General features: G+C 72.0%; 49 protein-coding genes (1 of these 49 only partly in view). 34 read left to right on the top strand and 15 right to left on the bottom strand.

What is annotated here, in order from left to right:
• The first annotated feature begins 202 nt into the window (after window positions 1–202).
• A complete protein-coding gene (locus ACIGAN_RS04415; RefSeq protein WP_365092311.1) occupies window positions 203–1,633 on the top strand; it encodes an endo-1,4-beta-xylanase in 1,431 nt (476 codons plus the stop codon).
• A gap of 99 nt (window positions 1,634–1,732) precedes the next feature.
• Window positions 1,733–3,034, top strand: coding sequence for an RICIN domain-containing protein (locus ACIGAN_RS04410; protein ID WP_365092346.1), 1,302 nt, complete (start codon window positions 1,733–1,735; stop codon window positions 3,032–3,034).
• A 121-nt stretch (window positions 3,035–3,155) separates the two neighbouring features.
• Here ACIGAN_RS04410 and ACIGAN_RS04405 read toward each other — a convergent pair whose 3' ends face one another.
• On the bottom strand, window positions 3,156–3,734 hold the full coding sequence (locus ACIGAN_RS04405) for a TetR/AcrR family transcriptional regulator (RefSeq protein WP_399854778.1): 579 nt from the start codon (window positions 3,732–3,734) through the stop codon (window positions 3,156–3,158).
• Between the two features lie 67 nt (window positions 3,735–3,801).
• Between ACIGAN_RS04405 and ACIGAN_RS04400 the strand changes: the two genes are divergently transcribed.
• Complete coding sequence (locus ACIGAN_RS04400) at window positions 3,802–4,395, top strand: dihydrofolate reductase family protein (protein ID WP_399854777.1); 594 nt, start codon at window positions 3,802–3,804, stop codon at window positions 4,393–4,395.
• 75 nt (window positions 4,396–4,470) lie between these two features.
• Here ACIGAN_RS04400 and ACIGAN_RS04395 read toward each other — a convergent pair whose 3' ends face one another.
• Window positions 4,471–5,193 carry an alpha/beta fold hydrolase gene (locus tag ACIGAN_RS04395; RefSeq protein ID WP_399854776.1) on the bottom strand — a complete coding sequence of 241 codons (723 nt, stop codon included), beginning with the start codon at window positions 5,191–5,193 and terminating at the stop codon, window positions 4,471–4,473.
• 188 nt (window positions 5,194–5,381) lie between these two features.
• Between ACIGAN_RS04395 and ACIGAN_RS04390 the strand changes: the two genes are divergently transcribed.
• On the top strand, window positions 5,382–6,314 hold the full coding sequence (locus ACIGAN_RS04390) for a helix-turn-helix domain-containing protein (protein WP_399854775.1): 933 nt from the start codon (window positions 5,382–5,384) through the stop codon (window positions 6,312–6,314).
• A gap of 47 nt (window positions 6,315–6,361) precedes the next feature.
• On the opposite strand, the gene ACIGAN_RS04385 is transcribed toward ACIGAN_RS04390, so the two are convergent.
• Complete coding sequence (locus ACIGAN_RS04385) at window positions 6,362–7,201, bottom strand: helix-turn-helix transcriptional regulator (protein WP_399854774.1); 840 nt, start codon at window positions 7,199–7,201, stop codon at window positions 6,362–6,364.
• Window positions 7,202–7,209: 8 nt separating this feature from the next.
• On the bottom strand, window positions 7,210–8,205 hold the full coding sequence (locus tag ACIGAN_RS04380) for an aldo/keto reductase (RefSeq protein ID WP_365744857.1): 996 nt from the start codon (window positions 8,203–8,205) through the stop codon (window positions 7,210–7,212).
• A 237-nt stretch (window positions 8,206–8,442) separates the two neighbouring features.
• Between ACIGAN_RS04380 and ACIGAN_RS04375 the strand changes: the two genes are divergently transcribed.
• Window positions 8,443–9,180 carry a VOC family protein gene (locus ACIGAN_RS04375; protein ID WP_365744855.1) on the top strand — a complete coding sequence of 246 codons (738 nt, stop codon included), beginning with the start codon at window positions 8,443–8,445 and terminating at the stop codon, window positions 9,178–9,180.
• A gap of 169 nt (window positions 9,181–9,349) precedes the next feature.
• Entirely contained in the window at window positions 9,350–9,718 is a 369-nt protein-coding gene (locus ACIGAN_RS04370; protein WP_399854773.1) for a hypothetical protein, read from the top strand.
• Window positions 9,719–9,865: 147 nt separating this feature from the next.
• On the opposite strand, the gene ACIGAN_RS04365 is transcribed toward ACIGAN_RS04370, so the two are convergent.
• Window positions 9,866–10,285: an arsenate reductase ArsC gene (locus ACIGAN_RS04365; RefSeq protein ID WP_399854771.1), complete on the bottom strand. Its 420-nt coding sequence runs from the start codon at window positions 10,283–10,285 to the stop codon at window positions 9,866–9,868.
• Between the two features lie 166 nt (window positions 10,286–10,451).
• Between ACIGAN_RS04365 and ACIGAN_RS04360 the strand changes: the two genes are divergently transcribed.
• The 7 genes from ACIGAN_RS04360 to ACIGAN_RS04330 all read left to right on the top strand — a co-directional run bounded on the left by ACIGAN_RS04360 (window position 10,452) and on the right by ACIGAN_RS04330 (window position 17,010).
• Entirely contained in the window at window positions 10,452–10,760 is a 309-nt protein-coding gene (locus ACIGAN_RS04360) for an ArsR/SmtB family transcription factor (RefSeq protein WP_399854770.1), read from the top strand.
• Window positions 10,757–11,887, top strand: coding sequence for an ACR3 family arsenite efflux transporter (gene arsB, locus ACIGAN_RS04355; protein ID WP_399854769.1), 1,131 nt, complete (start codon window positions 10,757–10,759; stop codon window positions 11,885–11,887). The genes ACIGAN_RS04360 and arsB overlap by 4 nt, the downstream gene beginning before the upstream one ends.
• Before the next feature lie 396 nt (window positions 11,888–12,283).
• On the top strand, window positions 12,284–13,330 hold the full coding sequence (locus ACIGAN_RS04350) for a magnesium and cobalt transport protein CorA (RefSeq protein WP_399854768.1): 1,047 nt from the start codon (window positions 12,284–12,286) through the stop codon (window positions 13,328–13,330).
• 201 nt (window positions 13,331–13,531) lie between these two features.
• Entirely contained in the window at window positions 13,532–15,484 is a 1,953-nt protein-coding gene (locus tag ACIGAN_RS04345; RefSeq protein WP_399855329.1) for an amino acid transporter, read from the top strand.
• 95 nt (window positions 15,485–15,579) lie between these two features.
• Complete coding sequence (locus tag ACIGAN_RS04340; protein WP_365092272.1) at window positions 15,580–15,837, top strand: hypothetical protein; 258 nt, start codon at window positions 15,580–15,582, stop codon at window positions 15,835–15,837.
• Window positions 15,834–16,205 carry a fic family toxin-antitoxin system, toxin component gene (locus tag ACIGAN_RS04335; RefSeq protein WP_399854766.1) on the top strand — a complete coding sequence of 124 codons (372 nt, stop codon included), beginning with the start codon at window positions 15,834–15,836 and terminating at the stop codon, window positions 16,203–16,205. Before ACIGAN_RS04340 ends, ACIGAN_RS04335 begins: the two co-directional genes overlap by 4 nt.
• 94 nt (window positions 16,206–16,299) lie before the next feature.
• Entirely contained in the window at window positions 16,300–17,010 is a 711-nt protein-coding gene (locus tag ACIGAN_RS04330; RefSeq protein ID WP_399854765.1) for a helix-turn-helix domain-containing protein, read from the top strand.
• Here ACIGAN_RS04330 and ACIGAN_RS04325 read toward each other — a convergent pair.
• Window positions 16,992–17,567: a dihydrofolate reductase family protein gene (locus ACIGAN_RS04325; RefSeq protein WP_399854763.1), complete on the bottom strand. Its 576-nt coding sequence runs from the start codon at window positions 17,565–17,567 to the stop codon at window positions 16,992–16,994. The two genes, ACIGAN_RS04330 and ACIGAN_RS04325, sit on opposite strands and share 19 nt — an antisense overlap.
• A 303-nt stretch (window positions 17,568–17,870) precedes the next feature.
• On the bottom strand, window positions 17,871–18,356 hold the full coding sequence (locus ACIGAN_RS04320; protein WP_365744833.1) for a MarR family transcriptional regulator: 486 nt from the start codon (window positions 18,354–18,356) through the stop codon (window positions 17,871–17,873).
• A gap of 148 nt (window positions 18,357–18,504) precedes the next feature.
• Between ACIGAN_RS04320 and ACIGAN_RS04315 the strand changes: the two genes are divergently transcribed.
• The 6 genes from ACIGAN_RS04315 to ACIGAN_RS04290 all read left to right on the top strand — a co-directional run bounded on the left by ACIGAN_RS04315 (window position 18,505) and on the right by ACIGAN_RS04290 (window position 24,399).
• The gene (locus ACIGAN_RS04315; RefSeq protein WP_365092257.1) at window positions 18,505–19,665 is read left to right on the top strand and encodes a PP2C family protein-serine/threonine phosphatase; all 1,161 of its coding nucleotides are present in this window, start codon (window positions 18,505–18,507) and stop codon (window positions 19,663–19,665) included.
• 141 nt (window positions 19,666–19,806) lie between these two features.
• Entirely contained in the window at window positions 19,807–20,697 is an 891-nt protein-coding gene (locus ACIGAN_RS04310; protein ID WP_365744831.1) for an STAS domain-containing protein, read from the top strand.
• Window positions 20,694–20,909, top strand: a complete 216-nt coding sequence (locus tag ACIGAN_RS04305) for a hypothetical protein (RefSeq protein WP_399854761.1) — start codon at window positions 20,694–20,696, stop codon at window positions 20,907–20,909. Before ACIGAN_RS04310 ends, ACIGAN_RS04305 begins: the two co-directional genes overlap by 4 nt.
• Complete coding sequence (locus tag ACIGAN_RS04300; protein WP_399854760.1) at window positions 20,893–21,327, top strand: ATP-binding protein; 435 nt, start codon at window positions 20,893–20,895, stop codon at window positions 21,325–21,327. The genes ACIGAN_RS04305 and ACIGAN_RS04300 overlap by 17 nt, the downstream gene beginning before the upstream one ends.
• 112 nt (window positions 21,328–21,439) lie before the next feature.
• A complete protein-coding gene (locus ACIGAN_RS04295; protein WP_365744825.1) occupies window positions 21,440–23,149 on the top strand; it encodes a PP2C family protein-serine/threonine phosphatase in 1,710 nt (569 codons plus the stop codon).
• A 41-nt stretch (window positions 23,150–23,190) separates the two neighbouring features.
• On the top strand, window positions 23,191–24,399 hold the full coding sequence (locus ACIGAN_RS04290; RefSeq protein ID WP_399854759.1) for a PP2C family protein-serine/threonine phosphatase: 1,209 nt from the start codon (window positions 23,191–23,193) through the stop codon (window positions 24,397–24,399).
• Between the two features lie 52 nt (window positions 24,400–24,451).
• Here ACIGAN_RS04290 and ACIGAN_RS04285 read toward each other — a convergent pair whose 3' ends face one another.
• Window positions 24,452–24,961 carry a MarR family winged helix-turn-helix transcriptional regulator gene (locus ACIGAN_RS04285; protein ID WP_399854757.1) on the bottom strand — a complete coding sequence of 170 codons (510 nt, stop codon included), beginning with the start codon at window positions 24,959–24,961 and terminating at the stop codon, window positions 24,452–24,454.
• Window positions 24,962–25,269: 308 nt separating this feature from the next.
• Between ACIGAN_RS04285 and ACIGAN_RS04280 the strand changes: the two genes are divergently transcribed.
• The 3 genes from ACIGAN_RS04280 to ACIGAN_RS04270 all read left to right on the top strand — a co-directional run bounded on the left by ACIGAN_RS04280 (window position 25,270) and on the right by ACIGAN_RS04270 (window position 30,917).
• Window positions 25,270–27,465, top strand: coding sequence for a discoidin domain-containing protein (locus tag ACIGAN_RS04280; protein ID WP_365092236.1), 2,196 nt, complete (start codon window positions 25,270–25,272; stop codon window positions 27,463–27,465).
• A gap of 140 nt (window positions 27,466–27,605) precedes the next feature.
• Complete coding sequence (locus ACIGAN_RS04275; protein ID WP_399855327.1) at window positions 27,606–29,765, top strand: discoidin domain-containing protein; 2,160 nt, start codon at window positions 27,606–27,608, stop codon at window positions 29,763–29,765.
• Between the two features lie 72 nt (window positions 29,766–29,837).
• Entirely contained in the window at window positions 29,838–30,917 is a 1,080-nt protein-coding gene (locus tag ACIGAN_RS04270) for a DUF1996 domain-containing protein (RefSeq protein WP_399854755.1), read from the top strand.
• Between the two features lie 117 nt (window positions 30,918–31,034).
• Here ACIGAN_RS04270 and ACIGAN_RS04265 read toward each other — a convergent pair whose 3' ends face one another.
• The 3 genes from ACIGAN_RS04265 to ACIGAN_RS04255 form a co-directional block, all read right to left on the bottom strand.
• Window positions 31,035–32,057 carry a LacI family DNA-binding transcriptional regulator gene (locus ACIGAN_RS04265; protein WP_399854754.1) on the bottom strand — a complete coding sequence of 341 codons (1,023 nt, stop codon included), beginning with the start codon at window positions 32,055–32,057 and terminating at the stop codon, window positions 31,035–31,037.
• Window positions 32,058–32,224: 167 nt separating this feature from the next.
• A complete protein-coding gene (locus tag ACIGAN_RS04260) occupies window positions 32,225–32,608 on the bottom strand; it encodes a peptidase inhibitor family I36 protein (RefSeq protein WP_365092224.1) in 384 nt (127 codons plus the stop codon).
• 22 nt (window positions 32,609–32,630) lie between these two features.
• Window positions 32,631–33,005, bottom strand: a complete 375-nt coding sequence (locus ACIGAN_RS04255; RefSeq protein WP_365092222.1) for a peptidase inhibitor family I36 protein — start codon at window positions 33,003–33,005, stop codon at window positions 32,631–32,633.
• Between the two features lie 361 nt (window positions 33,006–33,366).
• On the opposite strand from ACIGAN_RS04255, the gene ACIGAN_RS04250 reads away from it, so the two are divergent.
• The 3 genes from ACIGAN_RS04250 to ACIGAN_RS04240 all read left to right on the top strand — a co-directional run bounded on the left by ACIGAN_RS04250 (window position 33,367) and on the right by ACIGAN_RS04240 (window position 36,117).
• Window positions 33,367–34,365, top strand: a complete 999-nt coding sequence (locus tag ACIGAN_RS04250; protein WP_399854752.1) for a YdcF family protein — start codon at window positions 33,367–33,369, stop codon at window positions 34,363–34,365.
• Between the two features lie 206 nt (window positions 34,366–34,571).
• Window positions 34,572–35,189, top strand: coding sequence for an RNA polymerase sigma factor (locus ACIGAN_RS04245; protein ID WP_365740591.1), 618 nt, complete (start codon window positions 34,572–34,574; stop codon window positions 35,187–35,189).
• Window positions 35,182–36,117, top strand: coding sequence for a CU044_5270 family protein (locus ACIGAN_RS04240; RefSeq protein WP_399854751.1), 936 nt, complete (start codon window positions 35,182–35,184; stop codon window positions 36,115–36,117). Before ACIGAN_RS04245 ends, ACIGAN_RS04240 begins: the two co-directional genes overlap by 8 nt.
• Before the next feature lie 100 nt (window positions 36,118–36,217).
• Here ACIGAN_RS04240 and ACIGAN_RS04235 read toward each other — a convergent pair whose 3' ends face one another.
• Window positions 36,218–37,174: a LysR family transcriptional regulator gene (locus ACIGAN_RS04235; protein WP_399854750.1), complete on the bottom strand. Its 957-nt coding sequence runs from the start codon at window positions 37,172–37,174 to the stop codon at window positions 36,218–36,220.
• Window positions 37,175–37,439: 265 nt separating this feature from the next.
• On the opposite strand from ACIGAN_RS04235, the gene ACIGAN_RS04230 reads away from it, so the two are divergent.
• Together ACIGAN_RS04230 and ACIGAN_RS04225 are read left to right on the top strand one after the other, a co-directional pair.
• Window positions 37,440–38,423, top strand: coding sequence for a hypothetical protein (locus ACIGAN_RS04230; protein ID WP_399854749.1), 984 nt, complete (start codon window positions 37,440–37,442; stop codon window positions 38,421–38,423).
• A 34-nt stretch (window positions 38,424–38,457) separates the two neighbouring features.
• Window positions 38,458–38,922, top strand: coding sequence for a hypothetical protein (locus tag ACIGAN_RS04225; RefSeq protein WP_365092212.1), 465 nt, complete (start codon window positions 38,458–38,460; stop codon window positions 38,920–38,922).
• Window positions 38,923–39,028: 106 nt separating this feature from the next.
• Here the strand turns inward: ACIGAN_RS04225 and ACIGAN_RS04220 are convergent, their stop codons facing one another.
• Window positions 39,029–39,397: a hypothetical protein gene (locus tag ACIGAN_RS04220; RefSeq protein WP_365740587.1), complete on the bottom strand. Its 369-nt coding sequence runs from the start codon at window positions 39,395–39,397 to the stop codon at window positions 39,029–39,031.
• Between the two features lie 824 nt (window positions 39,398–40,221).
• On the opposite strand from ACIGAN_RS04220, the gene ACIGAN_RS04215 reads away from it, so the two are divergent.
• Window positions 40,222–42,603 carry a SpoIIE family protein phosphatase gene (locus ACIGAN_RS04215; RefSeq protein WP_399854748.1) on the top strand — a complete coding sequence of 794 codons (2,382 nt, stop codon included), beginning with the start codon at window positions 40,222–40,224 and terminating at the stop codon, window positions 42,601–42,603.
• A gap of 82 nt (window positions 42,604–42,685) precedes the next feature.
• Complete coding sequence (locus ACIGAN_RS04210) at window positions 42,686–43,108, top strand: STAS domain-containing protein (RefSeq protein ID WP_399854747.1); 423 nt, start codon at window positions 42,686–42,688, stop codon at window positions 43,106–43,108.
• Window positions 43,109–43,179: 71 nt separating this feature from the next.
• On the opposite strand, the gene ACIGAN_RS04205 is transcribed toward ACIGAN_RS04210, so the two are convergent.
• Window positions 43,180–43,938, bottom strand: a complete 759-nt coding sequence (locus ACIGAN_RS04205) for an anti-sigma factor (protein WP_399854745.1) — start codon at window positions 43,936–43,938, stop codon at window positions 43,180–43,182.
• A complete protein-coding gene (locus tag ACIGAN_RS04200; RefSeq protein WP_365740583.1) occupies window positions 43,935–44,519 on the bottom strand; it encodes a sigma-70 family RNA polymerase sigma factor in 585 nt (194 codons plus the stop codon). Before ACIGAN_RS04200 ends, ACIGAN_RS04205 begins: the two co-directional genes overlap by 4 nt.
• Before the next feature lie 134 nt (window positions 44,520–44,653).
• Between ACIGAN_RS04200 and ACIGAN_RS04195 the strand changes: the two genes are divergently transcribed.
• The 5 genes from ACIGAN_RS04195 to ACIGAN_RS04175 all read left to right on the top strand — a co-directional run.
• Window positions 44,654–46,255, top strand: a complete 1,602-nt coding sequence (locus ACIGAN_RS04195; RefSeq protein ID WP_399854744.1) for a sulfite oxidase — start codon at window positions 44,654–44,656, stop codon at window positions 46,253–46,255.
• A gap of 62 nt (window positions 46,256–46,317) precedes the next feature.
• The gene (locus ACIGAN_RS04190; RefSeq protein WP_399854742.1) at window positions 46,318–46,977 is read left to right on the top strand and encodes a fasciclin domain-containing protein; all 660 of its coding nucleotides are present in this window, start codon (window positions 46,318–46,320) and stop codon (window positions 46,975–46,977) included.
• A 1,287-nt stretch (window positions 46,978–48,264) separates the two neighbouring features.
• Window positions 48,265–49,389, top strand: coding sequence for a cytochrome P450 (locus ACIGAN_RS04185; RefSeq protein WP_365740580.1), 1,125 nt, complete (start codon window positions 48,265–48,267; stop codon window positions 49,387–49,389).
• An 88-nt stretch (window positions 49,390–49,477) separates the two neighbouring features.
• Complete coding sequence (locus tag ACIGAN_RS04180) at window positions 49,478–50,833, top strand: serine hydrolase domain-containing protein (RefSeq protein ID WP_399854741.1); 1,356 nt, start codon at window positions 49,478–49,480, stop codon at window positions 50,831–50,833.
• A gap of 350 nt (window positions 50,834–51,183) precedes the next feature.
• Window positions 51,184–57,671: the 5' end (the start) of a non-ribosomal peptide synthase/polyketide synthase gene (locus tag ACIGAN_RS04175; RefSeq protein WP_399854739.1), read on the top strand. The gene runs 12,187 nt beyond the window's last position; only the first 6,488 of its 18,675 coding nucleotides appear in the window; it begins with the start codon at window positions 51,184–51,186; its stop codon lies beyond the right edge, outside the window.

Genomic DNA, 57,671 nt, shown 5'->3' with positions numbered 1-57,671 from the left:
GCGGCCCCCGGCTGAACCGCGAGGGAGTACCCCGTGCCCGTGCCGGCCGAGAAACGCCCCGCTCCGGGGCCGCGGTGTCCGGTGGTTCCGGCGCCGTCCGCGGTCCCGGCCCCGCTCCGTCCCTCCGTCCGCCGAAGAGAGGCGGACGAGGCGTTCCCCTGCGCTCCCGTCCTACCGTGACTTCTACCTTGGAGGCACAGCCATGGGCTCGTACGCCCTTCCCAGATCCCTTGCCCGCCGTGGGCTCCGCGGCCTGCTGCCGGCGCTGCTCGTCGGCGTCCTCGGCACGGCCGGCGCACTGGTCGCGCCGCCGACCGCGCACGCCGCCGAGAGCACGCTCGGCGCCGCCGCGGCCCAGAGCGGCCGCTACTTCGGCACCGCCATCGCCTCGGGCAAGCTGGGTGACTCGACGTACACGACGATCGCCAACCGCGAGTTCAACTCGGTGACGGCCGAGAACGAGATGAAGATCGACGCCACCGAGCCGCAGCGTGGCCAGTTCAACTTCACCGCCGCCGACCGCGTCTTCAACTGGGCGGTGCAGAACGGCAAGCAGGTCCGCGGCCACACCCTCGCCTGGCACTCCCAGCAGCCCGGCTGGATGCAGAACCTCAGCGGCAACGATCTGCGACAGGCCATGATCGGCCACATCAACGGCGTCATGGCCCACTACAAGGGCAGGATCGCCCAGTGGGACGTCGTGAACGAGGCGTTCGCCGACGGCAGCTCGGGGGCGCGCCGCGACTCCAACCTGCAGCGCACCGGCAACGACTGGATCGAGGTCGCCTTCCGCACCGCACGTGCCGCCGACCCGGCCGCCAAGCTCTGCTACAACGACTACAACGTCGAGAACTGGACCTGGGCCAAGACCCAGGCCATGTACGCCATGGTCCGGGACTTCAAGCAGCGCGGCGTGCCGATCGACTGCGTCGGCTTCCAGGCGCACTTCAACAGCGGCAGCCCGTACAACAGCAACTTCCGCACCACCCTGCAGAACTTCGCCGCCCTCGGCGTCGACGTGGCCGTCACCGAACTCGACATCCAGGGCGCCCCCGCCTCGACCTACGCCAACGTGGTCAACGACTGCCTGGCCGTCCCGCGTTGTCTCGGCATCACCGTCTGGGGCGTGCGCGACACCGACTCCTGGCGGGCGGAGCAGACGCCGCTGCTGTTCAACGGCGACGGCAGCAAGAAGCCCGCTTACACCGCCGTGCTCAACGCACTCAACGGCGGCACCACCACGCCCCCCGAGGACGCCGGACAGATCAAGGGCGTCGGGTCGGGCCGGTGCCTGGACGTGCCCAGCAGCAGCACCACCGACGGCACCCAGCTCCAGCTGTGGGACTGCCACAGCGGCACCAACCAGCAGTGGACGTACACCTCCGCCGGTGAACTCAAGGTCTACGGCAACAAGTGCCTGGACGCCGCCGGCACCGGCAACGGCGCCAAGGTGCAGATCTACAGCTGCTGGGGCGGCGACAACCAGAAGTGGCGCCTCAACTCCGACGGATCCATCGTGGGCGTCCAGTCGGGTCTCTGCCTCGACGCGGCCGGGGGCGCCACCGCCAACGGCACCCTGATCCAGCTCTACTCCTGCTCCAACGCCAGCAACCAGCGCTGGACCCGCACCTGACATGGCCGGCCACGAACGAAGGGTGCAGCGATGACCGCCTCCGGCGCGGCTCCGCCCGCCGCCTTACGAAGGCATCACTGGTGGTCCCGGGTCGCCGCCCTGGTGGCGGCGACCCTCGCGATCGGCATGCTCACCGCCGTGAGGCCCACACCCGCCGAGGCGGCGACCGTGGACACCAACTCCTGGTACGTGCTGGTGAACCGCAACAGCGGCAAGGCGCTGGACGTCTCCGGCGCGTCCACCGCCGACGGTGCGCGGATCGGCCAGTGGGCACGCGGCGACGGAGCCCACCAGCAATGGCAGTTCGTGGACTCCGGCGGCGGCTACTACCGCCTCAAGGCCCGGCACTCCGGCAAGGTCCTCGACGTGGCCGGCGCCTCGACCGCGGACGGCGCCGCGATCCAGCAGTGGGCCGACCACAACGGGGCCAACCAGCAGTTCCGCCTGGCCGACTCCGACGCGGGTCACGTCCGGCTGATCAACCGCGCCAGCGGCAAGGCGGTGGAGGTGCAGGGCTCCTCCACCGCGGACGGCGGCAACGTCGTCCAGTACACCGACTGGGGCGGCGCCAACCAGCAGTGGCAGCTGGTCAAGCTGTCGTCCGGTGGCGGCGGGGGATGCGGCAGCGCGCCGACTCTGACGAGCGGTACGCACACCATCCAGAGCGGCGGCAAGAGCCGCAGCTTCATCCTCAGGGTCCCCGCCGGCTACGACAACCGCCACCCCTACCGGTTGATCTTCGCCTTCCACTGGCGCGGCGGAACCGCCGGGGACGTCGCCTCGGGCGGTACCAGCGGCAGCGCCTGGTCGTACTACGGCCAGCAGGAACAGTCGAACGACAGCGCCATCCTCGTCGCCCCGCAGGGCCTCGGCAACGGCTGGGCCAACCAGGGCGGTGAGGACGTCACCTTCGTCGACGACATGATCCGGCGCATCGAGGGCGGTCTCTGCGTCAACCCGGCGCAGCGCTTCGCCACGGGATTCAGCTGGGGCGGCGGCATGAGCTACGCACTCGCGTGCAGCCGGGCGAACGTCTTCAGGGCCGTCGCCGTCATCGCCGGTGCCCAGATCAGCGGATGCAGCGGCGGCACGCAGCCGATCGCCTACTTCGGGATCCACGGCATCGGCGACTCCGTCCTCGGCATCGCGCAGGGACGGTCCCTGCGCGACAGGTTCGTCGCCAACAACGGCTGCACGGCCCAGAGTCCGCGCGAGCCCGCGCCGGGCAGCCGCACCCACATCACCACGGCCTACTCGGGCTGCCGTGCCGGATACCCGGTCCAGTGGGCCGCGTTCGACGGAGGCCACATACCCGGTCCGGTCGACGGCTCCTCCGGCGAGAGCGGCGTCACCACCTGGACCAAAGCAGAGATCTGGAGGTTCTTCGCCCAGTTCCAGTGACCCGTCCGCGACCACGGAGTGGGGCCAGGCGATGAGCCGGCTCCACTCCGTGGGCGTCCTCTCCGGCGGCGCGGACGCTCCGGCGTCACTCGCTGCTGCTCCCGCGTGTCACTTCCAGGACCTACTCCGTCCCCACGATGCGCTCCACGGCGGCCCGCACCAGTTCCTCACGCTCCGCCTCCGAGAAGACGTCCGGCAGCGTGAGCTGTTCGACGATCAGCCAGTTCAGCGTCAGGATGAGCAGTTTGACGGCCATGGCGTCACCAGGCAGGCCCGACCCCTCGTGATAGGCGACATTGGCGTCGACGTCGGCCCGGACCCGTTCGGTGAGGACCTTGCGCAGGCCGGGGCGGCGAGTGGCCTCCAGGCGGAGCTCCAGCAGCGCGAGGTAGCCGGTGCGGAACGAGGCGATGCGGCTGACGAGTTCACGCATGAGCTCCGCGTAGGTCTCCCGGTCGCGGCCGGCCGTCCGCTGCCGGGCGATCGTGGCCTCGTCGGGCTGGAGCCGCTCGTAGACCCGGGCGCCGGCCTGGGTGAGCAGGTCGTCGCGGCTGGCGAAGTAGTTGGACGCCGTGCCGACGGGAACGCCGGCCTCGGCATCCACGGCCCGGAACGTCAGTCCGCGCGCGCCCTCCCTGGCCAGCACCTCGATCGCCGCGTCGACGAGCGCCGCGCGCCGCTGCTCATTCCGCCTCACCATTGACACCACTCCGTGTGTAGTACTACGTTCAAACCACTTCAAGCAGAGTACTACGTGCGGAGGCCCCATGCGGAGGCTCGTGTACTACGTCGGTGTCTCGCTCGATGGGCGCATCGCCGGCCCCGGCGGCGAGTTCGACTTCTTCCCGCAGGGCGATGAGGAGCAGGCCGCCGCCTACGCGCGCCGGATGAGCGCGCTGTACCCGGAGACCATCCCCACCGCCTACCGCGCGGCCGTCGGCGTCACCGACGCGCCCAACCGGCGTTTCGACACGGTCGTCATGGGCCTGGGCACCTACCGCCCCGCCTTCGACAACGGCATCACCAGCCCGTACGCGCACCTGCGCCAGTACGTCGTGTCCAGCACCCTCAAGCCGGACACCGACCCCGCTGTCACCGTCGTGCCGGACGATCCGCTCGCCCTCGTCCGCGAACTCAAGGGCGAGGCGGGCACCGGCCTGGACATCTGGCTCTGCGGCGGCGGCCGACTCGCGGGCACACTGCTCCCCGAGATCGACGAGCTGCTGATCAAGACGTATCCGGTCATCGCCGGTACCGGGATCCCGCTGGTCGAAGGTGCCTTCGATCCCACCGTGTTCGCCGTCGCCGAGCGCACCGCGTTCCCCAACGGCGTCACTGTCACCCACCTCACCCGCCACTGATCCACCACGTCACCCGGGTTGGCCCGATGACGATGACCGGACCTGCTCGGTCGGGCGGTGCACCCGACGAAGGGGTCAGGTCAACCGGAGCAGCAGGGCGGCGAGTTCGGCCGGTGTGGTGATCATGCAGTCGTGGCCGGTCGCCAGCTCCCAGACCCGTGCCGGGGTGCCGTCCGGCTGGATCCCGGGTACGGGACGCCGGACGAACCCCTCCGGCAGGACGGTGCAGTGGATGTGCGTACGCGGGATCCTCCGCGCGGCCGGCTCGTTCAACCGCACCGGCTGGCGCAAACAGTTCACCGGCTGGTCCGACAGCATGGTGCGCAGCCACGCGACATCGTCCGGGTCCGTGACACCGAACAGGCCGGCCGGCGGCGGCATCTCGGGCGGGGGCGGCACCCGCCAGCCGCTCTCCGATCGCAGGGCGAGGTCGATCAGGTGCTGGGTGACCGGCATGACGTCGACCGCCGTCTCACCGTCCTCGGGGACCATCGCGTCGAGGTAGACCAACTGCGCGATCCGGTCCGGGACGTCGTTGGCCACGGACGAGATCACCAGCCCGGCGTAACTGTGCCCGACGAGGATCACCTCGGTCAGGCCCTCGTCGAGGATCAGCGCGACGATGTCGTCGACGTGCGTGTCCAGCCCGACCTCGGGGCCGGCCAGGTGCGCCGTGTCGCCGTAGCCGGTGAGCGAGGGCGTGAACACGCGGTGGCCCGCCGCCGTCAGCAGCGGAACCACCCGCTCCCAGCATCTGCCGTCGTGCCAGGCGCCGTGGACCAGGAGGAACGTCGACATGAGGTGCTCCTTGATGTGCCGGCCCGCCATCGGGGCCGCAGGGGTGCAGGGGAGGCTCACCCGGAGACAGTGACCGGGTGGGCCGGCGGCAACGCTGCCGTGGCGGTACCCGGGCCGGCCAGTGCCCTGGCGATCCTGGGGGTGACAGGGCCACCCGGGCACACGGCCACGCGGACTACCGTGGTCGCATGACCGGCGAACCGAATCTCCTGGGCGACTACGTGCGAGCCCGCCGTGAGCTCGTCACCCCCGAGCAGGCCGGTGTACCCGTCGTGGGAGTGCGTCGGGTGCCGGGCCTGCGCAGGGAGGAGGTCGCCATGCTCGCCGGCATCAGCGTCGACTACTACCTGCGCCTGGAGCAGGGCCGCGACCGCAACCCGTCCGTGCAGGTCCTGGAATCCCTCGCCCGTGTGCTGTGCCTGGACGAGGACGCCACGGAGCACCTGCTCGCACTCGGTGCGGATCGGCCCCGACGGCGTCGGCGCCGGCCCGCGAAGGAAACCGTTCCACCGGGCGTCGCGCAGCTCGTCGCCACGCTCCCGCTCCCCGCACTCGTCGAGGGCCGCTACTTCGACGTCCTCACCGCCAACGCGGCGGCCACGGCCCTGTCACCGCGCTTCACCGCGGGCGCCAACCGTCTGCGCAGCCTCTTCCTCGACCCCGTAGAACAGGCCCTGTACCCGGGCTGGGAGCAGGCCGCCGCGGGCATGATCGCCGGTTTCCGCCAGTCCGTCGGCGCCGGCACGGACGATCCCCGGTGTATCGAGCTGGTCGGTGAACTCTCACTCGCCAGCCCTCTGTTCAGCCGGCTCTGGGCCCGGCACGACGTGGTGGCGTGCGAAGGCGCACCCAAGCACATCGACCATCCTCAGGTCGGCGGCCTGTGGCTGAACCGGGAGCGGCTGAGCGTCGACGGCGCGGTGGGGCAGACGCTCGTCGTCTACCACCCGGCCCCTGGTACGGACAGCGCGGACAGACTCGCGCTGCTCACCGCCACCGCACCGTCATCGTCCGAGCCGGCCGGAGTTCATCACCGAACCCGTGCCCTCGAGGGCGACGACCCGACGCGCGCTGACATCGCACACGCCGGACGAGCACCGGGCGGTGCGCGGACGCGGTAGGGCGGCCGGCGCACGGCGGCGAGTGGCGAGCCCTCTTCCCGTCCCGGTCAGGCGTCGAGGTTCTGTCTCGCCACCACCTGGAGGAACGTGAGGCGCTCCGCGGCGTCGGACCCCGGCTGGGGGCGGAAGACGACCATGCGGTGGCCGGTGGCGGAACTCAGCACGACATCGCACTGCACGTCGAGTTCTCCCACGTCCGGATGGATCAGCAGTTTCCGCGTGGACCTCAACGGCGTGACGGTCATCGTCTCCCAGTACCGGGCGAACTCCCCACTGGCCGCGAGCAGATCCGCCACCAGCTGGTCCGCCACCGCGTCGCCGCCCCGGCCGGCGCTGGCGACCCGGAGGTCCGCCGCGTAGGCCCGCCCGATCGCTTCGTGTTCCTCGGCGACGTTCAGCGCACGCGAGGCCGGATCGGTGAACCAGCGCCAGACCACGTTGCCCTCACGCGGCTCGCCCAGGGACCAGGAGCCCAGCAGCGCCCGGCTCAGCCGGTTCTGCGCGAGCATGGTCGACAGATCGTCGATCACGTGGGCCGGAACCGTCGTGAGGGAGTCGAGGAGGAACATCATCGCCGGGTCGACGTACCGGCCCGCCCCACCCCTGGACGGCGGGGCGTGGCCGGCGAGCCGGTAGAGATGGTCGCGCTCGTCCACCGACAGACGCAGCGCACCGGCCAGACTCGCCAGCATGGCCTGCGACGGGTGGGCGTTACGGGACTGCTCCAGCCGCTCGTAGTAGTCGACGGAGACGTTCGCCAGCAGAGCGACCTCGGAGCGCCGCAGGCCGGGGGTGCGGCGACGGCCGCCCGCGACCAGGCCGACGTCCGCCGGACGCAGCGCCTCGCGCCGAGCGCGGAGGAAGGAACCGAGGTCGTTGTGATTCATCGCACCGCTCATTCCTGGATGGCCCTCATGCCCTCCGAGTAGTACCGCGCACCCGCCACCTCGTCGGCGGAGATCGCCTCGCCGAGGGCGCTGAGCGTGTCGGCGTCCAGGGTGAGCGCCGCGGCGGCCACGTTCTCCTCAAGGTAGCTGCGCCGCTTGGTGCCCGGGATGGCCGTGGCCCCCTGGGCCAGCACCCACGCCAGGGCCAGCTGCCCCGGGGTGATGCCGAGCTTGTCCGCGATCACCCGCACCCGGTCCGCGAGGGCCAGGTTGTGGGCGAAGTTCTCACCGCTGAAGCGAGGCGCCGTGCGCCGCCAGTCGTTCTCCGGCAACTCGTCCGGCGAACGCAGCCGGCCGGTGAGGAAACCCCGTCCCAGCGGTGCGTAGGCGACGAATCCGATGCCCAGTTCGCGCACGGTCTCCAGTACGCCGTTGGCCTCCACCGTCCTGGTGAACAGCGAGTACTCCGTCTGCACGGCCGACAGCGGTGCCACCGCATGGGCCGCGCGGATCGTCTGGGCGGACGCCTCGCTGATGCCGAGGTAGCGCACCTTGCCCTCGGCCACGAGTTCGCCCAGCGCACCGAAGGTCTCGGCCACCGGCACGTCCGGGTCCACGCGGTGCTGGTAGTACAGGTCGACACGGTCCGTTCCCAGCCGGCGCAGCGACCCCTCCACCGCCTGGCGCACGTACTCGGGCCGCCCGTTCGGTCCGCCGACGACCTTGCCGGACTCGTCCAGCGTCAGCCCGCCGAACTTCGTCGCCAGCACCACCCGGTCCCGGTAGGGGGCCACCGCACGCCCGAGCAGCTCCTCACCGGTGAAGGGCCCGTACATGTCGGCCGTGTCGAACATCGTCACCCCCAGCTCGATCGCCCGGTGGACGGTCTCGACGGACCCGGCGTCGTCCCGAGTGCCGTACATCGCGGTCATCCCCATGGTGCCCAGTCCCTGGACCGACGCCGTCAGGCCCTGGCTGCCGATCTTGTGCGTGCTGATGCTCATGCTTTCCTCCTGCCGAGCGACACCGCGCATCGGTGTCGCTGACAGCGTCCACCGGCCTCGGCGGGCTTCCAGCGTCCGGCTCAGACCCGCCTTCCGAGGACGACCCTGTGAAGCGGGGGCGAGGGGAGGGGGGGCGGAGGCGCGCAGCGCCGCGCCGTCCGGACTGCGACGACCGGCACGTGGCCCAGCCGCGTTACTCGGCGGCGCGAGTCGCCGTCAGCTTCTAGGATCTTCGGCATGGCGACGAGACTCGTGCAGATCAATATGAAGGCCCAGGACGACGCCGCGCTCGGCCGGTTCTGGGCGGAGGCCCTCGGTTGGGGTGTCGACAGCGAGGGGCCCGGGATCACCAACCTCGAACCCGTGGGTTTCGCCTATCCCGACCCCGCGGCCGTCTGCATCGACATCGTCGCCCGCCCGGAACCCAAGACGGTGAAGAACCGGGTGCACCTCGATCTGGCCACCACCTCACTCGCCCATCAGCAGGAGTTGGTCGCGCGCTTGAAGGATCTCGGCGCGACGCTCGCCGACGTGGGTCAGGGCGACGTCCCCTGGACGGTCATGGCCGATCCGGAGGGCAACGAGTTCTGCGTCCTGGAGCCCCGCCCCCTCTACCGGGACACGGGTCCGATCGCGACCGTGGTGGTCGACTGCGCCGACCCCCGAGCCATGGCCGGGTTCTGGGGTGAGGCGATGGACTGGACGGTGCACGAGGTCGCCGAAGACCACGCGACCCTGCGCTCCGGCGCGGGCGTCGGCCCCTATCTGGAGTTCGTCCGGACCCCCGACACCAAGCGCGTGTGGAACCGCGTCCACCTCGACGTCAGCCCTTACCCCGGTGACGACCTGGCCGCGGAAGCAGCCAGGCTGCGCGCCCTGGGCGCCACCGACCCCGATATCGACCAGTCCGAGATTCCCTGGACGATCCTGGTCGACCCGGAGGGCAACGAGTTCTGCCTCCTCACTCCTCGCTGAACCGGGGGACGACCACAACCCGGCTACGACCGCTGGTCGTTGGGCGAGCCCGTCGCGGTGGTGCGGGATTCGAACCGTGACGGCACCTCGTGGGGGTGGGGATTGAGTGAACGGCGGTGAGCACTGCTGGAGTTGCGGCGGCCCGCCCCGGCCCTCGTCCACGCTCCGCGTGAGACTGGGCCGTGAGGACGGAGGCATCCGCTGGAAGGCCCTGGTCCGCGTCCCGCTGTGCGTCCGGTGCGCAGCGGCCTGGCGCCCCGCGCTCCGCGCCCGCATGCGGTTCGTGTGGAGCCTGACCCTCGGGCCCGTCCTGATGCTTTCCTCGCCCGTCGCGGGCGGACTGATGGCTCAGCACTACGACTCGGGCGCGGTGTTCACGATCGCCGCCGGCATCGGCGTCGTGAGCGGAGTGATCGCCGCCGCGGTGGGCATTCCGGCTCACCGCGCCCGGGACAGGCACCCCGCGGGACTGCGCCATCCGCACACCCATCCCGACGTCGTGGCGCTCACCGACCGCGGCTTCGGCATCGTCAACTGAGCCGGTCGGGCCGCAGGCGAAAGGCGGGTCCGGGGAGGCTCATGTCGCCGTACCGCGCGGACTCGGACCGCGTGCGGGCGGTGTTTCCGGCAGGCCGGAGCCGATGGTGGTCATCTCGCGCGTCCGGTCCGGTTGCGTGGCGGCCGGTCACGCCTCGTGCTGGGCGTCGATCTCCGCGACCAGGGCTTCGACACGGGCTCTGATCTCGTCGCGGATGGGGCGGACCGCGTCGACGCCCTTGCCCGCCGGGTCCTCCAGGGCCCAGTCCAGGTACGTCTTGCCGGGGAAGACCGGGCAGGCGTCGCCGCAGCCCATGGTGATGACGTAGTCGGACGCCCGGACGGCCTCGGTGGTGAGGATCTTCGGCTGGGCGGCGGAGATGTCGATGCCCACCTCGGCCATCGCCTCGACGGCCGCGGGGTTCACCTGGTCCCCGGGGAGGGATCCGGCGGAGCGGACCTCGACGCGGTCGCCCGCGAGGTGGTCGAGGAAGCCGGCGGCCATCTGGGAGCGGCCGGCGTTGTGGACGCAGACGAACAGCACGGAGGCGAGCGGGGTGGAGGACATGCGTTCTTCCTTCACGAGGTGAGTCGTACGTGGTGCGAGGGCTGTTCAGGTGCTCGACAGGCCGGCGAGCGTGCCGCGCGGCGCCGACGGCCGGGGGAGTGCCGTCGAGGGGACGTGAAGCGCTCCCGGCTGGTATCAGCGTCGACTGATGTGACAGTATCAGCCCATGCTGACGTCAGTCGACACTGACCTGATCCGCGTCCTCGCCGACCCGCTCAGGCTCCGCATCGTGACCCTCCTCGCCCGCGAGACGCTGTGCACCACCCACCTGGTGGCGGAGACCGGCGCGAAGCAGACCAACCTCTCCAACCACCTGAGAGTGCTGCGCGAGGCCGGTGTCGTCGAGACCGAGCCCTGCGGACGCTTCACCTACTACAGGCTCCGCGCGGACGTCATCGCCCAGCTCGCCGGGCAGTTCGCGGACCTCGCCGAGCAAGCCCGTACCGCCGCCGCCAACAAGAGGGCCTGCCCGTGACCTCCACCGAGCCCACCACCGCATCCGAGGGGAACGGGGGCGACTCGGTCGCCGGGAGGCTCTCCACCCTCGACCGCTACCTCGCCGTGTGGATCCTGCTGGCCATGGCCGCCGGTCTCGGCCTGGGCCGGATCGTCCCGGGGATGAACGACGCGCTCGCGAAGATCGAGATCGGCGGCATCTCCCTGCCGATCGCGCTCGGCCTGCTGGTCATGATGTACCCGGTCCTGGCCAAGGTCCGCTACGACCGGCTCGACCGCGTGACCGGTGACAGGAAGCTCCTGGTCTCCTCGCTGGTCGTCAACTGGATCGTCGGGCCCGCCGTGATGTTCGCGGTGGCCTGGATCTTCCTGCCCGACCTGCCCGAGTACCGCACCGGCCTGATCATCGTCGGCCTGGCCCGCTGCATCGCGATGGTCATCATCTGGAACGATCTCGCCTGCGGCGACCGCGAGGCCGCCGCCGTCCTGGTCGCGCTCAACTCGGTGTTCCAGGTCCTCGCGTTCGGTCTGCTGGGCTGGTTCTACCTCGACCTGCTGCCGCGCCGGCTGAACCTCGGCGACGGCCAGGGCCTGGACGTGTCCGTCTGGCACATCGCCCTGAACGTCGTCGTCTTCCTCGGCATCCCGCTCCTGGCCGGCTTCCTCACCCGCCGCATCGGCGAGCGGAAGCTCGGCCGTACCGTCTACGAGGCGAAGTTCCTGCCGAGGATCGGTCCGTGGGCGTTGTACGGCCTGCTCTTCACGATCGTCGTCCTCTTCGCCCTGCAGGGCAGGACCATCACCTCCCAGCCGCTGGACGTCGCCCGGATCGCACTGCCGCTGCTGGTGTACTTCGCGGTCATGTTCTTCGGGACCTTCCTGCTCGGCAAGAGCCTCGGTCTCGCCTACGACCGCACCGCCACCCTGGCCTTCACCGCGGCGGGCAACAACTTCGAGCTGGCCATCGCCGTCGCCGTCGCCACCTTCGGCGTCACCTCCGGCCAGGCGCTCTCCGGGGTCGTCGGACCGCTCATCGAAGTGCCGGTGCTGATCGGCCTGGTCCACGTCGCGCTCGCCTGGCGGCGGAAGTTCACCGCACCGCACGACGCACGAACGGCCCCGGACGGGTACCGGACCGGTGTCTAGGACAGTGGCGGTCGACCCGTCGGCGTGACGCCGGCACCGTGCCGCGCGTGTGGTGAGTCGGCCGGAGTGCGCCCCCTGCTGTCCGCGGCCCGCCGGTGTGGGTGGCGCATCACGGTCCGGCACAGCGCTGACGGCGGCCGCCCGGCCCGAACCGCCGCCTGGACCGCGGACCTCCTGCGCAGCCGGCCGCTGCCCTGCGACGACGGTCGAGCCGCTGCCCACCGCTCGCGCCGTACCTGATGCGGCTCCGCGCACCCCGGCTTCAGCCGCGACGGTGGCCCGGAGCGTCACCATCGCCCGTGCCGTACCCGAGCGAGCAGCCGCCCTTGCTGATTCCGGCATCGAAGTGCGCCGACGGGCAAGACGGGTAACACACCAAGCACAGGGCGAGGAGAGATGGCGAAGCTCGGCAAGGACAGCGGTGCACACACGGCGGCGGACCTGCCCGGGGCGGGGATCGACGGCGCCTTGTACGAGGACGGCCGGCGCATCCCGGGCCGCGTGGACCTGGGCGCGATCCTGGACCGGATGGACCCGGACGTGGGGCGGTTCGCGTGGATCGACCTGTACGAGCCGAGCGCCGAACAGCTTCAACGCGTCGCGGACGCTTTCGACCTGCACCCCTTGGCCGTCGAGGACGCCGTCCACGCCCACCAGCGGCCCAAGCTGGAGCGCTACGGCGGCACCCTCTTCCTCGTGCTGAAGACCATCGTCTACTGCGACCACGAGGAGATCACCTCCACGAGCGAGATCGTGGACACCGGCGAGATCATGGTCTTCGCCGGGTCCGGCTTCGCCCTCACGGTCCGCCATGGCAGCGCCCCGCCCCTGGACGACGTGCGCAGCCAACTGGAAGCCGATCCCCACCAGCTGAGCCACGGGCCCGCGGCAGTCCTGCACGCCGTCGCCGACATGGTCGTCGACCGCTACCTGGAAGTCGCCGACCACTTCCGCACCGACATCGAGAACCTCGAGAGCGAGGTGTTCTCACCCGACAAGCCCATGGACCCCGCCCGGATCTACCAGCTCAAACGAGAACTCCTGGAGTTCCGCCGGGCCGTCGCCCCCCTGGCCGGCCCCCTGCAGCGCCTCGGCTCCGGCGAACTGGCGGACATCCCCGCCGACATCACCGCCTACCTGCGCGACGTCGCCGACCACCAGCAGCGCGCCGGCGACACCATCAACAGCCTCGACGAACTGATCACCGGCATCCTCAACGCCACCATCGCCCAGCTGAGCGTCCAGCAGAACTCCGACATGCGCAAGATCAGCGCCATGGCCGCCCTCATCGCGGTTCCCACACTGGTCGTCGGCATCTACGGCATGAACTTCGACCACATGCCCGAACTGACCTGGCGCTACGGCTACCCCGCCGTCCTCACCGTCATCGCCGTCGCCTGCACCCTCATCTACCGCACCCTGCGCCGCAACACATGGCTCTGACCGCCCGCCCCCGCCCTCCCGCAGCCCAGGGCCGTCGTCTTTCCGCGCCCCGGCGTACCGGTTGCCCGCCGGCGAGTGGGCAGAGCGCATACTCAGTGATCGTCGCGCCCGCGTGAGGAGCGGTGACGTGCGACGGCCTTCCGATGATCAGTGTCGAGTGAAGAGGACATGGGGGACATGAGCGAGGCGAGTGGGCCGGTGATGCCGGAGACGGTGGACAGTCCGGCGTTGCGGACGCAGCCGACGAGTGCGACGGCGCGGTGGCTGCTGCGTCACCGGGTGCAGCCGGTGGGGCCGGCGGCGGGTGATCACGCCGAGCCGCACGCCTGGTGGAAGGTGATGTGCCTGACCGGCGTCGACTACTTCTCCAGCCTGGCTTACGTGCCGGCGATCGCGGCCCTGGCCGCGGGCGCGGTGTCGCCCCTGGCGACCCTGTTGATCGTGGCCCTGACGCTGCTGGGGATGCTGCCGATGTACCGGCGGGTGGCCAGGCAGAGCCCGCACGGGGCGGGTTCGGTGGCGATGCTGGAGGACCTGCTGCCGTTCTGGTGGGGCAAGCTGTTCGTCCTCGTCCTGCTCGGCTTCGTGGCCACCTCGTGGATCATCACCATCACCCTGTCCACGGCGGACGCCTCCGTGCACGTGGTGGAGAACCCGTTCTTCCCCGCCGCGCTGCACGGCCACGAGGTCGCCCTCACGGTGGTGCTGCTGCTCATTCTCGGCGGGGTGTTCCTGATGGGCTTCAGCGAGGCGGTGAAGGTGGCCATCCCGCTGGTGGCGGTCTTCCTGGCCCTCAACGCGGTCGTCATCGGCGTCGGCGTCGCCCACGTGCTCACCGACCCGCAGGCCTGGTCGGCGTGGACCGGCTCCCTCACCGACCTGGGCGGCTTCGGCGATCTGGCGGGCCCCGCGCTGCTGGCGTTCCCGCTGCTGGTGCTCGGCCTGTCCGGCTTCGAGACCGGGGTGAGCATGATGCCACTGGTGGCGGCCGAGGGCGCCGACGACGAACAGCGGCTCAAGGCCCGGATCCGCAACACGCGAAAGCTGCTCACCGTCGCCGCGCTCATCATGAGCGTCTACCTGCTGGCCGCGAGCTTCGTGACCACCGTGCTCATCCCGCACAGGGAGTTCGAGGCGGGCGGGGCCGCCAACGGCCGGGCGCTGGCCTGGCTGGCGCACGAACACGTCGGTGAGGCGTTCGGCACCGTCTACGACATCAGCACCATCCTCATCCTGTGGTTCGCCGGTGCCTCCGCCATGGCGGGCCTGATCAACATCGTGCCCCGTTACCTGCCCGACTACGGCATGGCCCCCGAATGGGGACGCGCCGTGCGCCCGGTCGTCCTCGTCTACACCGCCCTGTGCGTCCTGATCACCATCGCCTTCGACGCCGACGTGGACAAGCAGGCCGGCGCCTACGCCACCGGCATCCTGGCGATGATGGTCTCCGGCGCCTTCGCCGTCACCGTCTTCGTCGCCCGCAACCGCCGGCGCGTGGCCACGGCCGGCTTCGCCGCGCTCACCGCCGTGCTGCTGTACGCCCTGGTGGCCAACATCGTCGACAAGCCCGACGGCATCGCCATCTCCGGCTTCTTCATCCTCGGCATCGTCACCGTCTCGCTCGTGTCCCGCATCTCGCGCACCACCGAACTGCGCGCCGACCGCATCGTCTTCGACGAGGCCGCCCGCCGGTTCATCACCGACACCCTCGCCCACGACCAGTCCATCAACATCATCGCCAACCGGCGTCAGGCCGGCGACGAGGCCGAGTACCGCGCCAAGGAACGCGAACAACGCGGCACCAACCCCGTACCGGGCCGGGCCGATGTGCTCTTCCTCGAGATCGACGTCGTCGACCCGTCCGACTTCAGCGAGACCCTCACCGTCCGCGGTGTGGAGGTCGACGGGCATCGCATCCTGCGGGCGCAGGCCCCGGCCGCGCCCAACGCCATCGCCGCGGTCCTGCTGGCCCTGCGCGACGCCACCGGGGTACGGCCGCACTGCTACTTCGCCTGGGCCGAAGGCAGCCCTCTGAAGCACATGTTCCGCTACTTCCTGCTCGGCCGCGGCGACACCGCCCCGGTCACCCGCGAGATCATCCGCAGCAACGAGCCCGACCCCGACCGCCGCCCCGGCATCCACGTCGGCGGTTGAGTCCGTGTGACAGCGCAGGCGGGGTGCGGCGAACCGGTCACCGCACCCCGCGCGGCGGCTTCCGTCCCCTGCTACCACCCTGCTACCATCCCGGTGTGACTTCCGCGAAGAAGCAGACGCAGGTCCGGCTGGAAGAGGACGTCCTGGCAGCCGGGAAAGCCGCCGCTGCCGCCCGTCGGCTGGACTTCAACAAGTACGTCGAGCGGCTGATCATCGAGGACACCACCGGCGCCCGCGCTGCCGGCATGGCGGCCGCCCAGAGGCTCATCGACGCGCACGGCGACTTCCTCGACGACCTGGAGCGGCAGTTCGACGTCCCCTACGCCGGTCCGCAGCCGGGCGCCGCCGCGTGATCCTGCACGTCGACGAATCCTGGATCCTCGAAGTGGCGGAGCGGGCGGGCCGCCGCGACCCGGCCGCCGACGACTACGGCGTCCCCATCGCCGCCGTGGCACGCCACCGCGGCGAACTCCTCGACACCCCCGTCTACGACGGCCCCTACGCCCGGGCCGCCGCCCTGGTGCACACGCTGGGCCGCTGTCGCTGGCTGGAGCGCTCCAACCTCACCGTCGCCTGCGCCACCGCCGTGATGTACCTCGAAGCCAGCAACGTCCCTGTCGACCCCACCCGCGAACAGCTCACGGCCCTCGCCCACGAACTCAACGACCCCCGCTGCACGACCGGCCGGATCGCCTCCCTCCTGCGCACCTGGAAGCCCTGACGCGCGGGCACCTCGCCGGCAGCCGCTGTCGCACGGCCGCGTCAGGCGCGCTCTCGGCGCAATCCGCCGGCCTCACCCGTCGTATCCTGCAGGCGTGGAGCTGCGCTTCGACATACGCCGGTCGGACTCGCCCTGGGCCGACAGCGTATGGACCTGCACCAGCGAGCGGGTCACGACGATGACGTCCGTCGCGGGCGTGCGCTGGGGTCTGGTGTTCTGGGAGCAGGACGGCCGGTCCCACGCGGCCGTCACCGGCCCGGAGACCCGGACCAGCACCGCACCCGTCCCGGAAGGTGCCGTGTTCACCGGCATCGAGTTCGCCGTGGGAACCTCGTTGCGGGTCCTGCCCACCCCCGAGCTGGTCGACAGTGGCGTGGAACTGCCCGACACCACGCGGCGGACGTTCCGCCTGGACGGCGCCCGCTGGCCGACCCCGGCGGCCGATGACGCCGAGGCCCTGGTGGAGCGGCTGGTCGGGGCCGGGATCGTGGTGCGTGACCCGCTCGTCGCCGAGATTCTGCGAGGGCACGAGCCGACGGTGTCGGGACGGACCGTCGAGCGCCGTTTCCGGGTGGCCACGGGGCTGACCCGCGGGGCGGTACGGCAGATCGAACGGGCCCGTACGGCGGCGGAACTGCTGGCGGCCGGTGACACGGCCGCCGACGTCGTCGCCAAGCTGGACTACTTCGACGAGCCGCACCTCGCCCGGGCGTTGCGCACCTACGTGGGCCGCACCGCCGGACAGTTGCGCGACGGCACGGGCGGCGCGATCGCGCTCGATCTGGGTCAGCGCTTGACGTCGTAGACCAGCTTCAGAATGCCGTTGGAGTAGCTCTCGGACTCGCGCAGCGACAGCATCTGCTTCTCGCGGTCGGCCCGGTGGAACAGGCTCTTGCCAGCGCCGAGCAGCACGGGGAAGACCAGCAGGTTGTACTGGTCGATGAGGCCGGCCTCGGACAGCCGCCGCGCCAGTTCGGCGCTCCCGTGGATGTAGATGGAGCCGCCGTCGCTCTCCCTCAGCTTGGCGATGTCCTCCGTCGTGCGCAGGATCGTCGACGGTCCCCAGCCGCCGACGAGGGCGTCGTCGGACAGGGTGCTCGACACCACGTACTTGGGCAGCTCCTTGTAGGCGGCGTGGTCCTCGGAGGAGGGCCAGACCGACGCGAAGGCCTCGTAACTGCGACGGCCGAACATCAGCGCCGTCGTGTCGGCGAGTTCCTCGGCCTTCAGCGACCAGGCCTCCGGGACGAACTCCAGGTCGTTCACCACCCAGCCCCCGCTGCGGTGCCCTTCCTCGGGCCCACCGGGCGAGTCCAGAACGCCGTCGAGCGACATGAATCCGGTGTAGACCAACTTGCGCATCTGCGTCTCCTCGTCAGGGCTGGGCTCCTGGGACGAGCCTAGGCGGCGGGAGGGGCGGGCGTCTTGGACGGAAACGACATCGCGTGGTCACGGGACCCACTGGGAGGTGTTCGGTCGAAGCGCAGCTCAGGCACGTGCGAACCGCGCACGGTCAACACTTGCCGTTTGACAACAATAGCCTTGAGGCAACAAAGTGACCGGGGCAGGACGTGCGCGGAAAGGGGCGGCGAGGTGGCCGGAGTCCGCTCCGCGCGCTGGTGGCTGGAACAGGCATCGGGGGAGACCGGCGCCGAGCCGCGCTGTTCAGGCGGTCCGGCTGCCGGTTTCGTCGGCGCCGTCGTGAATCCGGACCGCCGCGACGGCGCAGAACGCCTCCAGGCCGTCCCGCAGCGCGAGCCGGTCGGCCGGGGACATCTGGTCGAGGACATCCTGCAGCGCCCTCTCCCTGCGCACGCGCAGGTCCGCCAGGAGGGCCCGGCCCCGGCCGCTGAGGCGCAGCAGCACCTCACGTCTGTCCGTCGGGCTCACTTCGCGCTCGACCAGCCCGGCGGCCTGGAGCCGGTCGCACAGCCGGCTGGTGGAGGGCGGCGTGGAGGCGAGGAGGGCGGCGAGGGTACGCAGGTTGACGCGCTCGTGGTGTTCGAGGATGAACAGCACGCGCGTCTGCGACGCGGAGGCCGGTGCCGTCGAGGCCCGGCCCCACAGGACCTCCAGCAGCTCCGCGGCCGTGGCCGTCACACGGGCGACCTCGTTCGGCTCTCGGCGGGGGCGGAAGGCGGTCACGGTCACACTCTCGCAGGTACTGGGAAGACTGTCAGCGTACTCGGCGCGCACGACGGTCAGGGATGACTCGGAACACGGACACAGCCCCTCGGGCGGCTCCGCGACGCGGGCGATGCTCGCGGCCCCCCGGCGACAGATTGGTGTATCGACGATCGTGAACAGATATGTGGCCGCTGAGCGCGCCCTGCGCACGGCGGCTCCGCACGACCTGCTGACCGCAGTACGGCGTGTCCTGGCCGAGCAGTACGCGGCGGAGACCGTCGAGCTGTTCATGGCCGACTACGGCCTGACCGTGCTGCAGCCGGTGTCCGTCCTGCCGCACACCATGGCGCCGGTGTCGATCCACAACAGCCCGGCCGGCCGGGCCTTCGCCGCCCAGGAACCCTTCGTGGAAACCGCCTCGGGCACCGCGGCGGCCCGGGTGCACCTGCCCGTCAGCGTGCGGGGCGACCGTCTGGGCGTGCTGTCGGTGACCCTGCCCGGCGATCAGGCCGAGGACTGCCTGGCGGAGCTGGCCGACATCGCCGAAGTGCTGGGACACGAGGTCACCGTCGCCGAGCGGGACACCGACGTCTACCTCCAGGCCCGGCGCAGGGACCGGCTCACACTGGCCGCCGAGATGCAGTGGCAACTGCTTCCGGGCCGCTCCTGCGCGCGCCCTGAGTACGAGCTGGGCGCGCAGCTGGAACCGGCCTACGCCATCTTCGGCGACAACTTCGACTGGTCCGCCACAGCGGACCGGCTCATGCTCTACGTCACCAACGGCATGGGCGAGGGCATCGAGGCCTCCCTGCTGACCAACCTGGCGATCAACGCCCTGCGCAACGCCCGGCGGGCGGGGATCCCCATCGACGACCAGGCCGCCCTGGCCGACCAGGCCGTGTACGCGCACTACCGGGGCCGCTGCTACCTGTCGGTGCTGATGTTCGACTTCGATCTCGCCACCGGACGTGCCCGGGTGGTGGACGCCGGCTCGCCCCAGCTGCTGCGCCTGCGCGACGGCACCGTGGAGCGGATCACCTTCGAAGCCCAGTTGCCGCTGGGGATGTTCGAGGAGACCGACTACGTGGCCCAGGACTTCCACGTCGAGCCGGGGGACCGGCTGGTCTTCGTCAGCGACGGGGTGTACGCCGTCGCCTCACCGCGCGGCGAGGCCTACGGGGACGCCGCGCTGGCCCGGGCCATCCAGTCCACCCGGCTGCTCCCGGCCGCCGAGGTGCCCCGGGCCATCCTGCGCGAACTGACCGGCCACCGCGGTCAACCGGCCCCGGACGACGACGCCTTGGTGATGTGCCTGGACTGGCGCGGCCGGTGAGGGCCATCCCCCGGGATTCCCCCGCGCGGTCGGCCATTGTTTGCGGCCCGCGCCCAGGGCTAATGTTTGTCGTACGGCAATGATTGCCTTGTGGTCGGCCACCCGGCGGGTCACCAGGGTGGCACGAGGAGAAGATGCAGGGTGTCGGAGCACGACGCGGTCTCGGCGGAGGCAGCGCGCAAGGTCGGCGAGTTCCTCCGGCTCAGGCAGGAGCAGATCGCGCAGCGCTGGGCCGACGCGGCCCTGTTCCGCACGGTCTTCACCGTCTCCCGCGACGAGGCGGTGGAGGCGTGCAAGGCCGTCGTCGAGGCCTTGGCCGAAGTGGCCGCCACAGGCCGTCTGGATGACGTCACGGCTCCCGGTTTCCGAAGGGTGCGCGAGCAACTGGGCCGCATGGCGGCCTCCCGGGCCCGCACCGGCTTGAATCCCTCCCAGGTCGCCGGCGAGGTCGCGGAACTGCGCCTGCCCGCCGTATCGCTTCTCCGGGCCGAGTTCGACGAACCGGGCGACGACCAGGCACACCAAGGCACGCTGGCACTGACGCTGCTGATGGGCACGCTGCGCCTGGTGGTGATGGAGACGACGCTCAGCCGGGGACAGCAGCTCATCGAACGGCAGCGTGAGCAGCTGCTGGAGGTGGCCACCCCGGTGATCAAGCTGTGGGACGGCATCGTCGCCGTCCCGCTCATCGGCACGCTGGACAGCGCCCGCAGCCAGGTCGTCATGGAGTCCCTGCTGGACGCGATCGTCGCCGAGCGCGCCCGGTACGCCATCCTCGACATCACCGGCGTGCCCACGGTCGACTCGCTGGTCGCGCAGCACCTGATGAAGACGGTCGCCGCGGCCCGGCTGATGGGCGCCGAGTGCATCGTCTCCGGCATCCGCCCCGCCATCGCGCAGACCATCGTCCACCTCGGCATCGACCTCGGCACCGTCGTGACCCGGTCCTCGCTGGCCGACGCCCTCGCCCACGCGCTGCGCCGGCTGGGCAGCGCGGTCGTCCCCGGCGCGGAGGCCGTGAGCCTGCCGTGACCGGCGCCGTGCAGGGCCGCGTCGCGCAGGGCCACGCCGTGCGCGACCGCGCCGTGCGGGACCACACCGCGCGGGAGCGCCCCGTGCAGGGCCACATCGCCCGCAGTCCTGTGACGGGCGGCGCGATCGGCATCTCCGGCATGGACCTCGTCGACTCCTACCCGGCCCGCGTGCCGAACCCCCGGAGGGCGCACCGTGCAGACCTCTCCTGACACGGGCACGACGAGGCTGCCGATCGGCTCGGACACCGATCTGGCGCGGGCACGGCAACAGGTACGGCAGGCGGCGTCCGACCACGGCTTCACCCTGGTGCAGCAGACCAAACTCGTCACCGCCGCCAGCGAACTGGCCCGCAACACCCTCATCCACGGCGGGGGCGGCCACCTGGAGATCAGCGCGCTGGAGCACGGGCTGCGCCTCACCTTCACCGACTCCGGCCCCGGCATCCGCGACATCGAGGAGGCGATGACCGACGGCTTCACCACCGGCAACGGCCTGGGCCTCGGCCTGAGCGGGGCCAAGCGCCTGGTGCAGGACTTCAGCATCGACAGCCGCCCCGGTCGGGGCACCACCATCACCATCACCGCACGGGCCACCTCCCTGCCCCGCTCCCGGGCGGAGCAGGGATGAGCAGGGCCGGGGACATGCCCGTGGACGACGACACCACCACCGAGCCAGACGTCCCCGTCGCGGCCGAAGCCGCCACCGTGGCTCACCTCGGCCGACACCGCATCGGGCGCCCGTGAACGCCGCCGGTCCCTGGACGATCACCTCGGCCACCGACGCGGCCCGCGCCCGCGCGGCAGCCGCCCGTCTCACCACCGCAGCAGGTGTGGCCCTCATCGAGCGCGCCCGCTTCCTGACGGCCATGACGGAGAAACTGCGGCAGTGCCTCGAGAGCGGCCACACCTGGGACCTGAGCTTGCGCACGGACATCCCGGCCGACGGGCACGGCCGGATCGACGTCACCGTGCGCCCGGCCGACCCCGCAGCGCACGACCGTCCCGTCTGGCGGCTCTCGGTCGCCTGCCCCGGCCCCGTCCCGCGGGACATCACGGCGCCGGCGAACGTCACGGACATCGCCGAGGCGCTGCTCGCCGCGGACGCGGACACCGCCGAACTCCTCGGCCGGCTGGACGCGCGGGACGAGCAGGTGCGCTCCTACCGTGACGAGCTCCACCACACCAACCAGGGCGTCCTGGCTCTCCACGCCGAGCTCGACAGCGCCGACCGCAGCCAGCACGAGCTGCTCAAGGACGAGCAGGCGGCACGGGCACAGGCGGAGAACGCCCGGCACCTGCTGACCTTCCTCACCGACGCCAGCGACGCCCTGACCGCCTCCCTCCACGCCGAGGACATCCTGCGCCGCCTGCCCGGACTCCTCGTCCCGCGCTACGCCCGCCACGTCGACCTCTGGCTGTTCGACGAGCCCGCCACGCTCCACACCCACCGGCCGGCCGCCGCCGTGACCGCCGCCCGCACCGGCCGGCCCCAGCACGCCGCGGCACACGCCGGCGACCTGCCCGGCGTCGACGACCTCCCGGCCCCGGAACCGGTGCCCGAGCACCCCTTGCTGTCGGTTCCCCTCCTCGGCCGCGAACCCCTGGGCGTGCTGACGCTCACCGCCGCCGGGACCCGCCTCGAAGCCGATGAGACGATCATGCTGATCGAGCTGGCCCGCCGCACCGGCATCGCCCTGGACAACGCGCGCCGCTACGCGCAGCACCGCGACACAGCCGAAACCCTCCAGCGCGCCCAGCTCACCGAACTGCCCACCACCCGCGACGTGCGCCTGGCGGCCCGCTACCTGCCCGCCACACACGGCCTCAACATCGGCGGCGACTGGTACGACGCCTTCGTCCAGCCCGACGGCAGCCTGCTGGTCGCCGTCGGAGACGTCACCGGCCACGGTCTGCACGCCGCCGTCACGATGGGGCAACTGCGCACCGCGCTGCGCGCCTACGCCCTCGAGAGCGACACCCCGGCCGGCATCCTCACCCGCCTGCACCGGCTGGTCCGCAGCCAGCAGCACGAGCTGTACGCGACCGCCGTGATCGCCTGCTTCCGCCCCGGCGATCCCACCGTCCTGTGGGCGGCGGCCGGGCACCCTCCCGCCCTGGTGCGCGAGCCCGAGGGCACCATCCGGGTCCTGGACGACAAGCCCGGGATCATGCTGGGCGTCCCCCTGCCCCACCGGTACCGGGACCACAGCCTCACGCTTCCCCCCGGCTCGACGCTCGCCCTGTACACCGACGGGCTGGTCGAACGCCGCTCCGAGGGCATCGACCCCGGCATCCACCGGCTCGGCCGGGCACTGGCGGCGCTCGGCACCGCCGAACTGGACCACGACCTGGACGCAGCCGCCGAATCCCTGCTCAAACCGCTGCTCGACGAGTCCGAGCGCGACGACGACGTCTGCCTGCTGCTGTGCGGCCGAACCCGGCACCCGTGAACCGCGATAGCGTGGAAATCACCAGCGGAGAGGCACACATCATGAACACCCCTGAACCGGTCGCGTCCGCGGAAAGCCTGCTGCGCGCCGCTCCGCCCCACCTCCTGGTCGCCACGGCCGGCCGCCTGCTGGCCGACCGAGCGGGGGCGCAGGGGGTGACGCTGCTCCTGGCCGACTACGGACTGACGGTCCTGCAGCCGGTCACCCACCTGCCCAACACCGGCGAGCCGGTGCCCGCCCAGGACGGTCCCGCCGGCCGGGCCTTCGTCAGTCAGCTGCCGGTGGTCGAGGTCACCCATGACCCGGCCGGTGAGGTGGTGCACCTGCCCCTCACGGTGCGGGGCGACCGGCTGGGCGTGCTCAGCGTCCGTATGCCCGTCGGCACCGTGGACCCGACGGCGGTGCTGCGGCTCGGCGACTTCGCCACCGCGCTCGCCCACGAGGTCACCACCGCCGGCCGGGACACCGACCTCTACCTGCAGGCCCGCCGCACCCGGCGGCTGACCCTCGCCGCCGAGATGCAGTGGCAACTCCTCCCGGGCCGCGGATGCGCCCGCGAGGAGTACGTCGTCGGAGCCCATCTCGAACCCGCGTACGCCATCGGCGGGGACAACTTCGACTGGTCCACGGGCGCCGATCACCTGACGCTCACCGTCACCGACGGCATGGGACAGGGCATCGACGCGTCGCTGCTGACCAGCCTCGCCGTCGGCGCGATGCGCAACGCCCGCCGCGCCGGCATAGGCCTGGCCGATCAGGCGTGCCTGGCGGACCAGGCCGTCTACGCCCAGTACGGCGGCAAGGTCTACGCCTCCACACTGCTGCTGCACTTCTCCCTGGACACGGGCACCGTCCATGCCGTCGACGCCGGATCCCCGCAGCTGTACCGTCAGCGCGGCGCCGACATCGAGCAGGTCGAACTGGAAGCCCAGCTCCCGCTCGGCATGTTCGAAGAGACCCTCTACGAGGAGCAGACGTTCCAGGTCGAGCCGGGCGACCGTCTCATCGTGGTCAGCACCGGTGTGCACGGCGCACGCTCCGCGGACGGGGGCCTCTTCGGTGAACGCGCGCTGCGGCAGACCCTCAGCGCCACCCGATCGGCACCGCCGCACGAAGCCGCGCGTTCCGTGGTCTCCGGGATGATCACGCACTTCGGCAGCAAGGACCTCGCGGCCGACGCCGCGGTCGTCTGCCTCGACTGGAACGGCCGCGACCCCGGGGCCGCGGGGCGGGCCCGCACCGACCGCTGACCCGCCGAGCGTGCTGATCGGCCCGGGCCGGGGGAGCGGCAGGTGCCCCGGCTCAGGCGGGAGGCGGTTCCGGACCGGATCCGTTGCGCTGGGCCAGGTCGTAGCCGGCGAGGAAGGACCGCATGCCTCGCCTGAGCAGCATGCGGTCCTCGGGCTCCATGGCGGCCAGCGCCGCCGCCAGTGCCTGGGAACGCCGCGCCGCCACATCGGCCAGGACACGGCGGCCCTGCGCGGTGAGCGCCAGCCGTACCTCGCGCCGGTTGTGGGGGTGCGGGGTCCGTTCCAGCAGTCCTGCGGCCTCCAGCCGGTCGCACAGGCGGCTGGCGGTGGGAAGCCCTATGTCCAGACGCTCGGCCAGAGCGGTGAGATTCACATCCGGCGCTGTCTGCAGCACCCGCAGCGCCCGCAACTGGTGCAACGACAGCCGCACCGTCGCGCCCTGAGCGGCCAGCGACCACAGATTCGTCAGGCTCTCGATCGCATCGGCGATCTCCCGTGCGACGGCCTCGGGGTCGTCACAAGGTCCCGAGTCATCGTCGCCGGGGCCAGCGGGATGGGTCACAAGCCTGTCTCTTTCGGTAACTGCCGCGCAGCGGAGATCCCGCTCATCTAATCGCTGTACCCGGAGAGTCGCACAGCAAGCAGCCGGACCTCGGGGAGAGCGGCCCGGGCCGGCCCGGCCCTTCGCCCGCCGGGCTCGGCCTTCGGGGCGTCGCCCGCGTGGCGGTGTCCCACGCCGCATCACCCCCTCGCAATCGACCTTAATGCAAGCCAAAAGAAAAGACGTTCCGGAACCTTGACCACGTGTCACCTGACGGGCATGGTCGGGAGAGCGCTCTCCCACTCACCCTGTTCCCAAGGAGCCTCCCCATGCCCGCTGTCGGCATACCCCCGGCTGCGCCCATACCCCACAGACCCGGTCGTCGCGGCATCGTCGGCGTGCTGGTCACCGCCCTCGCCGCCGCCCTGCTCGCCGTCGTCCCCGCCGGGCAGGCCCAGGCCGCCCCCGTACTGCTGTCCCAGGGCAAGCCGGTCACCGCCTCCAGCCAGGAGCACTACGGCACCCCGGCGACCGCCGCCGTCGACGGCGACAACGGCACCCGCTGGTCCAGCGCGGCGTCCGACCCCCAGTGGATCCGCGTCGACCTCGGCGCCTCCGCCTCGCTCAGCCAGGTCGAGCTGCGCTGGGAGACCGCCTACGCCAAGTCCTACCGGATCGAGACCTCCCAGAACGGCACCGACTGGTCGACGGCGTACTCCACCACCACCGGCGCCGGCGGCACCGAAACCGTGAACGTCTCCGGCACCGCCCGCTACGTCCGCATGCTCGGCACCGTCCGCGCCACCGGATACGGCTACTCCCTCTGGGAGTTCAAGGTGTTCGGCACGGCCGGCGACGACCCCGGCCCGCAGCTGCCGGGCGGCGGCGACCTCGGCCCGAACGTGCACGTCTTCGACCCGTCCACGCCCGGCATCCAGGCCAAGCTCGACCAGGTCTTCAAGGAGCAGGAGTCGGCGCAGTTCGGCTCCGGCCGGCACGCCTTCCTCTTCAAGCCGGGCACCTACAACAACCTCAACGCCCAGATCGGCTTCTACACCCAGATCGCCGGCCTCGGCCTGAGCCCCGACGACACCACCATCAACGGTGACATCACCGTCGACGCCGGCTGGTTCAACGGCAACGCCACCCAGAACTTCTGGCGCGGCGCGGAGAACCTCGCCGTGAAACCCGTCAACGGCACCAACCGGTGGGCGGTCTCGCAAGCCGCCTCGTTCCGGAGGATGCACGTCAAGGGCGGCCTCAACCTCGCGCCCAACGGCTACGGCTGGGCCAGCGGCGGCTACATCGCCGACAGCAGGATCGACGGGCAGATCGGCAACTACTCGCAGCAGCAGTGGTACACCCGCGACAGTTCCATCGGCGGCTGGTCCAACAGCGTCTGGAACCAGGTCTTCTCCGGAGTGGAGGGCGCCCCCGCCACCAGCTTCCCCGAGCCGCGCTACACCACGCTCGACACGACACCGATCTCCCGCGAGAAGCCCTTCCTGTACCTGGATGGCAGTGAGTACAAGGTCTTCGCCCCGGCCAAGCGGACCAACGCCCGAGGCACCACCTGGGGCAACGGCACCCCGCAGGGCGAGTCGATCCCGCTGAGCAGGTTCTACGTCGTCAAGCCCGGCGCCACGGCCGCCACCATCAACGCCGCGCTGGACCAGGGCCTGCACCTGCTGTTCACACCGGGCGTCTACCACGTCGACCGGACGATCAACGTCAACCGGGCCGACACCATCGTGCTGGGACTCGGCCTCGCCACCATCATCCCGGACAACGGTGTGACCGCCATGCGCGTCGCCGACGTCGACGGTGTGCGGCTCGCCGGCTTCCTCATCGACGCCGGACCCGTCAACTCGCCGACCCTGCTGGAGATCGGCCCGCAGGGCGCGTCCGCCGACCACGCGGCCGACCCCACCACCGTGCAGGACGTGTACATCCGCATCGGCGGCGCGGGCGCGGGCAAGGCCACCACCAGCATGGTGGTCAACAGCCACGACACGATCATCGACCACACCTGGGTGTGGCGGGCCGACCACGGCGAGGGCGTCGGCTGGGAGACCAACCGGGCCGACTACGGCGTCCGCGTCAACGGCGACGACGTCCTGGCGACCGGCCTGTTCGTCGAGCACTTCAACAAGTACGACGTCGAGTGGTACGGCGAGCGCGGCCGGACGATCTTCTACCAGAACGAGAAGGCCTACGACGCGCCGAACCAGGCCGCCATCCAGAACGGCACGACGAAGGGGTACGCCGCCTACCGGGTCGACGACTCGGTCGACACCCACGAGGCGTGGGGCCTGGGCAGCTACTGCAACTACAACGTCGACCCGAACATCCGCCAGGACCACGGCTTCAAGACGCCCGTCAAACCGGGGGTGAAGTTCCACAGTCTCCTGGTGGTCTCCCTGGGCGGCATGGGCCACTACAACCACGTCATCAACGACACCGGCGCCTCCACCGTCCCGGCCGGCACCTCGACCGTGCCGTCCACCGTCGTGTCCTTCCCCTGATCGGCCGCCCACCGGCCACAACTCCCCTCCGGGCCGGATGACATCCCCGCGACCCGGCCCGGAGGGGCCCCTCACGCGGTGCTCCCGACCCCGCGTCGCCGTCGGCACTCCCCACACCGCCAGGAGCAGAAGTGTCCCCCATGCCTTCGTACCGCAGACCCGCAGCCCGACGCGCCGTCCCCCTGCTCGCCCTCGGCGCCCTCGTCGCGGCCCCCCTGGCCCTCGCCGCCCCGCCCGCCGCAGCGGCTCCCACCCTGCTCTCCCAGGGCAGGCCCGCCACCGCCTCCTCCCAGGAGGGCGACGCCTACGCCCCCTCGGCGGCCGTCGACGGCGACCTCACCGGCACCCGCTGGGCCAGCCAGTGGAACGATCCGCAGTGGTTCCAGGTCGACCTCGGACAGCGGTCGGACCTGAGCCGCACCGTCCTGACCTGGGAGGGCGCCTACGGCAGGAGCTATCGGATCCAGGCGTCCGACAACGGCACGGACTGGCGCACCCTGGCGACCGTGACCGGCGGCGACGGAGGCACCGACGAGGTCGCCGTCTCCGGTTCCGGCCGCTACGTGCGCATGCTGGGCACCGAGCGCTCCGGCGGATACGGCTACTCCCTGTGGGAGTTCCAGGTGTACGGGACCACCGACGGCACACCGCCCGCCGGGGGAGGGGCGGTCGAAGTGGCTGGTTCCCAGGGGAACTGGCACCTGACCGTCGGCGGCCAGCCGTACACCGTCAAAGGCCTCACCTGGGGTCCCGCCATCGCGGACGCCCCGACGTACATGCCCGACGTGAAGTCCATGGGCGTCAACACGATCCGCACCTGGGGCACCGACGGCGGGACCAAGCCCCTGCTCGACTCCGCCGCCGCGCACGGCATCCGCGTCGTCAACGGCTTCTGGCTGCAACCCGGCGGCGGCCCCGGCTCCGGCGGCTGCGTCGACTACGTCACCGACACCGCGTACAAGAACACCATGCTCACCGAGTTCGCCAAGTGGGTGGAGGCGTACAAGGGCCACCCGGCAACGCTCATGTGGAACGTCGGCAACGAGTCGGTCCTCGGCCTGCAGAACTGCTACAACGGCGCCGCCTTGGAGGCGCAGCGCAACGCCTACACCACCTTCGTCAACGACGTCGCCAAGAAGATCCACAGCATCGACCCCGACCACCCGGTCACCTCCACCGACGCCTGGACCGGAGCCTGGCCGTACTACCAGCGCAACGCGCCCGACCTCGACCTGTACTCGATGAACTCCTACGGCGACATCTGCGGCGTCCGACAGGACTGGGAGCAGGGCGGCTACACCAAGCCGTACCTCATCACCGAGGGCGGACCGGCCGGGGAGTGGGAGGTGCCCGACGACGCCAACGGCGTCCCCGACGAGCCCACCGACGTGCAGAAGGCCGAGGGCTACACCAAGGCCTGGAACTGCGTCACCGGCCACCGGGGCGTCGCCCTCGGAGCCACGCTCTTCCACTACGGCATCGAGCACGACTTCGGCGGCATCTGGTTCAACCTCGTGCCCGACGGGCTGAAGCGGCTCTCCTACTACGCGGTCAAGCGGGCCTACACCGGTAGCTCCGGCGGCGACAACACCCCGCCGGTCATCAGCGACTTGACCGTGAGCCCCGCCTCCTTCGCCCCGGCGGGAGGCGAGTTCACCCTCCGCGCGGGCGTCCGCGACCCCGACGGCGACCCGATCACGTACAAGGTCTTCCTCAGCGGCACCTACGCGAGCGGTGACAAGCGTCTGGTGGAGGCGAAGTGGCGCGCCACCGGCAACGGGACCTTCGCCGTGACCGCTCCCGAGAAGCTCGGCGTGTGGAAGGTGTACCTCCAGGCCGAGGACGGCCGCGGCAACGCCGGCATCGAGACGAAGTCGGTCAAGGTCGTCGCCCCACCGGTCACCGGCACGAACGTGGCGCTGAACAAGCCCACCACCGCCTCCTCCTTCCAGCCCTCCTACGGCGACTGCCCGTGCGAACCCGCCAAGGCGACGGACGGCAGGACCGACACACGGTGGGCCAGCGACTGGAGCGACCCGCAGTGGATCCAGGTCGACCTCGGCGCCCCCACCGCCATCCGCAAGCTCCAACTGGTGTGGGACCCCGCCTACGCCAGGGCCTACGAGGTCCAGGTCTCGGACAACGGCACCGCCTGGCGCACGCTCCACACCACGACCAGCGGAAACGGCGACATCGACACCATCGACGCGGCGACGACCGCCCGGCACGTACGCCTGCAGCTGACGGCGCGTGGCACCGGCTGGGGCTACTCGCTGCACGAGTTCGGCATCTACGGCTGACCATGGTGAAGGGCGCCCGGCGTCGCCCTTCGCACCCTCTGCACGTGTCACTCCAGTGGGCAAGGAGGCCCCATGAGACCACGTTCGAAGCTCCCCGCGCTGCTGCTCGGCAGCGCGCTCCTCGCCGGCGCGCTCGGCGTCGGCACGGTCGCCACGGCGGCCGGTCCCGGCGACAGCCCGAGCGCCTCGGCCGCCGCTCACGCCGGGCACACGACGGCGGTGTCGACCCGGGCGTCCGCCGACGACCCCGACGGCGACGGCTACATCCCGGCCGTACCCCCCGTCACCGGCGTGACCCCCTCCGACGCCACCCCGCCGCCGCGCTACCACAAGGAGTTCCAGGCCAACTGCGCCGTCACCCACACCGCTCCGGACGATCCGATCGTGTACCCGGGGCAGCCCGGCACGTCCCATGACCACACCTTCATGGGCAACACGACGACACACGCCGGCAGCACGACCGCGAGCCTCTACGGAGGCACCACCACCTGTCTGGCACCGGCCGATGCCTCCGCGTACTGGATGCCCTCCCTGTACAAGGGCGACAGGAAGATCCTGCCGGTCGGCCCGCAGGTCATCTACTACAAGTCGGGGGTCACCGACTACACGAGCGTGCGGCCGTTCCCCCGGGGGCTGCGGTACGTCGTCGGCGACCCCCTGCAGAGCGCCCAGGAGTTCCGCGCCCACAAGGGCTTCGTCGAGGGCTGGGAATGCGGTGACAGCTTCTTCAACGTCGACTTCCCCGCCACCTGCCCGAGCCGCCCCGACGTACAGCTCAACATCCGCTTCCAGGCGCCCAGTTGCTGGGACGGCAAGTATCTGGACACTCCCGACCACAAGAGCCACATGGCCTACCCGGTCGTCAAGCCCGGCACGAACGACAACATGTGCCCGGCCTCCCACCCGGTCGCCCTGCCGATGATCGAGTTCAAGATGGCCTTCCCGGTCAACGGCGACATGAGCCAGGTCCGCCTGGCCAGCGGCCGCGGGTACTCCTTCCACTACGACTTCTTCAACGCCTGGGAGGAGCGGACCCTCAAGGCACTGGTCGACCACTGCATCGTGGGCGGCCTCCAATGCGACACGCGCGGCTACGACCAGAACCACCCCGAGCGCGGCGCGGTGCTGAACGCCGACCACCGGCTGCCCTGACCCTCGCGTCAGGCTCGAGGGCCCGGCGGCACCCGCACGGCAGGGGTGCCGCCGGGCCCGTGCGCCGATCGTCCGGCACAGCGCACACGCAGCCGCGCAGGCGCGCGGCCGCGACGGTCAGGCGGACTCGCGTACGACCAACTCCGGCGCGAAGACCAGGGTGTGCGGTGCCGTGCGGACGCCCCGCACCTGTTCGTCCAGCATCCCGGCCATGGCCGCCGCCATGTCCTCCACCGGCTGGCGCACGGTGGTCAGCGGTGGCCGGCAGGTCACGGCGACGCTCGAGTCGTCGAACCCGACGACGGCGACGTCCCGCGGTATGTGCCGGCCCGCCTCCCGCAGCACCTGGCAGGCGCCCTGAGCCATCAGGTCGTTGGCCGCGAACACGCCGTCCACGTCGGGGTGGTCCCGCAGCAGCGCGGCCATCGCCGCCGCCCCGCTGTCCAGGCTGAAGGAGCCCTCGGCCGCGGGCACATTGGGGTGGCCGCCCCGGGCCAGGGCGTCACGGAAGCCGGCCAGGCGTGCCCGGCCGGCCCTGACCTCGGGCGACGTGCCGATCGTCGCCATGCGGACGCAGCCGCGGGCCAGCAGATGCTCCCCGGCCAGTCGTCCTCCCGCGTAGTGGTCGAGGTCCACACAGCTGACCGGGGTGTCACGGGCGGGACGCGCGAACAGCACCGTCGGCACGCGGGCCGACAGGAGCAGGTCCGGCAGCGGGTCGTCCGGCTGGACGGAGACCACCAGGGCACCGTCCGCGCTGCCCTGCCGCAAGTAGTCGACCACCTGCTCCCTGGCCGTGGCCGACTCGGCGAACAGCAGGACCGGTTGCATGGCGCGCGCCCGGAGGTACCCCACGACGCCGTTGACGACGCGCCCGAAGAACGGGTCGGCGAACACACGGCCGGCGAAGGCGTCGCCCGCGCCGGAGATGACGAGGGCCACGTTCCCGGTGGGATGCCGGGCGACCAGTGCCCGTGCCGCGCGGTTCGGCGTGTAGCCGGTCCGTTCGATCGCGCTGCGGACCAGCTTCTGGATGCCGGGATCGACGTTGCGCACGCCGTTCACGACCCGTGACACGGTGGCGCGGGAGACCCCCGCCTCGCGTGCGACGTCCTCGAGCGTCGGGGCCTGCCGGTTCATGGGGGCACTCTAACCGTGGGCGATCTCCCGGTCACAGGGCGCCGGATCACATCCGGCCGGGCTCGCCGGCACCTCGGCCGCGGAAAACCGCCGCTCACCCGGCACCCCGACGGCGCGGGCCGGTGTGCCGGTCACGCCGGCCCGCGCACGCGTGGCGTCTCAGCCGCTCAGCACTCACCCCGCCAGACGACCCGGGTGATGGTGAGCCCGGGCTCGGCGTTGGCCTTGTACCTGCCCGGGCCGGGGTTGTAGTGGAAGCAGTCCGTCGACGGCTGCCCGCCCAGGTACGACGTCACATCGACGTGATCGGCGCCCGGGTAGACCACCCCGTTGTTGAAGATGGAGCCGACGCCGAGGTTCCCCGACCAGTTGCCCGCCACCCTGAGCAGCAGGGTTCCGGTCTGGTTGGGGCCGCTGTAGGCGCAGAAGTAGCCCTTGGGGCAGCCGGGCGGGTTGGCCTCGGCGGTGGCGGTCGGCGCGGTGGCGAGGACCCCGGTGAGAGCCACCGCGACGGCTCCGGCGCCCAGGGCGCCGCGTCGCATTGCGGTCATGGTGATGTCCGTCCCTTCGTAGTCAGCACTCCCCGCGCCACACCACTTTGACGATGCGGGTGCCGGGAGCGGCGTTGCCCTTGTAGGCGCCGGGGCCGGGGTTGTAGTGGAGACAGACGGTCTCCGTTCCCCCCTCGACGGCGTACGTCATGTCGACGTGGTCGGCGCCCGGGTAGGGCACCCCGTTGTTGAACGCGGAGCGGAAAGCGACGTTGCCGGTCCAGTTGCCCGCGGTCCTCACCACGAGCTGACCGGTCTGGTTCTCCCCGCTGTAGGCGCAGAAGTACCCCTTCGGGCACCCCGGCGGATTCGGTTCCGCGGACGCGCCCGGTGCGGCCGCCAGCACGGTGGCGAATGCGGCCGCCGTCACCGCGCCGGCGGCAGTTCGTGTGCGCATGCGTCGTTCCCCCTGTTCTTGGTCGCGAACAGCGTCACGAGTGCGCACGTCGGCGGGCCGCCACTCGACGGCCGCCGCGTGCCACACCCGTTGCACCCCGGTACGCCTGCCACAGCCGCCCTCAGCGGGGTCGCGGCAGACCCGGACCGAAGTCGGAACCGAGCCTAGCGACGCACGCCGGCCGGCGGTCCTGACATCTGTCTGGGTGCATTCGTGTGAGTTCGCGCAGGGAAACCGCCGGCCTGTTCGACGGTCTGCGCCCGTGTTCGGTGCACGACAGCGGGTCTGGGAGGATGACGGGGCTCGTTCCGGGTACGGAAGGGCGGGCGGTGATGGGCGGGAGAGCGGAGCGGTTCGGCATATGCCTCAGTACCCGGAGTACCTCGCGGCGGTCGTGTTCGCCGCGGGCGGTGCCGTCAACGCCTGGCTGGCACCGCACCGGTTCTCCACCGCCGTCCTGTTCTGCCTCGCGGCGACCTCTGCCGGACTCGGCGTGGCAGCCCGCAGTGCGGCGGCCCACCCGGTCCTCGCGACGGCCCTCGCCGTCGCCGCCCTGCTGTGGGCGCTCGCGCTGGGCCTGCTCCTGCTGGCCGACAGCGTCGTCCTGGTCCGGCGCTACGGACCGCAGCCGGCCCTGCTGGCGACCGGGGCCGCCGGCTGCGCGGTGCTGGCGGTGCTCGGTCTCGACGCGGTCCACCACGCGGTGGGTGGCGAGGTGTTCGGCGCCCTCCTGGTCGTGGTGAACGCGGCCGCGGGGTACCTCACGCTCCTGTTCGTCGTCTGCGCCGGCTACGTGTTCGTCCGGGGGCGCAGCACCCCTCTGCCCGAAACCACCCATGTCGTGGTCCTGGGCGCCGGGCTCGACGGCGACCGGCCCGGCCCGCTGCTGACCCGCAGGCTGGAGCGCGCCCTGGCCATCGACACCGGCCGCGCGCCGGACACTCCTGGTGTGGTGTTCGTCGTGTCGGGCGGCCAGGGCGACGACGAGGTCCGCTCCGAGGCCGACGCGATGGCCGACTACCTGCGCGGACGCGGCGTGCCCGCCGACCGGATCGTGCGCGAGGACCGCTCCGTCAACACCGGGCAGAACCTCCGTTTCAGCGCGGACCTCGTGGACGGCATCCGAGCCGGTCACCGTGCCACGGTGGTCACCAGCGGCTTCCACGTCTACCGCACGACCCTGCTGGCCCGCCGCGTCGGCGTGCCCGTGCACGTCGTGGGCGCGCCGACCTCCCCCGCCTACTGGCTGGCCGCGACACTGCGCGAGTACGCGGCCATTCTGTGGCTGGACCGCCTTCTCCTGGTCGGACTCAGCCTGCTGCTGGCGGTGCCGGTGGCGACGGCACTCTTCGTGCGCTGAGGCGCCGGCACGATTTGAGCGCTGAGATGCCGGCATTCTCCGAGCGCTGAGGCGCCGACCGCAGACCTTACGAGAGGCCCTGTCCCGCCGTGCACGCATCGCGCGGTCGAGTCCTTCGCCGACGCGGGAACCGGATCTCCGCCAGCGGCGAAGTACGGATGTAAGTCCACGGTATCGAAGCGTGTGAATCGACGAGAGGAGCCCCGATGACCGTCGAACCAGGCGTCAGGGTGGGGCAGGACAGTGACGCCTCGGTGATCGAGCGGTCGTGGGGTGAGCCCGAGGCCTTCGCGGCGCTCTTCGACCGTCATGCCGACTCGGTGTACGGATACGCGGCACGCCGGCTCGGTGCGGAGGCGGCCGAGGACGTGATGGCGGAGACCTTCACCACCGCGTTCCAACTGCGTTTCCGGTACGACGTCACACTGGCCAGCGCCCGGCCGTGGCTGTTCGGGATCACCACCAACCTCATAGGCCGCCACAAGCGCGCCGAGGCCCGGCGCCTGAAGACTCTCGGACGGCTGCCTGCGTCCGCCCCGGGCGAGCAAGCCGAGGAGACGCTCGCGGACCGGGTGGTGGCGCGGGTGAGCGCGCAGGCCGTGGGAGGCGAACTCGCCCGCGCCCTCGCCCGGTTACCCGCCCGCCATCGGGACGTGCTGCTGCTGGTCGCCTGGGCCGACCTCGGCTACGACGAGGTCGCACGCGCCCTCGGGGTGCCCGTCGGGACGGTCCGGTCGCGGTTGCACAGGGCTCGTCGAAAAGTCCGCGAGGCATTGGGCGGAACCGATCCGACAACACTGCGAGAGGAATCCGACGATGAATGAACTCGAGCTCCTGAGGGAGTGGGACGCCGACGCCCCGCCTCTCACGGACAGCGTCCGTGCCCGCGGCCGCTTCCGCCTGTACCAGGAGATGCGCGCTCCCGCCGTCTCCACGGCGGTTCCCCGCCGGCCGCTGTTGCGGATCGCGGTGGCCACCGTCGCCGCGGCGACGGTCACCACGACCGTGGTGGTCGCCGGGAACACGGGGACCTCACCTCCGGCCCGGACGGTGAGCGCGGTCACCGTGCTGCGAGGGGCGGCCGCCGAGGAACGCCGGCTCGAGAAGCCGATCGCGCCGCGCGACGACCAGTTCATCTACACCAAGGAGATCATCAAGGAGACCCCCGCGGGAGGGGGCCGGAGCAAGACCTACGTCGATGAGAGCTGGAACTCGGTCGACGGCTCCAAGAGGTCCTACGTCAGCGAGCTGGGCCACACGCAGTGGGTTCCGCCGGACCGGCCGGGCCAGAGGAGCTGGCCGCCGCGCAGGTGGGCGCAGCTGAAGCAGTTGCCCACCGATCCGGACAAGCTCCCGATCGCCCTGCGCGAGGTCGGCATGAGGCCGGACTACGAACGGCCGATGGAGGCCGACGACTGGCCGATGGTCCAGATCTTCCTCTCCGGGCTGCTCCGCGCCCCCGTCCTGCCGGAGGGCTTGCGCCCCGCGACGTTCGAAGCGCTCGCAACCGTCCCCGGCGTCAAGGTGATTCCGGGCCGGACCGACGTGGACGGCCGCGCGGGCATCGGCATCCAGTACGTGGGCGAGCCCGGCACGCCCTGGGCGAAAGGCGAGCAGGTCCTGGTCTTCGATGCGAAGACGTACCGGTACCTCGGCATGCGTGACCGGCGCACCGCGGGAGGGACGACGTACCGGCAGTGGTCGTACCGGGCCGCCGAAGCCGTGGTGGACCGAGTGCTGCAACGCCCCTGAGCGGGCCGCCCCCGTGTGTGTGGGGGGGGGGCAGGTCCACCTGATCGCCAGCCAGCCGACCGATCCTGCGCATCGACCGGTCGCGCCGACCGGAACGGAATCAGCCGGCAAGGGCGGGCGGCTGGTCATCGGTCCGGTCGGCCTCGGCTCTGCTGGTGACGTGTTGCGCGGCGCTCCGGACGGCTCTGATGGTGGGCTCGGAACGCCTTCGACGGAGCCAGGCGACAGCGGATGTCGACGGCGGGAGGTCGACCACCGTCACATACGCGATGCCCGGGCGTGGGAAGTAGTCGCGGGCGGCTGCCGGAAGGAAGCACATCGCCTCTCCGGTGGCCACCGTGTGCATCAGCGATTCCATGTCGGTGACCACGGGACCGTAGCGCACGCGACTGCCGTCGGGACGGGGGTCGACCGCCCAGAACTCCCACCACAGCCGTGGCACCTGCTCGGGCATGTCGACCACCGGAAAGCCCGCGAGCTGGGCCAGGGTGAGTCGGGGCGAGGCTGCCAAGGGGTGGTCGGCCGAGAGGCAGGCCACGCGCGGTTCCGTGGCCAGGTGGTGCAGTTCCATGTCCTCCGTCACCGGGGGACGGAGGAAGACCACGTCGACGTCCTGTCGTGCCAGGGCGGCCATGTGATCGCCGAAGCTGAGGTTCACCAGGTGCAGGGTCATGCGCGGGTGGCGATCTCTGAGCAGACCGAGCACCGCTCGGGTGTGCGTCATCGACGCCTCGGCGCCGATGGTTCCCACGACGACTCGCCCGGAGATCTGCCGCTGCTGCGCTTCGGCGACGCGCTTGAGCCGGTCGACAGCCGCGACCGCGGCACGGGCTGCGGGAAGCAGGGCGCGCCCTTCCTCGGTCAGGGCGAGCGTCCGGCTCGTGCGCTCGATCACGCGTACCCCCAAGCGCTTCTCCAGCTCCCTGATCTGCTGGCTCAGCGCCGGCTGAGTGATGAACAGGCGCGCGGCGGCGTTCCCGAAGTGCAACTCCTCGCTCAGTGCGAGGTAGAGCCGCAGTTGATGGATGCTCGGTTCCCTCGACAGGGAGGCGCCCATTCCCGTGCCCCTTTCCCCGGTTCGACCGGTCGCCATAACCAGATCCTTATCGATCAGCAGGCATAAGGCCCGCCGGCTTCCATGGCATATCCGCGTCGGCCATGTGACAGTCGATGCATCGCCACGTGATCGACGTGGCGGCCGCACTCGGGGGAAAGCACTCTGTCATCAGTCGAAAGACCGTTGCCGGCGCGCGTCTTGTTCCCGCCTTCAAGCGAATGTCCCCCGACCGACCCGGGGGTGGTGACAGAGGGGACCACCGCACATGCCCGCGCTATTCCGCCCGCACCAAGCACACGACCGCACATCGCGGCAAGCCGCTGACGCCAGCGGTGCGTCCTCCCGCCTCGACCGGCGTCGGCGGCGCACCGGTCGAGCGGCGATCGGCCCGCTCCTCGCCACCCTCCTGTCCCTGGCGGCCGTATGGACCACCGCCTGCACAGCCGACGGTTCACCGGCAGCCCGGCGGCAGGAGCCGCCACGGCACCTCACCGCGGCGGAAAGAGAAGTACTCGCCCAGGCGGAGAAAATTCTCACGCGTGACTGCATGCGAAAGGAGGGTTTCTCCTTCTGGGTCACTCCCGAAATCCCGGAACCGCTGGAGCGATTGTTCCCGTACGTCATCGACAACAAGCAGTGGGCCGCCGAGAACGGCTACGGCCGCGGCATCCGGGACCTTCGGGAGACGTCGGCCCGCAACGACCCCAACCGCCGTTATTTCGACGGCCTCTCCACTGCCCGAAAGGCGGCCGCTGTCACGGCACTCAACGGGCCGGCCCCGGAAGGGCTGGAAGCCGACGTCCCCGGGATGGGCAGGATCCGGCACAGCGACCGGGGGTGCGTCTCCGACGCCCAACGCGTGCTCTACACCGACCTGCGTGCCTGGTACCGGGCCAAGAAGATCACCGACGCCCTCGCCCGATCGGTCACGGCGGCCGTCGTGCATGATCCCGAGCTCGTTCCCGTGACCCGGGAGTGGGCCGACTGCATGCATGGACGAGGCCTCTCCTACGACAAGCCTCAAGAGACACGCGAACACTTCGCGCGTGGCTCCAGGGCCGGTGAGTTCTCCACGGCTCAGGCCGAGGCCGCATGCGCGCAATCAACCGGCCTGGCCGCGACGCTGCGAAAGCTGACCCGTACGCATCGCCAGGAGATCGACTCCCACCATCCCACCGAGGTGAAGAACCGCGCCTCGCTCGAACACAAGGCGCTCAGCCGTGCGCACGACATCGTCCGTCGCGGCTGATCAACCCCCAGCAGACAACGAGAGGGAACCACACATGCGCAAGCTCGCTTCACTCGCCGGCGCGGCCGCCCTGATGGCCGTCGCATTCACCGCTCCCACGGCCCAGGCCTCCGAACCGGCGCCGGCGGCGTCCCGCACGGTCAGCGCGGCCGCAGCGGACGGCAAACTCCACGCCTGGATGGACCCCTACCGAGGCGGCGGCCACTGTGCCTGGAGCGGGGCCATCCGCAACTGGGACTATCCGGGCCCCGGGTGCCCGGCGATGCGCAACCTCGCCTCCTCGGTGGAGAACCGCGGATACGCCGGCGGCTACGACGACGTCAACCTGTACTACGGCGAGGACCAGAGCGGCGCATACGCCTGCCTCGGCAACGGAGACATGTGGTTGGACCTGTCGCTCGGACGCGAGGTCTTCAGCCACGGCTGGTCGTGGTGGGACGGCTACGGCGAGTCCGTGAACAACAACATCGCGTCCCACAGCTGGACGGACAGCTGCTGATCGTCCCGTCGGCCGGACCCCGGAGGGCGCAGAAAGCGCCCTCCGGGGTCGCGTGCACCCGCAGGTCCCGTGCGTACGGCGAGTCCGCACGGCACGAGAGTGCGCGTTACGGGTGCAGCACCACCGAGTTGACCGGTGTCAGGTCGATCTCGTTGGCGTACCCCTGGTTGATCGTCCAGCAGTTGGTGCCGTTGGAGTTCGCGCAGATGTCGACCTTCCACCCATCGGTCTGGTTGTTGTAGATCATGTGGGTGCCGACCTGGTTGTAGAGCCGGTGCACCCCCTGGGACCAGTACACGTGCGACGGGACGTTGTTGTTGAAGCCCGCGTTCTGCGGATAGATACAGAAGGCGCCGTCCGGGCAGCCGTAGGAGCTGGCCGTCGCGGCGGCTTGGGCCTCGACGGTCCCGAGCATGAGAAGAGCCGCGGCAGCGGTGGCCGTCGCGGCGGCTTGGCGAAGCACCTTGGAAGTCATCATCGTCACCTCTGTGGCAAGGGCGCAGGTCGGTTTCGTCGCGGACATGACCGCAACGGTCTCTGCAGCCGAAATCGAACGCGAGCGTAGTGACGAACGGCGTTCACCGGTCCTGACACCTGTCTGGATGCGCCCTGCGGACGCGGCCGTCGCGCTGCGGACCGTGGCGGAAGCGGTCCGGGCCGTCGCGGCGAGTCCCGCCACGGTGAGGATGCGCCGGGCGACCAGGTGGGCCGGGATCCCCCGGCTGTGCGCGGCCCGTCCTGTCAGTCGGAGGTCATGGCCCGTCTGGTCGCGACGGCCGTGTCCGGCCCGGGCGCCTGGGTCAGCAAGGCGAGGACGCCGGCCGCGGCGAGTGTCCGTACGAGCACGGGCCGGAGTGGCACCTCGCGCGTGCCGACCGGGCTGCCGCCCGGCCGAGGACCTCACCCGAGGTGCCATCCGGCCGGGAAGCACCTTCAGGGCCCGTTCCCGGGAGAGGGTCCTGGGGGGCTGGGCGCCGACACGTTCGTGGACCTGGGGAGCGACCGGCTGGAGGGCATCGGGGAGGTCGACCTCGTCCTCGATGTGCTCGGCGGTGAGATCCTCGACCGTTCCACCGCGCTCCCGGCAAGACGATCATCCGGGTGTCGCAGGACTGAGCCGCCGCAGCGCATCCCCGCGCGGTGGCTGGGTACCCGCCCGCAGCCGATTCGGCTTAGCTTGATCCCGCCTGGGCATACGCTGTGCGTTACATGGCCCTACCGTCCATGGTCTTTCGGTTATCGGGGTGCGAGGCAGTGCAGGACGTCCGGTTCGATCTGTCGGCTTTCGGGCTGAGCGAGATGGCACGCTGCAGTGCCCACCTGCGGAGGGCCGCCGACGAGGCGCCGTCACCGGACGCGGCGGCACAGCTGGTCGCCGACTTCTTGTACGACCATCTGATCGACGACTCCGGTGGCCGCGCCTGCCCCACGGTGGGCGTCTACCTCGCGGAACGGCGGCAGCACGCCGCCTCCGCGGCGCCGGCGACCGAGGCCTCGGTTCGGCGTCTTGCCCTCGCCGGTCTCCGGGGGACGGACCCCCACGGGTGGGGCACGCAGGGCTCGGGCCGCGCGGTGCTGCCCGTGCCGTCGTCGGACTCCGCCCGCCAGGCGCCGCTCGTGCACTGGCTGCTCCAGGAACTCCAGAGCCGCCCGGACGCGGCGGACGCCGGGTCGGGCGGCAGTGACGCGGTGGTCGTGTACCTGTCCGACAGCCAGGGGGACGGACCGGCGGCGCTCCTGCGGGCGCACGGCATCCGCTCCGCGCTCGCCTTCGGCGGATCCCTGACGGCGGACGAGTGGTTCGCGGTGGTGCTGTTCTGCCGCGACCTCCTGCCGGCCGAGGTGCCCGGACTGTTCCGTACCGTCACGGACAGCACACGCCTGGCCCTGCTGTCCGCGGCCCGGCCCGCACCGGGCGTCGAGGCGGCCGCGGCGCGCTCCGTCCTGGTCGGCATGGAGAGCCTGGTGGGACAACGGGCCGCTCAGCTGGAGTCGGCGGTGGCCGAACTGCGCGCCGCCACGGAACAGCTGCGCCGATCCCAGCACCAGCTGGAGCAGCGGGAGCGAGCACTGCGCGAGGAAGCCGCCACCATCGAGCTGCTGCAGGAGGTCGGCGGCGTCCTCGCGGCGGAACTGGACCTGGACGCGCTGGTCCAGCACGCCGTCGACGCGGCCACCCGCCTGTCGGGAGCGGCCTTCGGAGCCTTCTTCTACAACGTCCTGGCCGAGACCGGTGAGTCGTACCTGCTGTACGTGATCTCCGGGGTGGACCGGTCGGCGTTCGACAAGTTCCCCATGCCGCGCAACACCCGGGTCTTCGAGCAGACCTTCCGAGGGCTCGGCGTGGTGCGCTCCGACGACATCACCGCCGACCCCCGGTACGGGCACAACGCCCCCCACCACGGCATGCCGGAGGGCCACCTGCCGGTACGCAGCTACCTGGCCGTCCCGGTGATGTCCCGGGGCACGGTGCTGGGCGGCTTCTTCTTCGGCCATCCCGAGCCCGGCGTGTTCACCGAACGGCACGAGCGCCTCGTCACCGGCGTCGCCGCCCAGACCGCCATCGCCCTGCAGAACGCGCAGATCTACCGGCAGGAGCGAGAAGCGGCCACCGAGCTGCAGCGTCATCTGCTGCCGGCGCTGCCGCACGTCGAGGGGATCGCCAGCACGTCCCGGTACGTGCCCGCCGCGCGGGACCGCGGCGCCGGGGGCGACTGGGTCGACCTGATACCGCTTCCGGAGGGGAAGGTGGCCCTGGTCGTCGGCGACGTGATGGGCAAGGGCATCAGGGCCGCAGCGATCATGGGGCAGATCCGCACCGCCTGCCGCGCCTACGCACGGCTCGGTCTCGCCCCGGCGGAGGTGCTGGAGAACCTGAGCGTCCTGGCGGACGACATCGCTCCCGGTTCCCTCGTCACCTGCGTGTACGCGGTGCTGGACACCGCCCGTGACCGGTTGCGCGCCGCCATCGCCGGACATCTCCCCCCGGCCCACCGGGATCCGGACGGTGGTGTGAGCTTCCTCGACGACGAGGTGGGGCCGCCGCTGGGCGTGGGCAGGCACCGCTACGCCGAGCAGGAGGCCGCACTGCTCCCCGGCTCGCGGCTGCTGCTGTACACCGACGGCCTGGTCGAGCGCCGCGGCCACCCCATCGACGACGGGCTGCACCGGCTGCGAGAGCTGCTGTCCGGTCCCGTGGGCGAGATCGAGGCGGACTGCGACTCCTGGCTGGACGCCCTGGCCGGCGGGCAGCACGACGACGACATCGCCATGCTCTACCTGTACCGGCCCGAGGACGCCGCGCACGCCGGCGTCGCGGTCTCGCGGGACTACCCCCCAGTCTCCGGGGCGGTACCCGACGCGCGTGATCTGGTGTCGGAGACGATGCGCGAGTGGGGTCTGCGCCATCTCGCCAACGACATGATGCTGATCGCGGACGAGATGGTGGCCAACGCCGTCCGGCACGCCAGGACGCCGCTGCGCGTCGAGTTGCGGCGGACCGGTGAGCGCGTCGTCCTGGAAGTGACGGACAGCAGTCGCGAGGAACCGCGTCTGATCGTGTCCCAACCCGGGGACTTCGGGCATCGGGGCATCTTCCTGATCGACGCCATCGCGACCCGGTGGGGGACGCGCTGGATCGACGGAGGGAAAGTGGTGTGGGCGGAAGTCAAGACCGAGTGACCAGGTGCCCCGGCAGGCCACCCGGCCCGAACGAGAACCACGTGCCGACCAGTTCGCTCCCCACCCAGGAGACCCGCCCCCGATGACCCCGCCACCCGGCCCCGCGGCGCACGAACCCGCCGACACCACGACCCCGGACGAATCCGGCGGTCTGCTTCCCGCCGGCCCGACCCTCACCCTGGACTCGCACCGGAGCGCCAGGCACGCGGTCGTCGCCGTGGAGGGGCCCATCGACTACCACACCGCACCGCAGTTGCTGGGACACCTCGCCACCGAGGAGATGCAGGACGTCCCGCTGCTCGTCCTGGATCTGACGCGCGTCGACTTCTGCGACTCCAGCGCCCTGGGGGCGTTCGTCGAGATCCACCGCCGCCGGTCGGACGCCGGGCGCCGGTTCGCGCTGACCGGGATACAGCCGGAGGTGCTGCGCATCCTGGAACTCACCCGCCTGACATCCATCCTGCCGCTGCACGAGACGGTCGAGGAGGCACTCGCCATCGGCTGACCCGCCCCCCACGGGCCGGCACGCCGAGGGTCGAGCCCACCAGTCGCGAGGGGCTGACATAGCGTCAGCCGTCATGTGGGAAAGGCCAGTTGGGCGATCGGGGCGGAGGTCGGCTGTGGTGATCCGCCGGCCGGTTCCACGGTGATGCCCAGTCCCGAGGAGGTCGCCACTCCGCCGCGCAGCAGCACTGTCTCGTTGCCGCGGTCGGGGTCCAGCAGCCCGGCGGGACGCATGGTGCCGTTCTCGTTCAGCCACAGCTGGTACACCCTGCCGCTGGGAGGCCGGTCCATACCGGCGGCGACGAACACCGCCTGGTTCCGGCTGCGGGAGACGACGACCGTGCCGCTGGCCCCGCCGCCCAGCCGGGCCGTCACGGTCCGTGCGTCCGGAGCGGCCAGCACGGCACTGATCTCGTTCACCCGTTGCTCAGCCCGTCGTGCCTGGGTGCGTGCCCGATCGGCTTGATCGTGCTGCCACCACGCGCCCCCGCCCAAGGCCACCGCGCCGGCCACGCAGGCGGCCAGCGCCCACCGCGACACGCGTTGCCGCAGCGGTGCGCCCGTCCGGCGCCCGAAGGCCGACCCGGGGGTGCCGGGCGGCTCCTGCCGTACGTCCGTGATGCGGTGGAGCACCTGCTCGCGCAGGACGGAGCGGGGTGTGCCGGCCGCGGCCAGGCCGAGCCGGGCCGCGGTGGCGAAGAACTCGTCGACCTCCTGCCGGCAGGAGGCGCAGTGCGCCAGATGGCGCCGGAAGGCCGCTTCCTCGCCCTCGCCGAGCGCGTGCAGCGCGTACGCGCCGGTCAGTCCGTGCAGGTCCTCACCGGTGTTCACGCGGTCACCCCCAGGCAGTCGCGCAGCCGGATCAGCCCGTCCCGCAGCCGTGTCTTGACAGTCCCCAGAGGCAGGGCGAGCGCCTCCGCCACTTGCCGGTAGGTCAGGCCCCGGTAGTAGGCCAGCGTCACCGCTTGGCGCTGCAGTTCCGTCAGAGTGCGCATGCAGCGCCGCACCTGCTCTCGCTCCAGACGGATCTCGACCTGCTCGGTCACCTCGTCGTACTCCGGCAGCCGGTCGAGCAGCGCGGCCTTGTGCTCCCGCACCGCCGATGCCTCCACGGACCGGACGCGGTCGACCGCGCGCCGGTGAGCGAGCGTGAGGATCCAGTTCATCGCCGTCCCGCGATCGGACCGGTAATGGGCCGCCGTGCGCCACACCTCCACCAGCACCTCCTGCATCACCTCCTCCGACTGCGCCCGGTCCCGCAGCACGCTGCGCACGACGCCCAGGACGGGGCCCGCCACGGTGTCGTACACCGCGGCGAACGCCTCCTGGTCACCGAGGGCCACCCTGCCGATGAGCTGTTGCAGGTCCGGCTCGGCGGAGCGGCTCCTGCCGATGAAGACCGGTTCTTTCACAAGGCGCCTCCCACGGCGAACGTCATGCTTCGGGGTAATCCGACGCGGAACGACCTGCGGATTGGTCCGGAAGGAAGATTCACTCGTTCGGGTTCCGGGCCAATCCGGCCGCCGTACAGGACCGGATTACCCCCGTGAGCGACGAAGAGAAGCGACCGCGGAAGTCCGGTGGAGGGACACGGCTCGGGCTGGGTGCCCTGAGTGGTCTCCTGGCCGGCCTCGCCGCGCTCGCCGTGGCCGAACTGGTGGCGGCGGGAGTACGTCCGCAGGCCGGTCCGGTCGTCGCGGTCGGCGGCGCCGCCATCGACCGCACACCCGGCACCGTGAAGGACTGGGCGATCCGCACCTTCGGCACCGCCGACAAGCTGGTCCTCCAGCTCGGCATCCTGACCGTGCTGGCGCTGTTCGCACTGGCCCTGGGAGCCCTGGCCCTGCGCCACCGGCGGATCGGAGCCGCGGGAGTGCTGGTCCTCGGCCTGGCCGGAGCAGCTGCGGCCACCAGTCGCCCCGACTCCACGAGTCCCGCCGACGCGCTCCCCTCCCTCGTGGGGGCAGTCGTCGCAGCCATGCTGCTCCACGCCCTCATCGGCCGTCTCCTTCCACCGCGCCATCACCTGAGAGGGTCCCCCCAGCCGGCCGGCGAGGGCTGGGACCGGCGCGGATTCGTCATCGCGGCGACCGCCGCTGCCGCCGCCTCCGCCGGGGCCGGTGTACTGGGCCGGGCGCTGAACGGTGCCGGCGGCCAGGACGCGATCGCCTCCCGCAGGAACACCGACCTGCCCGCGCCGGCCTCACCCGCGCCCGCGGTACCGCGCGCCGCGCAGGTGAGGGTGCGGGGGACCAGCTCCTTCATCACCGCGAACAAGGACTTCTACCGGGTCGACACCGCCCTGGTGGTGCCCAAGGTGAATGCCACCGCCTGGCGGCTGCGCATCCACGGCACGGGCGTACGCCGCCCCCTGACGCTGTCCTTCGACGACCTGCTGCGGCGCGAGCTGGTCGAGCGGGACATCACCCTCACCTGCGTGTCCAACGAGGTGGGCGGCCCCTACGTCGGCAACGCCCGCTGGATCGGTGTCCGGCTCGCCGCCCTGCTCGCGGAGTGCGGTGTGCGGCCCCCGTCCAGGGGCGGACCGGCCGACCAGCTCGTGGCCCGTTCCGTGGACGGCATGACGATCGGCAGCCCGGTCGAGGACGTCATGGACGGCCGTGACGCGCTGCTCGCCGTCGGCATGAACGGCGAGCCGCTGCCCTTCGACCACGGCTTCCCGGTCCGCATGGTGGTGCCCGGCCTCTACGGCTACGTGTCCGCCTGCAAATGGATCACGGACATCGAACTGACCACCTTCGACGCCTACGACTCCTACTGGGTCAAGCGCGACTGGGCCCGCGAAGCACCCGTCAAGACCCAGTCCCGCATCGACACCCCGAAGCCCTTCGCCCGGCCGAAGACGGGAACGGTCATGGTGGCCGGCGTCGCCTGGGCCCAGCACCGCGGCATCGACAAGGTCGAGGTCCGCGTCGACGACGGGCCCTGGGCCGAAGCCGCCCTGGCCGCCGAGGACTCCCGCGACACCTGGCGGCAGTGGTCCTACCCCTGGCAGGCCACCAAGGGCGGCCACACCCTCACCGTGCGGGCCACCGACCGCACCGGCGAGGTGCAGACCGAAGCACGTACCCGCACCGTCCCCGACGGCGCCAGCGGATGGCACTCCGTCGTGGTGACCGTCGAGTGACCCACAAGCCACCTTCCCCCTATCGGGCGGCACCCGCCGCACCCTGTAACAGGAGACACACCATGCAGACCCGTATCCGTCGTATCGCCGTCACCGTCGCCGCGGCAGCCGTCCTGCCGTTGGCGCTGAGCGCCTGTTCCGACGACGCCGGCGACTCGTCGAAAACAGACTCCGGCAGCAAGGCCTCGGCCTCCGCGCCCGCCTCGGGCGACTCGATGGCCGGTTCCGGCAGCGCCTCCGCGGGGGACGAGCCGTTCGGGCCGGCCTGCGCTTCGGTGCCGAAGAACGGAGCCGGCTCCTTCGACGGCATGGCCAAGGACCCGGTCGCCACCGCCGCCTCCAACAACCCGGCCCTGTCGACGCTGGTGACCGCGGTGAAGAAGGCGGGCCTGGTCGACACCCTCAACAACGCCCAGAACATCACCGTGTTCGCGCCGACCGACGACGCCTTCGCCAAGATCCCGAAGGCGGACCTGGACAAGGTCCTCAACGACAAGGCCACGCTCACCAAGATCCTCACCTACCACGTGGTGGGCAAGAAGCTCACCCCCGAGAACCTGGAGAACGGCTCCTTCGACACGCTGGCGAAGTCCAGGCTCACCACCTCGGGCTCGGACGGGGCCTACACGGTGAACGACTCCGCCAAGGTCGTCTGCGGCAACGTCAAGACCGCCAACGCCGACGTCTACATCATCGACACGGTCCTCATGCCCAAGAGCTGACCGCGGACCGACGGCCGGGCGTCGCGCGAGCGCGCCCGGCTCCGGCGTCGCTGGACCTCGGCAGGACGGCACCGAGACGGTCGGGCCGGCCGGCCGGGCCCAGGCGGTCCACGGCTCGTTTTCGGTCAAGGCACTGCGGCTGATCGTCCCGGTGCGAGGCCCGGCGGTCGTGCGCCTCGGCGCGGAACCGGACCGCGGGAGCGCCGTCCCGTGCACCGTACCCCGGCCGAAACCGCACCTGGTGGGGACGGGTGCGGTTCGCTGCTCCCTTGTCGCATGCGGGCGTTGTCCTCGCACGGTGTCGGGCTATGTGCGCGGCCGTCCGCCCACCACCCGAGCAGTGCACGACCCCCGACAGGGCTGAGCGCTGTTTCAGCAGGACTGGAGCGGGTCTCGGCCGTGTGTGGCGGTCGTCGACAGAGATGGCTCAAAAAAGAGGGCCGGAGCGGGGCAGGGCCGCGAGGCGGTTCCGGACTGTCGAAGCGGCCTCGACGCACTTCTCGGGAACATCGCGTCAATACCTGTAACGGCCAACCGGCTTGAACGAATCGGCAGGCGGGCGGCCCCGCGGCCGGGGGCGGTGGCCGCGACGGTCCCCGGACGCCGTGAAGCGACCCGACTTTCCTTCGAGATCCTGGGTTTGAGTGTGAAACGGCGGGATACACGCCCACGTTGGTGGGCTGCCGAACGGTCATCTCCCCTTCAATCTCAGGGGGTTGCCATCCTGTGACCCAACGTGAAAACTGTGAGCGCACTCGGCCGGGATGAATCGTGTCGAAGCGCGTTCTCGGCACGTGAATCGTAGAACAGGGGAGTTCCGCGGAGAGTCGCTGCGCGGAGAAGTAACTGGGGGGACGCAGTGGTGTCAGCTAGGTGCCCTGGGCGCGTGTTGCCAGGTTGCGTACGTGCGGGCCTGTCCGCTGCTCGGCGGGCGTCCGGACCGCTCGGAACCGCCGCCCCGCCGTCCCTGTTCCCCCCTCGGTCCCGCTGACGCCCGGGCCGGCGTCCCCCGAGCGGTGAACGGCCGGCCGCCCCCGGAGGGCCGGCCCGGCCGAGCCGCGCACCGGCCACCGGCGCGGAGCGACCGCCCCGCGGTGGCGCACCCCGCTGGCCGGACCGTGACGGCTGCCGCTGCCCGCGGCCGGCCACCGCGCACTCCGTCGTCCGCCGACGGGTCCGCGCGTCCTCATCCAAGGAGAAACGGTGACAAGCACACAACTGACCGGGGCCGAATCGCCTCTTGACGCGTTACCCGAGCGATGGCGGTCCTTACGCGACGCCGGCCCCGTGACGTACGACGAAGAGCGGCGGCAGTGGCACATCGTGGACCACCAGGGCGTCTCGTCGGTCCTGTCCGACCCGGCGACGTACTCCTCCGACATGACGCCGATCGCCCCCACCCAGGAGGACTTCGAGGCCTTCACGCAGGGCAACTTCGTCGGCATGGACCCGCCGGAACACCGCAAGCTCCGCACCCTGGTGAGCCAGGCCTTCACCCCGCGCGTGGTCCACGGACTCGCACCGCGCATCGAGGCCATCTGCGCGCGGCTGTTCGACGGCGTCGCCGACCGCGACCGCTTCGACCTGGTCGACACCCTCGCCTACCCGCTGCCGATCATCGTGATCGCCGAACTCCTCGGTATCCCCGCCGAGGACCACCGGCTGTTCCAGGAGTGGGCCGCGACCCTCTTCGGCGGTGACCAGCTCGGCGACAGCCTGGACATGGCCGACCTGGAACGTGCGCTGGAGGCCATCGCCCCGACCGTGCGCGAGATGAACGGCTACGTCCTGGACCACATCCGGCACCGCCGCGCCCACCCCGGCGACGACCTGACGAGCAGGCTCCTGGCGGCCGAGGTGGACGGAACCCGACTGGCGGACCAGGAGATCGTCGGATTCGTGGCCCTGTTGCTGGTCGCCGGGCACATCACGACCACCGCGCTGCTCGGCAACGCCATGGTCACCTTCGACCGGCACCCCGGCACGCTCACCGCGCTGCGGAAGGACCCGGACCGGGTGCCGGTCGCCGTCGAGGAAGTCCTGCGCTGCCTGCCGCCCTTCCCCGAGCTGGGCCGGCGCACCACCCGGCCGGTGACGCTCGGCGGTCACGAGATCCCGGCCGACACGCTGGTGATGGTGCACCTGGGGGCCGCCAACCGCGACCCCTCCCGCTTCACCTCGCCGGACGCCTTCGACGCGGCCCGCGACCCCAACCCCCATCTGACGTTCGGTCACGGCATCCACTTCTGTTTCGGCGCCCCGCTGGCCCGGCTGGAAGCCCGCATCGCCCTCCAGATGATGATGGAACGTTTCCCCTCCATCGCGGTGCCCTCGTACGACGACGTCGCGTACCAGAACCCGGCCGTCATCGTCGGCGTACGCCACCTGCCGATCGCCGTCACCCGGCCGTAGCGCGCCGACGCGCACGCCCCGCACCGCTCACCCGCGGGCCGGTCGCGCCCCCTTCCCCACACCCGCTCTCACCAGGAGTCACCTCCCCATGCCCTACCCGATCGCCGCTCCGGCCGCACACCGGCCGTCGACCTCCTTGCACCGGGAGTTGAGCAGCCGCCTCGACTCCCTCGCGCGCGTCCACCGCGTGCCCGGCGCCCAACTGGCCGTGCACACCGGCAGCCACTTCGTCAGCGTGCACACCGGCACGGCCGACGCTGCGGCGAACACCCCGTTCACCGCCGAGACGGCCGTCCCCCTGGGGTCCGTCACCAAGGTCGCCACGGCCGCGGCCGTGCTGCTCCTCGCCGACGACGGGGACCTGGACTTGGACGATCCCGTCAGCGACTTACTGCCCGAGGCAGCGGGGCGGATACCTGATGTGACGGTGCGTCACCTGCTGAGTCACACGGCCGGTCTGCCCACCGGACCCGACTCCGACAGCGCCGTCGGCACCACCGCCTCCCGGTACCTCGCCGAGCTGTGCACCGCCCGGAACACCCTGTTCCCGCCGGGCACCGGCTTCTCGTACTCCAACGCCGGCTACGTCGCCGCCGGCCGCATCCTGTCCGAGGTGACGGGCATGACCTGGCAGGAAGCGGTGGCAGCGCTCGTCCTGGAACCCCTGGGCATCGTCCCCGCCTTCCTCGGCGACGCCGCCCCCGCCCGGCCGGTCGCCAGCGGCCACGCCCTCAACACCGCCACGGGCCTGGTCCGCCCGGCCCACCAGAACCTCGCCCCGGTGGAGGCCCCGGCCGGGGCCCTGCTGGCGAGCGCCGAGGACCTGGTCGCCCTGGGCAGGGCCGTGATCGGCGGGTCGGCCGGGCTGCCGGAGACCGTCGGCGACCGGATGCGGCGCCCCGAGCCGGCCGCCGACCCCGGCGCCCTCGCCGACCACTGGGGCCTGGGCCTCGCCCTCTTCCGGCAGGACGGCCGGGTGTGGTGCGGCCACGACGGGAACGCCCAGGGCACCTCCTGCCATCTGCGGGCGGACGCCGACAGCGGCGTCGTCGTCGCCTTCACCGGCAACGCAGGCGCCGCCACCGCCCTGTGGCGCGACATGGCCGCCGAGGTCGCGCGGCTGACCGGCGTTCGCGTGCCCACCGCCGCGGCCGCCGGCACCGGCCGCGGACCCGCCGTGGCGCTCCCGGAGTGCGCGGGGACGTACCGCAACGGGGGTATCGAGTACGTCGTCAAGCTCGACGGGGACGGCGCGCCGACCCTGTCCGTCGACGGTGACTACCCCATCCCGCTGGTGTGCTACCCGGACCTGTCCTGCGACCTAGTGGATCCGGTCACCGGCCGGGCCGAACCGGGCGGCCGTTTCCACCGGGATCCCGTCACGGGGGCCATCGATCACCTGCAGATCTCCGGACGCGCCGCGCGCCGCACCGGCACCGGCTGACCGCGCGCCGGACCGGCCCTGTCCGGCCGCGCACCCGAGCGGAACGTCTGACGGCGCCCCCTGCCGGCCCCGTCCGGGCACACGCCCCACCGGCTCCGTCCGACGGCGTGTCCTGCCGGTCCCGTTCGACGGCCTGTCCTGCCGGTCCCGTTCGGCCGCGTGTCCTGCCGGCCAGGTCCGGCCGCGTGCCCGACAGGCCCCGTCCGGCCGCGCGCCGCACCGGCACCGTCCGCTCGCACCCGCACCCGCCCCGTACGCAAGGACCCCGTACCGCTCCGGTGTGCCCTCGGGCCGCCCGAGAGCGGCGCGCCGGGTCCGTGCGCCGCCCCCGCCCGAAGGACTGCACCCCGATGACGGACCCGCACGCCCAGCGCCCCGCCACGCCCGTCCCTCCAGCGGCCGGCACCGTCCCGCCGGCCCGCGTCCGCGACGTCTCCCGCCCCGTACCGCTCGGTGAGCTGTTCACCGCGTGCGTGACGCGTGACCCGGGCGCCCCCGCGGTCACCGACGGCCGGAGCACCTGGTCGTACGGCGAACTCGCCCGGCGGGCCCGGCGGCTCGCCGCCCACCTCGTCGCGAGCGGCGCCGGACCGGAGCGGACGGTGGCCCTGGTCCTGCCGCGCTCGATGGACCTGATCGCCGCCGAGCTGGCCGTGGCCCTCAGCGGTGCCGCCTTCCTTCCCGTGGACCCCGACTACCCGGCCGAGCGACGCGCGTTGATGCTCGCCGACGCCGCTCCGGCCGTCGTCCTGGACGACCTCGACCGGGTGCGCGCACTGTCGGACGGCGCAGAGCACGAGACCCACCCGGCCCCGGGCCCGACGCTCCCCGACCACGCGGCGTACGTCATCTTCACCTCCGGCTCGACCGGCACCCCCAAGGGCGTCACCGTCACCCACCGCGGCATCGCCGGTTTCGCCGCGGCGGCCGCCGAGCGCTACGCCGTCGGCCCGGGCGACCGGGTGCTGCAGTTCTCCTCGCCCAGCTTCGACGCCTCCGTGCTGGAGCTGTTCATCTCCGTGCTGTCCGGAGCAACTCTGGTCGTCCCGCCCCACGGGCCCTGGCTGGGCGACGAACTCGCCGCCGTCCTGGGCGAACACCGCATCAGCCACGCCCTCATCCCGCCGGCCGCCCTGGCCACCCTGCCCGACCCGGAGGACCTCGGGGGCCTGCCGGCGCTGCGCACCCTGATCGTCGGGGCCGAGGCGTGCCCGGCCGCCCTCGTCGACCGGTGGGCACCCGGCCGCCGCATGATCAACTCCTATGGGCCGACCGAGGCCACCATCGTCGCCACCTGGACCGGGCCGCTGACCGCCGGCACCGGCACACCCGCCATCGGCCGTCCGCTGCCCGGCACCGAGGCGCACGTCCTGGACGCGGCGCTGCGCCCGGTGCCGCCGGGCGGCGAGGGCGAGCTGTACGTGGGCGGAGACGGACTGGCCCGCGGCTACCTGGGCCGCCCCGGACTGACCGCGACCCGGTTCGTCGCCCACCCGTCCGGGCCGCCCGGCGCCCGGCTCTACCGCACCGGCGACCGGGTGCGCCGACGCGCCGACGGCGAGCTGGAGTTCCTCGGCCGTGCGGACCGGCAGGTCAAGGTCCGCGGCTTCCGCATCGAGCCCGGCGAGATCGAGGCCGCCCTGTTGCGGGACCCCGGCATCCGCGAGGCCGTCGTCGTGGTCCGCGACGAGGAACCCGCCCGCGGCCGGCTCATCGGCTACGTCACCCCCGCCGACCTCGCCCACCGGCCCGAGCCGGCCCGGCTGCGCGCCTCCCTCGCCGCCGCCCTGCCCGCCCACATGGTGCCCTCCGCCGTCGTCGTGCTGGACGCGCTGCCGCTCACCCCGCAGCACAAGGTCGACCTGCGGGCGCTGCCCGCCCCCGGCGCGACGCCGGCCGAGCGGTACGTCGCGCCGCGCACCGACGACGAGCGGGCCCTGGCGGCGATCTGGGCCGACGTCCTCGGCGTCGACACCGTCGGCGTGACCGACGACTTCTTCGACCTGGGCGGCGACTCGATCCTCGCGGCCCGCACCCTGACCCGCGTCCGGGAAGCGTTCGGCGTCCGGCTCACCCTGCGCGACGTGTTCACCGCGCGCACCGTCGGCGCGCTCGCCCCGCTGACCGCCGATCCCGCCGCCCCGCCGGAGCCGATTCCCCGGGCGCCGCGCTCGCAACCCGTCCCGCTGTCCAGCGCCCAGCGGCGCCTGTGGTTCCTCGACGACCTCGCCGACGGCGGCACCGAGTACAACACCGGCGTGGCGCTGCGGCTGCGCGGCCCCCTCGACACGCCTGCCCTGGAACGCGCCCTGCACCGGCTCGCCGCCCGCCACGACTCCCTGCGCACCACCTTCGCCACCGTCGACGGACAGGGGGTCCAGCTCGTCGCCGCCGAGGCGGAGCTGCCCCTGCGCACCCGCGAGGTGGAGCACGTGCCCGACGACCAGCGGGACCAGGCCGTCGAGCGCCTGCTGACCGAGGAACTGCGCCGGCCCCACGACCTGACGACCGGGCCCCTGACCCGGGCGCTGCTCATCCGCCGGGCACCCGAGGACCACGTGCTGCTGCTGGCCCAGCACCACATCGTCACCGACGGGTGGTCGGTCGGTGTCCTGACCCGGGACCTGGCCGCGCTCTACCGCGCGGAGGCCACCGGCGAACCCGACGGCCTGACCCGGCCGCACGTGCAGTACCCCGACTTCGCGCTGTGGGAGCGCGAGCGGCACACCGCCGACGCCCACGCGGACGACCTCGCCTACTGGAAGCGCCACCTCGACGGCCTCCAGCAGCTGGAACTGCCCACCGACCGGCCGCGCCCCGCGGTGCGCACCACCACGGGCGCGGCGCACCGCCACGCGATACCGCGCCCCCTGGTGGACCGGCTGCGGCAGCTGGCAGCGGGCCGCGACACCACCGTCTTCACGGTGTTCGCCGCGGCGGCGGCCGTGCTGTTCGCCCGCTACTCCGGGCAGCGGGACGTGGCGTTCGGCACCGTCACCAACGGGCGGGACCGCCGCGAACTGGAGGACGTGACGGGCTTCTTCGCCAACACCGTCGTGCTGCGCGGCGAGGTCGACGACGCCCTCACGGTGGACCGGTTCGTGCAGAGCGTGCGCGCGACCGTGCTGGACGCGTTCGCCCATGACGGCGTGCCCTTCGACCGGGTGGTCGAGGAACTCGCCCCGCCGAGAGACCCCAGCCGCACCCCGCTGGTGCAGGCGCTCGTGGTCCAGCAGGCGGCGCCCGCCCGGCTGCCGGCCGCCGCCGGGGTCCGCATCGAGGACCACCCGCTGCCCCGACCGGCCGCCCGCTTCGACCTCGTGCTGGAGTTCGCGCCGCTGGCCGACGGAGGCCACGAGCTGACGGTCGAGTACAACACCGGCTTGTTCGACGCGGCGACCGTGGCCCGGATGAGCCGTCAACTGCACCGGCTGCTCGAAGGCATGGCGGACGGCCCGCAGCGGACGCTGGCCGAACTCCCGCTGCTGTCCGACGACGAGCGGCGCGTGCTCCTGGACTCCTGGAACCCGCCCGCACCGGCCGGGAGCCGGGGCGCCGGCGCCACACTGCCGCAGCTCTTCGAGGAGCAGGTGGCCCGCACGCCCGGCCGGACCGCCGTCATCTGCGGCGAGACCCGGCTGGACTACGCCGGGCTGAACCGGCGCGCCAACCGTCTCGCCCGGCTGCTGGCGGCACGCGGCGCGGGCCCGGAGTCCCTGGTGGCGCTGTGCCTGCCGCGCACGGCCGACCTGCTGCCCGTGCTGTGGGCCGTACTGAAGTCGGGCGCGGGATACCTGCCCGTCGACCCCGGCTACCCGGCCGAGCGCATCCGCTTCATGCTCGCCGACGCCGGCCCCGCCCTCGTCCTCGCCACCCGGGAAACGGCGCACGCGCTGCCCGGGGACTGTGAGCCCCTGCTGCTGGAGGACGTGGCAGCCCTCGACGCCGGTGCCACGGCCCCGGCGGATGCCGACGCCGCTGCCGCAGCCGACGCCGCCTCCGACGCGCGGAGCCTGACCGACGCCGACCTGACCGTCGCCGACGCCGCCTCCGACGCCGACGCCGACCTGACCGACGCCGACCGGGCGGCACCGCTGCGCCCGTCCCATCCCGCCTACGTCATCTACACCTCCGGTTCCACCGGCCGCCCCAAGGGGGTCGTCGTCACCCACGGCAGTGTGGCCGCGCTGGCCGCCTGGGCGGGGGAGACGTTCGGTTCGCGCGGGTTCTCCCACGTCATTGCCTCCACCTCCCTCAACTTCGACGTGTCCGTCTTCGAGCTGCTGTGCCCCCTGCTGGCCGGCGGCAGCGTCGAAGTGGTCGCCGACCTCACCGCCCTGGCCGACCTCCCCACCGGCGGTTCCCGGCCGCGGCGGGCCGGACTGCTCAGCGGCGTGCCGTCCGCACTGTCCCGGGTGCTCGGCGACGGCGCCCTCGTGGCGGACACCGTCGTCCTGGCCGGCGAGGCCCTGCCCGCGCGGACCGTCCGCGACATCAACAACGTCATGCCCGCCGCCGAGGTGGCCAACATCTACGGCCCCACCGAGGCCACCGTCTACGCCACCGCCTGGTTCGCCGGCGGCACCGTCCCCGCCCAGGCGCCCCCCATCGGCCGTCCCGTCGCCCGCACCCGGGCCTACGTGCTGGACCGTCTGCTGCGCCCCCAGCCGCCGGGCGTCACCGGCGAGCTGTACCTGGGCGGCGGCGGACTCGCGCGCGGTTACCTGCACCGCCCCGGCCTGACCGCCGCCCGCTTCGTCGCCGACCCGTTCGGCGCTCCCGGGGACCGCATGTACCGCACGGGCGACCTGGTGCGCTGGAACGCCGACGGCCGGCTCGAATACCTCGGCCGGGTCGACCAGCAGGTCAAGGTGCGCGGCTTCCGCATCGAACTCGGCGAGGTGGAGGAAGCCCTGCGCGGCTGCGCGGGCGTCGCCGAGGCCGCCGCCACCGTCCGCGACGGCGACGGCCACCGCCGCCTCGCCGGATACGTCGTCCCCGCCCCGGGCGCCCGGGTGGAGCCCGAGGCCGTACGCCGTGAACTCGGCCGCACCCTGCCCGACTACATGGTCCCCGCCGCCGTGGTGGTGCTGCCCGCCCTGCCGCTCAACCCCAACGGCAAACTGGACCGCGGCAAGCTCCCTGACCCCGCGCCGGCCGGACCCGCCGCACGCCACGTCGCGCCCCGCACCCCCACCGAGCGCACGCTCGCCGCCATCTGGGCCGGCGTGCTGCACGTGGAGCGCGTGGGCGTGGACGACAACTTCTTCGCGCTGGGCGGCGACTCCATCCTCAGCATCCAGGTCGTGGCCCAGGCCCGGCAGGCAGGCCTGACGATCACCTCGCGCGACGTCTACCAGCACCAGACGGTCGCCGCCCTGGCCCGCCGTGCCGACGAGACGGGCACCCGGCGGACCGCCGCCCCGCCCGCTCCTCACGAGGCCACCGGCGCCGCGCCGCTGACCCCCATCCAGCACTGGCTGTTCGGCAGCGCCGCCGAGCGCGCCGGGCACTTCGCCCAGACGCTCTCGGTGGAACTGCCCGCCGACGTCGACGCGAGCGCGCTGCAAGCCGCCCTCGACGACTTGGTGACCCACCATGACGCGCTGCGGTCCCGCTTCCTCGCCGACGACACGGGCGTACGCTGGCTGATCGACGGGCCGGCCGCGCGCTGCCCCCTCACCCGCCACACCGGCCCGGACACCGACGCCCCGCACCTCGGTCCGTACGACCTGGCCCACGGCCCGCTGCTGCGCGCCGTCCTGCACGACCGGGGCGACGGGCGGCCGCCCGTCCTGCACCTGTCCGTCCACCACCTCGTCGTGGACGGAGTCTCCTGGCGCCTGCTCCTCGAGGACCTCGAACGCGCCTACCACGCCCGCCGCGCGGGCCGGGACGGCGCTGCCGCGCTGCCCGCCAAGTCCTCCCCCCTGCGGCAGTGGGCCGAGCGGCTGGCCGCGCACACCGCCGCCGGCGGTTTCGACGACGAACGGGCGTACTGGAGCGGGCAGACCGAAGGCGCCGGGGCGGCTCTGCCCGCGGACCGGGAGGGCACCGGCACCTACGCCTCCCAGCGCTCGGTGACGGTGCGGCTCGGCCCCGAGGACACCGAAGCGCTGCTGCGGACCCTGCCCGAGACGTACCGCACCCAGGCCAACGACGTCCTGCTCGCCGCCCTCGGCCGGGTGCTGTGCGGCTGGAGCGGACACGACCGGGTAGTCGTCGACGTCGAAGGACACGGCCGCGAGGAGCTCTTCGCCGACATCGACACCAGCCGGACCGTCGGCTGGTTCACCACCCGCCACCCCGTCGCCCTGGCCGTCCCGCCCGAGGCGGACTGGGACGGCGTGCTCAAGCAGGTCAAGGAACACCTGCGGGCGGTGCCCCGGCACGGCATCGGCCACGGCGCCCTGACCCTGCCCGGCCGCGACACACCCCTCCCGGCGACCGGCGCGCAGATCAGCTTCAACTACCTCGGCCGGTTCGGCCTGTCCGAGAACCCCGAAGGGCTGTACCGCGGCCTGGTCCGTCCGCTGGAGCTGGACGCCGACCCGGCGGGGGCACGCCCGCACGCCCTGGAGGTCGTGGGGCGGCTCGACGGCGACAGCCTGGAATTCACCTGGTTCCACTCCGACCAGGTGCACCGGCCGGAGACCGTCGCCGACCTCGCGGAACGCTACGCCGAGGCGCTGGCCGGTCTCGCCCGGTACGCGTCCCGCCCCGGCGCCGCTGGACGCACCCCCTCGGACTTCCCGCTGGCCCGGCTCGACCAGACCCACGTGGACCGTGTCGTGGGGGAGGACCCCGCGGGCGTGGAGGACGTCCACCCCCTGACGCC

The organism is Streptomyces sp. NPDC085931, assembly GCF_044540565.1.
Classification (GTDB): domain Bacteria; phylum Actinomycetota; class Actinomycetes; order Streptomycetales; family Streptomycetaceae; genus Streptomyces.
This window is presented reverse-complemented; position numbering and strand designations above follow the sequence as displayed.

Bases quoted from the DNA above. Each gene is read 5' to 3' on its own strand.
- ACIGAN_RS04415 (WP_365092311.1), top strand. From the start codon at position 203: ATGGGCTCGTACGCCCTTCCCAGATCCCTTGCCCGCCGTGGGCTCCGC.
- ACIGAN_RS04405 (WP_399854778.1), bottom strand. From the start codon at position 3,734: ATGGTGAGGCGGAATGAGCAGCGGCGCGCGGCGCTCGTCGACGCGGCG.
- ACIGAN_RS04400 (WP_399854777.1), top strand. From the start codon at position 3,802: ATGCGGAGGCTCGTGTACTACGTCGGTGTCTCGCTCGATGGGCGCATC.
- ACIGAN_RS04395 (WP_399854776.1), bottom strand. From the start codon at position 5,193: ATGTCGACGTTCCTCCTGGTCCACGGCGCCTGGCACGACGGCAGATGC.
- ACIGAN_RS04390 (WP_399854775.1), top strand. From the start codon at position 5,382: ATGACCGGCGAACCGAATCTCCTGGGCGACTACGTGCGAGCCCGCCGT.
- ACIGAN_RS04385 (WP_399854774.1), bottom strand. From the start codon at position 7,201: ATGAATCACAACGACCTCGGTTCCTTCCTCCGCGCTCGGCGCGAGGCG.
- ACIGAN_RS04380 (WP_365744857.1), bottom strand. From the start codon at position 8,205: ATGAGCATCAGCACGCACAAGATCGGCAGCCAGGGCCTGACGGCGTCG.
- ACIGAN_RS04375 (WP_365744855.1), top strand. From the start codon at position 8,443: ATGGCGACGAGACTCGTGCAGATCAATATGAAGGCCCAGGACGACGCC.
- ACIGAN_RS04365 (WP_399854771.1), bottom strand. From the start codon at position 10,285: ATGTCCTCCACCCCGCTCGCCTCCGTGCTGTTCGTCTGCGTCCACAAC.
- ACIGAN_RS04360 (WP_399854770.1), top strand. From the start codon at position 10,452: ATGCTGACGTCAGTCGACACTGACCTGATCCGCGTCCTCGCCGACCCG.
- ACIGAN_RS04350 (WP_399854768.1), top strand. From the start codon at position 12,284: ATGGCGAAGCTCGGCAAGGACAGCGGTGCACACACGGCGGCGGACCTG.
- ACIGAN_RS04345 (WP_399855329.1), top strand. From the start codon at position 13,532: ATGCCGGAGACGGTGGACAGTCCGGCGTTGCGGACGCAGCCGACGAGT.
- ACIGAN_RS04325 (WP_399854763.1), bottom strand. From the start codon at position 17,567: ATGCGCAAGTTGGTCTACACCGGATTCATGTCGCTCGACGGCGTTCTG.
- ACIGAN_RS04290 (WP_399854759.1), top strand. From the start codon at position 23,191: ATGAACACCCCTGAACCGGTCGCGTCCGCGGAAAGCCTGCTGCGCGCC.
- ACIGAN_RS04280 (WP_365092236.1), top strand. From the start codon at position 25,270: ATGCCCGCTGTCGGCATACCCCCGGCTGCGCCCATACCCCACAGACCC.
- ACIGAN_RS04275 (WP_399855327.1), top strand. From the start codon at position 27,606: ATGCCTTCGTACCGCAGACCCGCAGCCCGACGCGCCGTCCCCCTGCTC.
- ACIGAN_RS04270 (WP_399854755.1), top strand. From the start codon at position 29,838: ATGAGACCACGTTCGAAGCTCCCCGCGCTGCTGCTCGGCAGCGCGCTC.
- ACIGAN_RS04265 (WP_399854754.1), bottom strand. From the start codon at position 32,057: ATGAACCGGCAGGCCCCGACGCTCGAGGACGTCGCACGCGAGGCGGGG.
- ACIGAN_RS04260 (WP_365092224.1), bottom strand. From the start codon at position 32,608: ATGACCGCAATGCGACGCGGCGCCCTGGGCGCCGGAGCCGTCGCGGTG.
- ACIGAN_RS04255 (WP_365092222.1), bottom strand. From the start codon at position 33,005: ATGCGCACACGAACTGCCGCCGGCGCGGTGACGGCGGCCGCATTCGCC.
- ACIGAN_RS04250 (WP_399854752.1), top strand. From the start codon at position 33,367: ATGCCTCAGTACCCGGAGTACCTCGCGGCGGTCGTGTTCGCCGCGGGC.
- ACIGAN_RS04245 (WP_365740591.1), top strand. From the start codon at position 34,572: ATGACCGTCGAACCAGGCGTCAGGGTGGGGCAGGACAGTGACGCCTCG.
- ACIGAN_RS04240 (WP_399854751.1), top strand. From the start codon at position 35,182: ATGAATGAACTCGAGCTCCTGAGGGAGTGGGACGCCGACGCCCCGCCT.
- ACIGAN_RS04235 (WP_399854750.1), bottom strand. From the start codon at position 37,174: ATGGGCGCCTCCCTGTCGAGGGAACCGAGCATCCATCAACTGCGGCTC.
- ACIGAN_RS04230 (WP_399854749.1), top strand. From the start codon at position 37,440: ATGCCCGCGCTATTCCGCCCGCACCAAGCACACGACCGCACATCGCGG.
- ACIGAN_RS04225 (WP_365092212.1), top strand. From the start codon at position 38,458: ATGCGCAAGCTCGCTTCACTCGCCGGCGCGGCCGCCCTGATGGCCGTC.
- ACIGAN_RS04220 (WP_365740587.1), bottom strand. From the start codon at position 39,397: ATGACTTCCAAGGTGCTTCGCCAAGCCGCCGCGACGGCCACCGCTGCC.
- ACIGAN_RS04215 (WP_399854748.1), top strand. From the start codon at position 40,222: ATGGCACGCTGCAGTGCCCACCTGCGGAGGGCCGCCGACGAGGCGCCG.
- ACIGAN_RS04210 (WP_399854747.1), top strand. From the start codon at position 42,686: ATGACCCCGCCACCCGGCCCCGCGGCGCACGAACCCGCCGACACCACG.
- ACIGAN_RS04190 (WP_399854742.1), top strand. From the start codon at position 46,318: ATGCAGACCCGTATCCGTCGTATCGCCGTCACCGTCGCCGCGGCAGCC.
- ACIGAN_RS04180 (WP_399854741.1), top strand. From the start codon at position 49,478: ATGCCCTACCCGATCGCCGCTCCGGCCGCACACCGGCCGTCGACCTCC.